Annotated in this window: 53 protein-coding genes (2 of these 53 cut by a window edge); 23 read left to right on the top strand and 30 right to left on the bottom strand. The window is 60.7% G+C overall.

What is annotated here, in order from left to right:
* A protein-coding gene (locus V8P86_RS12010) for an acyltransferase (protein WP_336327510.1) crosses the window boundary here: on the bottom strand, positions 1-861 show its 5' portion. Its footprint begins 39 nt before the window's first position; only the first 861 of its 900 coding nucleotides appear in the window; the start codon lies at positions 859-861; its stop codon lies off the left edge, out of view.
* A gap of 297 nt (positions 862-1,158) precedes the next feature.
* Between V8P86_RS12010 and uvrA the strand changes: the two genes are divergently transcribed.
* From uvrA to V8P86_RS11995, 3 genes are all read left to right on the top strand, one after another.
* Positions 1,159-4,212, top strand: a complete 3,054-nt coding sequence (uvrA, locus tag V8P86_RS12005; protein ID WP_336327509.1) for an excinuclease ABC subunit UvrA — start codon at positions 1,159-1,161, stop codon at positions 4,210-4,212.
* Between the two features lie 74 nt (positions 4,213-4,286).
* Positions 4,287-4,439: a hypothetical protein gene (locus tag V8P86_RS12000; protein WP_336327508.1), complete on the top strand. Its 153-nt coding sequence runs from the start codon at positions 4,287-4,289 to the stop codon at positions 4,437-4,439.
* Positions 4,432-5,937: a glycosyl hydrolase family 28-related protein gene (locus tag V8P86_RS11995; RefSeq protein ID WP_336327507.1), complete on the top strand. Its 1,506-nt coding sequence runs from the start codon at positions 4,432-4,434 to the stop codon at positions 5,935-5,937. Before V8P86_RS12000 ends, V8P86_RS11995 begins: the two co-directional genes overlap by 8 nt.
* 12 nt (positions 5,938-5,949) lie before the next feature.
* Here the strand turns inward: V8P86_RS11995 and V8P86_RS11990 are convergent, their stop codons facing one another.
* Complete coding sequence (locus tag V8P86_RS11990) at positions 5,950-6,126, bottom strand: hypothetical protein (protein WP_336327506.1); 177 nt, start codon at positions 6,124-6,126, stop codon at positions 5,950-5,952.
* 188 nt (positions 6,127-6,314) lie between these two features.
* Between V8P86_RS11990 and V8P86_RS11985 the strand changes: the two genes are divergently transcribed.
* The 3 genes from V8P86_RS11985 to V8P86_RS11975 are packed head-to-tail and all read left to right on the top strand — an operon-like array spanning position 6,315 to position 10,155.
* Entirely contained in the window at positions 6,315-7,556 is a 1,242-nt protein-coding gene (locus V8P86_RS11985; protein ID WP_336327505.1) for a potassium channel family protein, read from the top strand.
* Between the two features lie 43 nt (positions 7,557-7,599).
* On the top strand, positions 7,600-9,825 hold the full coding sequence (locus V8P86_RS11980; protein WP_336327504.1) for a DUF8167 domain-containing protein: 2,226 nt from the start codon (positions 7,600-7,602) through the stop codon (positions 9,823-9,825).
* Positions 9,826-9,873: 48 nt separating this feature from the next.
* Positions 9,874-10,155, top strand: coding sequence for a ubiquitin-like small modifier protein 1 (locus V8P86_RS11975; RefSeq protein WP_336327503.1), 282 nt, complete (start codon positions 9,874-9,876; stop codon positions 10,153-10,155).
* Positions 10,156-10,176: 21 nt separating this feature from the next.
* Here the strand turns inward: V8P86_RS11975 and V8P86_RS11970 are convergent, their stop codons facing one another.
* On the bottom strand, positions 10,177-11,697 hold the full coding sequence (locus V8P86_RS11970; RefSeq protein ID WP_336327502.1) for a phosphoenolpyruvate carboxykinase (ATP): 1,521 nt from the start codon (positions 11,695-11,697) through the stop codon (positions 10,177-10,179).
* A gap of 473 nt (positions 11,698-12,170) precedes the next feature.
* Here V8P86_RS11970 and V8P86_RS11965 point away from each other — a divergent pair, with 473 nt between their 5' ends.
* Entirely contained in the window at positions 12,171-12,581 is a 411-nt protein-coding gene (locus V8P86_RS11965; RefSeq protein WP_336327501.1) for a CoA-binding protein, read from the top strand.
* On the opposite strand, the gene V8P86_RS11960 is transcribed toward V8P86_RS11965, so the two are convergent.
* The 4 genes from V8P86_RS11960 to V8P86_RS11945 are packed head-to-tail and all read right to left on the bottom strand — an operon-like array spanning position 12,578 to position 14,878.
* Positions 12,578-13,273: an SDR family NAD(P)-dependent oxidoreductase gene (locus V8P86_RS11960; RefSeq protein WP_336327500.1), complete on the bottom strand. Its 696-nt coding sequence runs from the start codon at positions 13,271-13,273 to the stop codon at positions 12,578-12,580. The genes V8P86_RS11965 and V8P86_RS11960 overlap by 4 nt on opposite strands.
* A 59-nt stretch (positions 13,274-13,332) precedes the next feature.
* Entirely contained in the window at positions 13,333-13,701 is a 369-nt protein-coding gene (gene crcB / locus V8P86_RS11955; protein ID WP_336327580.1) for a fluoride efflux transporter CrcB, read from the bottom strand.
* On the bottom strand, positions 13,698-14,084 hold the full coding sequence (locus V8P86_RS11950; RefSeq protein ID WP_336327499.1) for a fluoride efflux transporter FluC: 387 nt from the start codon (positions 14,082-14,084) through the stop codon (positions 13,698-13,700). The genes crcB and V8P86_RS11950 overlap by 4 nt, the downstream gene beginning before the upstream one ends.
* Positions 14,085-14,128: 44 nt before the next feature.
* Positions 14,129-14,878, bottom strand: coding sequence for a DUF429 domain-containing protein (locus tag V8P86_RS11945; protein ID WP_336327498.1), 750 nt, complete (start codon positions 14,876-14,878; stop codon positions 14,129-14,131).
* A 104-nt stretch (positions 14,879-14,982) separates the two neighbouring features.
* Between V8P86_RS11945 and V8P86_RS11940 the strand changes: the two genes are divergently transcribed.
* Together V8P86_RS11940 and V8P86_RS11935 are read left to right on the top strand one after the other, a co-directional pair.
* A complete protein-coding gene (locus V8P86_RS11940) occupies positions 14,983-15,408 on the top strand; it encodes an HIT family protein (protein ID WP_336327497.1) in 426 nt (141 codons plus the stop codon).
* 60 nt (positions 15,409-15,468) lie between these two features.
* A complete protein-coding gene (locus tag V8P86_RS11935) occupies positions 15,469-16,200 on the top strand; it encodes a ParA family protein (protein WP_336327496.1) in 732 nt (243 codons plus the stop codon).
* Positions 16,201-16,242: 42 nt separating this feature from the next.
* Here V8P86_RS11935 and V8P86_RS11930 read toward each other — a convergent pair whose 3' ends face one another.
* On the bottom strand, positions 16,243-17,070 hold the full coding sequence (locus V8P86_RS11930; RefSeq protein WP_336327495.1) for a PspA/IM30 family protein: 828 nt from the start codon (positions 17,068-17,070) through the stop codon (positions 16,243-16,245).
* Positions 17,071-17,126: 56 nt separating this feature from the next.
* Between V8P86_RS11930 and V8P86_RS11925 the strand changes: the two genes are divergently transcribed.
* The gene (locus V8P86_RS11925; protein WP_336327494.1) at positions 17,127-17,717 is read left to right on the top strand and encodes an alpha/beta hydrolase; all 591 of its coding nucleotides are present in this window, start codon (positions 17,127-17,129) and stop codon (positions 17,715-17,717) included.
* Between the two features lie 9 nt (positions 17,718-17,726).
* Here V8P86_RS11925 and V8P86_RS11920 read toward each other — a convergent pair whose 3' ends face one another.
* A complete protein-coding gene (locus tag V8P86_RS11920) occupies positions 17,727-19,943 on the bottom strand; it encodes a hypothetical protein (protein ID WP_336327493.1) in 2,217 nt (738 codons plus the stop codon).
* 140 nt (positions 19,944-20,083) lie between these two features.
* Between V8P86_RS11920 and V8P86_RS11915 the strand changes: the two genes are divergently transcribed.
* From V8P86_RS11915 to V8P86_RS11885, 7 genes are all read left to right on the top strand, one after another.
* Positions 20,084-20,461 (top strand): response regulator transcription factor, encoded by a 378-nt coding sequence (locus V8P86_RS11915; protein ID WP_336327492.1) that lies wholly within the window; start codon positions 20,084-20,086, stop codon positions 20,459-20,461.
* Complete coding sequence (locus V8P86_RS11910) at positions 20,448-21,602, top strand: HEAT repeat domain-containing protein (protein ID WP_336327491.1); 1,155 nt, start codon at positions 20,448-20,450, stop codon at positions 21,600-21,602. The genes V8P86_RS11915 and V8P86_RS11910 overlap by 14 nt, the downstream gene beginning before the upstream one ends.
* Positions 21,602-23,029 (top strand): glycosyltransferase family 2 protein, encoded by a 1,428-nt coding sequence (locus V8P86_RS11905; protein WP_336327490.1) that lies wholly within the window; start codon positions 21,602-21,604, stop codon positions 23,027-23,029. Before V8P86_RS11910 ends, V8P86_RS11905 begins: the two co-directional genes overlap by 1 nt.
* A gap of 33 nt (positions 23,030-23,062) precedes the next feature.
* Positions 23,063-23,287, top strand: coding sequence for a hypothetical protein (locus tag V8P86_RS11900; RefSeq protein ID WP_336327489.1), 225 nt, complete (start codon positions 23,063-23,065; stop codon positions 23,285-23,287).
* A 332-nt stretch (positions 23,288-23,619) separates the two neighbouring features.
* Positions 23,620-25,248, top strand: coding sequence for a glutamine hydrolyzing CTP synthase (pyrG, locus tag V8P86_RS11895; RefSeq protein ID WP_336327488.1), 1,629 nt, complete (start codon positions 23,620-23,622; stop codon positions 25,246-25,248).
* Positions 25,248-26,165, top strand: a complete 918-nt coding sequence (gene guaA, locus V8P86_RS11890; RefSeq protein WP_336327487.1) for a glutamine-hydrolyzing GMP synthase — start codon at positions 25,248-25,250, stop codon at positions 26,163-26,165. Before pyrG ends, guaA begins: the two co-directional genes overlap by 1 nt.
* Positions 26,162-26,473, top strand: coding sequence for a DUF7126 family protein (locus tag V8P86_RS11885; protein WP_336327486.1), 312 nt, complete (start codon positions 26,162-26,164; stop codon positions 26,471-26,473). Before guaA ends, V8P86_RS11885 begins: the two co-directional genes overlap by 4 nt.
* On the opposite strand, the gene V8P86_RS11880 is transcribed toward V8P86_RS11885, so the two are convergent.
* The 4 genes from V8P86_RS11880 to V8P86_RS11865 are packed head-to-tail and all read right to left on the bottom strand — an operon-like array spanning position 26,468 to position 29,077.
* Positions 26,468-27,133, bottom strand: coding sequence for an O-methyltransferase (locus V8P86_RS11880; protein WP_336327485.1), 666 nt, complete (start codon positions 27,131-27,133; stop codon positions 26,468-26,470). The genes V8P86_RS11885 and V8P86_RS11880 overlap by 6 nt on opposite strands.
* Positions 27,130-27,336: a hypothetical protein gene (locus tag V8P86_RS11875; protein WP_336327484.1), complete on the bottom strand. Its 207-nt coding sequence runs from the start codon at positions 27,334-27,336 to the stop codon at positions 27,130-27,132. The genes V8P86_RS11880 and V8P86_RS11875 overlap by 4 nt, the downstream gene beginning before the upstream one ends.
* Before the next feature lie 47 nt (positions 27,337-27,383).
* Complete coding sequence (locus V8P86_RS11870; protein WP_336327483.1) at positions 27,384-28,046, bottom strand: class I SAM-dependent methyltransferase; 663 nt, start codon at positions 28,044-28,046, stop codon at positions 27,384-27,386.
* On the bottom strand, positions 28,046-29,077 hold the full coding sequence (locus V8P86_RS11865) for a tyrosine--tRNA ligase (RefSeq protein ID WP_336327482.1): 1,032 nt from the start codon (positions 29,075-29,077) through the stop codon (positions 28,046-28,048). The genes V8P86_RS11870 and V8P86_RS11865 overlap by 1 nt, the downstream gene beginning before the upstream one ends.
* A gap of 80 nt (positions 29,078-29,157) precedes the next feature.
* On the opposite strand from V8P86_RS11865, the gene V8P86_RS11860 reads away from it, so the two are divergent.
* Positions 29,158-29,943: a J domain-containing protein gene (locus V8P86_RS11860; protein ID WP_336327481.1), complete on the top strand. Its 786-nt coding sequence runs from the start codon at positions 29,158-29,160 to the stop codon at positions 29,941-29,943.
* Here V8P86_RS11860 and V8P86_RS11855 read toward each other — a convergent pair.
* The 11 genes from V8P86_RS11855 to V8P86_RS11805 form a co-directional block, all read right to left on the bottom strand.
* On the bottom strand, positions 29,902-31,308 hold the full coding sequence (locus tag V8P86_RS11855) for a PQQ-binding-like beta-propeller repeat protein (RefSeq protein WP_336327480.1): 1,407 nt from the start codon (positions 31,306-31,308) through the stop codon (positions 29,902-29,904). The two genes, V8P86_RS11860 and V8P86_RS11855, sit on opposite strands and share 42 nt — an antisense overlap.
* Before the next feature lie 18 nt (positions 31,309-31,326).
* On the bottom strand, positions 31,327-36,678 hold the full coding sequence (locus V8P86_RS11850) for a DUF7289 family protein (protein ID WP_336327479.1): 5,352 nt from the start codon (positions 36,676-36,678) through the stop codon (positions 31,327-31,329).
* A gap of 237 nt (positions 36,679-36,915) precedes the next feature.
* Complete coding sequence (locus tag V8P86_RS11845) at positions 36,916-37,743, bottom strand: DUF7289 family protein (RefSeq protein WP_336327478.1); 828 nt, start codon at positions 37,741-37,743, stop codon at positions 36,916-36,918.
* Positions 37,740-38,219 carry a DUF7266 family protein gene (locus V8P86_RS11840; RefSeq protein ID WP_336327477.1) on the bottom strand — a complete coding sequence of 160 codons (480 nt, stop codon included), beginning with the start codon at positions 38,217-38,219 and terminating at the stop codon, positions 37,740-37,742. The genes V8P86_RS11845 and V8P86_RS11840 overlap by 4 nt, the downstream gene beginning before the upstream one ends.
* Positions 38,220-38,364: 145 nt before the next feature.
* Entirely contained in the window at positions 38,365-39,717 is a 1,353-nt protein-coding gene (locus V8P86_RS11835; protein WP_336327476.1) for a DUF7261 family protein, read from the bottom strand.
* On the bottom strand, positions 39,714-40,298 hold the full coding sequence (locus V8P86_RS11830) for a DUF7288 family protein (RefSeq protein WP_336327475.1): 585 nt from the start codon (positions 40,296-40,298) through the stop codon (positions 39,714-39,716). Before V8P86_RS11830 ends, V8P86_RS11835 begins: the two co-directional genes overlap by 4 nt.
* A gap of 10 nt (positions 40,299-40,308) precedes the next feature.
* Positions 40,309-40,728, bottom strand: coding sequence for a DUF7287 family protein (locus tag V8P86_RS11825; RefSeq protein WP_336327474.1), 420 nt, complete (start codon positions 40,726-40,728; stop codon positions 40,309-40,311).
* Between the two features lie 2 nt (positions 40,729-40,730).
* Positions 40,731-42,881 carry a type II secretion system F family protein gene (locus V8P86_RS11820; RefSeq protein ID WP_336327473.1) on the bottom strand — a complete coding sequence of 717 codons (2,151 nt, stop codon included), beginning with the start codon at positions 42,879-42,881 and terminating at the stop codon, positions 40,731-40,733.
* Complete coding sequence (locus V8P86_RS11815) at positions 42,878-45,430, bottom strand: type II/IV secretion system ATPase subunit (protein ID WP_336327472.1); 2,553 nt, start codon at positions 45,428-45,430, stop codon at positions 42,878-42,880. Before V8P86_RS11815 ends, V8P86_RS11820 begins: the two co-directional genes overlap by 4 nt.
* Positions 45,431-45,615: 185 nt before the next feature.
* Positions 45,616-46,755 carry a pyridoxal phosphate-dependent aminotransferase gene (locus V8P86_RS11810; protein WP_336327471.1) on the bottom strand — a complete coding sequence of 380 codons (1,140 nt, stop codon included), beginning with the start codon at positions 46,753-46,755 and terminating at the stop codon, positions 45,616-45,618.
* Entirely contained in the window at positions 46,752-47,240 is a 489-nt protein-coding gene (locus V8P86_RS11805; protein WP_336327470.1) for an Lrp/AsnC family transcriptional regulator, read from the bottom strand. The genes V8P86_RS11810 and V8P86_RS11805 overlap by 4 nt, the downstream gene beginning before the upstream one ends.
* 110 nt (positions 47,241-47,350) lie before the next feature.
* Here V8P86_RS11805 and V8P86_RS11800 point away from each other — a divergent pair, with 110 nt between their 5' ends.
* Positions 47,351-47,941 (top strand): thioredoxin family protein, encoded by a 591-nt coding sequence (locus V8P86_RS11800; RefSeq protein ID WP_336327469.1) that lies wholly within the window; start codon positions 47,351-47,353, stop codon positions 47,939-47,941.
* A 1-nt stretch (position 47,942) separates the two neighbouring features.
* Positions 47,943-48,749, top strand: a complete 807-nt coding sequence (locus V8P86_RS11795; RefSeq protein ID WP_336327468.1) for a BtpA/SgcQ family protein — start codon at positions 47,943-47,945, stop codon at positions 48,747-48,749.
* Here the strand turns inward: V8P86_RS11795 and phaC are convergent.
* The 4 genes from phaC to V8P86_RS11775 form a co-directional block, all read right to left on the bottom strand.
* Positions 48,746-50,137 (bottom strand): class III poly(R)-hydroxyalkanoic acid synthase subunit PhaC, encoded by a 1,392-nt coding sequence (phaC, locus tag V8P86_RS11790; protein WP_336327467.1) that lies wholly within the window; start codon positions 50,135-50,137, stop codon positions 48,746-48,748. The two genes, V8P86_RS11795 and phaC, sit on opposite strands and share 4 nt — an antisense overlap.
* A 2-nt stretch (positions 50,138-50,139) precedes the next feature.
* Positions 50,140-50,676, bottom strand: a complete 537-nt coding sequence (locus tag V8P86_RS11785; RefSeq protein WP_336327466.1) for a poly(R)-hydroxyalkanoic acid synthase subunit PhaE — start codon at positions 50,674-50,676, stop codon at positions 50,140-50,142.
* Between the two features lie 209 nt (positions 50,677-50,885).
* Positions 50,886-51,419: a hypothetical protein gene (locus V8P86_RS11780; protein WP_336327465.1), complete on the bottom strand. Its 534-nt coding sequence runs from the start codon at positions 51,417-51,419 to the stop codon at positions 50,886-50,888.
* Between the two features lie 37 nt (positions 51,420-51,456).
* Entirely contained in the window at positions 51,457-51,762 is a 306-nt protein-coding gene (locus V8P86_RS11775; protein WP_336327464.1) for an AbrB/MazE/SpoVT family DNA-binding domain-containing protein, read from the bottom strand.
* Between the two features lie 280 nt (positions 51,763-52,042).
* Between V8P86_RS11775 and V8P86_RS11770 the strand changes: the two genes are divergently transcribed.
* Positions 52,043-52,606, top strand: coding sequence for a MaoC family dehydratase (locus tag V8P86_RS11770; protein ID WP_336327579.1), 564 nt, complete (start codon positions 52,043-52,045; stop codon positions 52,604-52,606).
* Positions 52,607-52,735: 129 nt separating this feature from the next.
* Here the strand turns inward: V8P86_RS11770 and V8P86_RS11765 are convergent, their stop codons facing one another.
* Positions 52,736-53,860, bottom strand: coding sequence for a sensor histidine kinase (locus V8P86_RS11765; RefSeq protein ID WP_336327463.1), 1,125 nt, complete (start codon positions 53,858-53,860; stop codon positions 52,736-52,738).
* A gap of 208 nt (positions 53,861-54,068) precedes the next feature.
* Between V8P86_RS11765 and V8P86_RS11760 the strand changes: the two genes are divergently transcribed.
* Positions 54,069-55,172 (top strand): aminopeptidase, encoded by a 1,104-nt coding sequence (locus tag V8P86_RS11760; RefSeq protein WP_336327462.1) that lies wholly within the window; start codon positions 54,069-54,071, stop codon positions 55,170-55,172.
* Here the strand turns inward: V8P86_RS11760 and V8P86_RS11755 are convergent.
* Positions 55,169-55,594 carry a universal stress protein gene (locus V8P86_RS11755; protein ID WP_336327461.1) on the bottom strand — a complete coding sequence of 142 codons (426 nt, stop codon included), beginning with the start codon at positions 55,592-55,594 and terminating at the stop codon, positions 55,169-55,171. The two genes, V8P86_RS11760 and V8P86_RS11755, sit on opposite strands and share 4 nt — an antisense overlap.
* Positions 55,595-55,738: 144 nt before the next feature.
* On the opposite strand from V8P86_RS11755, the gene V8P86_RS11750 reads away from it, so the two are divergent.
* Positions 55,739-57,231: the 5' portion of an ABC transporter ATP-binding protein gene (locus tag V8P86_RS11750; protein WP_336327460.1), read on the top strand. The gene runs 439 nt beyond the window's last position; only the first 1,493 of its 1,932 coding nucleotides appear in the window; it begins with the start codon at positions 55,739-55,741; its stop codon lies off the right edge, out of view.

Below are 57,231 nucleotides of genomic sequence, written 5' to 3'. Positions count from 1 at the left end.
GTCGTACTCCTCGAACGGTTCCGGGAACTCCCGGCCGAGTTGGCGCTGCTCTCTGTTGTCCTCGAGTGGGCCGAGGTCGGCCGCGACGGACTCCCAGCCCGGTTTGATCTTGACGCTCTTTGCGGGCGCACCGGCGGCGATGTGGTGGGCCGGCACGTCGCCGAGCGGTTTCGCTCCGGCACCGATCATCGCGTTCTCGCCGATCCGACAGCCAGCGCTGATCATCGATCCGTAGCCCAGTCGCACATCGTCTTCGAGAATCGTCTCGTAGGTCGTCACGTCGGTCTGGTCGACGGTGTCGTGTGCGTGCGTGTGGATGTGGCAGTTGTCCGCGATGGAGACGCGCTCGCCGATTGTGAGTTTCCCGCGGTCGTCGAGCAGCACGTCGTTGTGGACGACGGTGTTGTCGCCCATCTCGATGTTGTGGCCGCACTGGATTTTGATCCCGCCGAACAGCCGCAACTCCTCGCCAGCGTCGGCGAAGAGGTGATTCGCGAGCATCTGCCGGAACGGAAGTGCGAAGGCGATGTTGTTCGCGAGTGGCGAACGGTCGAACCCCGCCCAGAGATAGCGGAGACACTTGCTCTCGCGGAGCTTCGAGAGCTCCTGCTCCGCCCAGTGTTCGGTTTCGACCAGGGCGTTGCGCGGATCGTAGCTGCCGACCCGCATCCGCGTCATCGGCGGCAGCGACTCTCCCCGCTGATACCGGCCGTATTCCTCGGAATCGCCAAACAGGTCGGCGAGCACCTCGCCGACGACGGCAGCCGTCTCTTCCGCTGCGAGTCGGCTGTCGACATCTTTGATCGTTCTGTCGATTTCCGCCCGCACCTCCGCTGGCACATCGACGTGGCGTTTCGTCATCGCTGCGTGTCTCCCCCGCAGGTTTCACACCGTCGTCCCATCGACGGCGCTGCAGTCGTGTCTCGCGTACTCCGATTCATACCGACGTAATAGTATTGGTATCACTAAGTATTTACCCAGACTAAATCGTAATTGTAGTTCTATCGTCCTAAAACTCACACGTTCATCTTGTTTTTGTGGTTTATAGCGTAAGTACCGGAACCGAGTGAGGATCTCAGATGACGTCGTCAGTGGACGAACTGCGGGCAGCGCGAATCGACAGCGTTTCGGTACCGTAGTCCGTGGCTTGGGTAACGAATGAGCCGCGATATTATCGAGGTCCGCGGGGCGACAGAGAACAACCTCAAGGACGTGGACGTAGAGATTCCACGCGAGGAACTGACCGTCGTCACGGGGCTGTCGGGATCGGGGAAGTCCTCGCTGGCGTTCGACACGGTCTACGCCGAAGGCCAGCGACGGTACATCGAATCGCTATCCGCTTACGCCCGGAACTTCCTCGGCCAGATGGACAAACCGCAGGTCGAGAACGTCGAAGGGCTCTCGCCTGCGATCTCGATCGACCAGAAAAACGCCGCCAACAACCCTCGCTCGACGGTCGGTACCGTCACTGAACTGCACGACTATCTCCGGCTTCTGTACGCTCGGGTCGGCACCCCGCACTGTCCGGAGTGTGGCCGAGAAGTCGACGAACAGAGTGCCCAGCAGATGGTCAGACGGCTGCTGGACGCACCGGAGGGCACCCGAGCGAAGATCTGCGCGCCAGTCGTCCGCGACCAGAAAGGCGAGTTCGAGGACCTGTTCGACGACCTCGTCAGCGAGGGGTACACCCGCGTCGAGGTCGACGGCGAACGGTTCGACCTCACCGTCGAGACGCCCGATCTGGACAAGAACTACGACCACACCGTCGACGTTGTCGTCGACCGCGTGAAACTCAGCGAGGACGAACGCTCTCGCATCACCGACTCCGTCGAGACGGCTCTCGACGAAGCGGACGGTGTGCTCAAAGTGATCTTCCCCGACCCACCCGAGGATCTCGACGTGGGTGGCGCGAGTGCACGCTCGACCGGCGATCTCGCGGACGAAGAACGCGAGGACCGCCGCGTCGTCGAGTTCTCGGAGGATCTGGCCTGCAGTCACTGCCACATCGATATCAGTGAAATCGAAACTCGCTCCTTCTCGTTCAACAGTCCACACGGGGCCTGCCCGGAATGTGAGGGGATCGGCTCGACGAAGGAGGTCAGCGAGGATCTGGTGATTCAGGATCCCTCGAAACCCCTGAAAAACGTCTTTGAGCCTTGGAGCTACAACCGCACCTACTACTCCCGTCAACTGGACAACGTCGCCGAGCACTTCGGCATCTCGCTGGACACCCCCTTCGAGGAACTGGACGAAGAGATTCAGCGACAGTTCCTCTACGGCACCGACGACCGCGTCCACTTCGAGTGGACGACGAAAAACGGCACGCGGGAGAAGACCGAGCGCTTCGAGGGGGTCATCCCGAACCTCGAACGCCGCCACGTCGAAACCGACAGCGACCGCGCACGCGAGCACATCGAGGAGTACATGGCCGTCACTACCTGCCCGGAGTGCGAGGGGACCCGACTGAAGGCCGAGTCCCGCGCCGTCTTCGTGAATGGAACTTCCATCACCGAGGTCAATCGGATGTCCATCGGCGACGCGCTGGCACACTTCGAGGAGATGGAAGAGACGATGTCCGAGCGCGACCGAAAGATCGCCGAGGAGATTCTCAAGGAGATCCGAGCGCGACTCGGGTTCATGACCGAAGTCGGCCTCGATTACCTCACGCTCGACCGGGAGGCTTCCACGCTTTCGGGTGGCGAGAGCCAGCGGATTCGGCTGGCCACACAGATCGGCAGCGGCCTCGTCGGCGTGCTCTATGTCCTCGACGAGCCCTCGATCGGGTTGCACCAGCGCGACAACGACCGCCTGCTGAACACGCTCGCAGAACTCCGGGATCTCGGGAACACGCTGCTCGTGGTCGAACACGATACCGAGACGATGCGCCGCGCGGACAACATCATCGACATGGGGCCCGGGCCGGGCAAACGCGGCGGCGAAATCGTCGTCAACGGGAGTTACGAGGATGTTCTCGACTGCGAGGACAGCGCCACCGGCGAGTATCTCTCCGGCGAGAAAGTGATTCCGGTGCCCGACTCTCGTCGCGTGCCTGACCAGCGGGAAGGCACGGAAGGAGCGAGCGGGGACGACGGACCCGCGAGCCGCGACCCCGACGGCACGATCACCATCCGCGGCGCGCGCCAGCACAACCTCAAGGATCTCGACGTAGAGCTCCCGGTCGGCTGCTTTACGGCGATCACTGGCGTCTCTGGCTCCGGAAAATCGACGCTGATGCACGACGTGCTCTACAAGGGACTCGCTCGCGAGATGAACGACAACACGAGCGTCGATCCGGGCGAACACGACGCCATCGAGGGTCTCGATCAGATCGAGACTGTCCGACTGATCGACCAGTCACCCATCGGCCGGACGCCGCGGTCCAATCCCGCGACCTACACCAACGTCTTCGATTACGTCCGGGAACTGTTCGCCCAGACCGACGTGGCCAACCGCCGCGGCTACGAGAAGGGCCGGTTTTCTTTCAACGTGAAGGGCGGTCGCTGTGAGGCCTGTGGCGGGCAGGGCACGGTCAAAATCGATATGAACTTCCTCTCGGACGTGACCGTCCCCTGCGAGGAGTGTGGCGGCGCGCGGTACAACGACGAGACGCTGGAGGTCACCTTCAAGGACAAAACCATCGCCGACGTGCTGGACATGAGCGTCGAGGAGGCCTATGACTTCTTCGAGAGTCACAGCCAACTCCGCCGGCGGCTGAAACTCCTGAAGGATGTCGGGCTGGGCTACATGCGGCTGGGTCAGCCCTCGACGACCCTCTCCGGCGGTGAGGCCCAGCGTGTCAAACTCGCCGAAGAACTCGGCAAGAAAGACACCGGCGAGACGCTGTATCTGCTGGACGAGCCGACGACCGGTCTCCACCCCGAAGACGAGCGGAAACTGATCGACGTGCTCCACCGACTGACCGACGAAGGCAACACGGTGGTCGTGATCGAACACGAACTCGATCTGGTGAAAAACGCCGACAACATCCTCGATCTGGGGCCGGAGGGTGGCGAGGCCGGCGGTCAGATCGTCGCCAGCGGGACGCCGGAGGAAGTCGCCCGGACTGAGGGCTCGTACACTGGGGAGTATCTGCGTGATCTGCTCCCCGACGTGGAGCTAGCCGGGCCGCGGTCGGACCGGGAGTTACCGACGCCGGAGAGTGCACCGGTCGGCTCGGACGACAGCGACCAGACCGCCGCCGACGACGACTGAGGCTACTGTTCGAGTACCCATTGTGCGGCCGGTGGGTGCAAACTATTTTGATAGCCACGGCCTGTCACGGTAGTATGGACAGACTACGACCGAACCGGCGAGAACTCCTCCTCGCGGTTTCGGCCGGCTGTGTCGGACTTGCGGGCTGTGGACAGCGCAGCGACTCCGAAGAGATTCAGTACGAGTACGGCGCGGCCTACGGAGCACAGTACAGCAGCGATGAGTGACGAGACGCCGCGTTTGGATTTAGGTATCTTTGAGCAGGGTGATCCACAGTGGGATCACACTGACACTGTCGAAGCAGTCGACGAGTACGCAATCGAGCGCGGCTCACTCGACGAGCGGCCGGACCGCGGCGAGCACGACGACGAACTGTTCCACGTCATCGAGCAGGGAATCACGTGGCGGTGGGACGAGAAGGCCGACGACTGGGTGCATTTTAGCGGTACCGGAAGCGAGACACAGCAGGTGCCGGGCACGAGTTCGTTCGAGACGGCCCAGTTCGACCACGCGCACTCGAAGAAAACACCGGTCTGGAACGTCGAGGCCCACGGCATCGAGGGCGATGGCGAGCACGAGGTTGGTCAGGCCGTCCACGAACTCCTCGGCACGGTGGCGGAAGCCGGTGGTGGCATCGTCTACTTCCCGCCGGGGAGATATCGCTTCGAGCGGACGCCGTTGATCGGAGACAGCACGATCATCGAAGGTGCCGGCCATTCGACGGTCTTCGAGGGGGTTCGACCCGATGGCCCGACTGGTCGGGCACTCCTCTCGAATCGCGGGTTCGATTCGCCGGGGTACGAGGGGGCCTCGAACTGGGCAGTCCGGAATCTTCGGATCGATTCACCGGAGTCGAACGGCATTATGCCAGCCCACGCAGAGAACGTCCGGTTCGAGAATATTCACGGCGATCGGATCTACTATCACCACCTCGATATCGTCTCCAGCAGACACGTCACCATCGACGGGTTTCGAGCGACACAGGGTGGCCGAGACGACGACGCTGACGCACCGGTCCAGTTCGACAACCAGATCCCCGGCACGGACGCCAACGGTATCTGGGACGGTGACGCGAGCACGTACGCGACGGCCGACGGGACCCCCGTGCAGAACTGTACGCTCACCGATTTCGAGATTGCTCCCGAGAACGGTCCGGAGTACGGTGTCCGTATCCACCGCGAGGGGGCGGAATCGATCACGATCACCGAGGGCCGAATCACCGGCTGTCAGCATTCGGCGATCAGAGCAGACACGGGCGAGGAAGTTACCGACCTAACGGTCGACGGTGTCTCCTGTCTCGAAAATGCTCGTGGGATCTCACTTGGAGAGATCGAGAGTGGCCGCCACGGATTGACCATCGACAACGTTACGATCAGAACCGAAGACAGCAGCCTCGCGGGTGGATCCGGACTGTACGCGAGCGGCTTCGACGAGGCGGAAATATCGAATATTTTGGTCGAAGGCCAGTTCGAGAACTCGATCCTGTTCGACGATATGGCCGATCTCAAACTGAGCACCGTCACGGCACGCGGGGCGTCATCCCAGGCGCTCCGATTCCGAACGAACGCCGACGCGACGCTCACAACCGCTCGCGCGGCCGACTGTGGCGATGCAGGACTCTACGTGGGGCCGGACAGTAGCCTCGCGTACGGCGGCGTGTCTTTCGAGAATGTCGGCGAAGAGGTGACCGTCGACGGCGAACTCAGGGAGTGGCGGCGGTCGTGATGGCCGATCAACTCACTCCTTTACGAAATAGCTCGTAAAGAACCCCGAAAAGAAGGAGGCGACGGCGACCGACAACAACACCTCTGAGAGGTCGTAGGGGCCGTCCTCCTCGTTTGCAGTCAGTTTGGTGATTGCGACGCCGATGACCAGCGAGATGATGCCGTTCGCGAGATCGTGTTTGAGGGCCATGCGTTCCAGTACGGATCGGTTCGCCAAATAGCTACTGTCCGGTTTCGATAGGCCAGTTCTCAGACACTGGTGTGACCAGACTGACTGCTGTGCTCGGGCCAATTCTGGCACTGCTCGCTCGAACTCTCTTTTCAGCCGCTGATAGGCGCGCAGAAAGTTATTTGAAGGTCCCTGCGTGCAGTTGATGTATGGTATCCCTGCCCGTCGACGTGTTGCTCGGGCTCTACCTCGGTGCCCTCGTCGGTATTTTCCCGGCGCTGGCGGTCTGGGCGGCCAGTTTTGGCTTTCGCTATCGGGAGGGACTGTCGCTGTCGCGTGCGGGCGCGGTGGGACTCGGACTCGCGGTCGCCGCTCTCAACGGGGCGGTGCTCTGGGTCGTCGGCGAACCCACGCTCACTGCGGCCGGACCCCTCCGACTCGCACTGGCTGGCATTCTCGTCGTCACCGTCGCGCTGTATGCCCACAGCAAGGGCGACACGGCGGCCGAGGAGTTCCCGCGACGGCTCTCGATCACCGAGTTCGCCGGGCAGGGGGTTTCGACCGACAGAGCGGAACTGATCGACGACGGCGCCGAAGTCCGGATTCGGGTCGTCGGTGCGGTGGCCGATGTGGACGGCTATCCCGCACTCCCCGAGGAACTGCGTGCCGAGATCAGCAACGCCGAGTTCGAGTTGCCGGCCGATCTGCGGCTCTCAGAACTACAGCGCCGCGTCGAGGACCGACTGGAAACGACCTATGACCTCGCGACTGCGGAGGTCGATATCGACGACCGAGGGCGGGCGCAGGTCGCCGCCGCGCCACCCTTTTCGGGGCTCTCGAAACGCGTCGGCGGCGGCCGTCACGCCGTCTCCGTCTCCGGACTCGTTCCGACCGGCATCGCTCGCGGCGACGAGGTGACGGTCATCACGCCCGGCGCGCAGGTCCGCGGGACAGTCATCAGTGCACAGTCCTCGGGTCCGGCCGCCGACCACGACGAAAACGAGCCCGATATCGAGCCACGTCTCGACGACGGCGTCGCTGACGAGGAGGACGTTCCGCGACAGGTTCGGACGCCGACCACCGACGGCGGCGAGGGACAGATCACCGTCGCAGTCACGCGGACGGACGTGCAACCGCTGCTGCGTGCGTCGGAGACGAAAATCGTCGTCGAGTCCCGCGAACTCGACCGCGAGTACGAAGTCGTCTCGATGCTTCGCCGTGCGGGCCACCGGATCCAGCGGATCGCCGTCCGTTCGGGGGGCCGCCTCGACGGACAGACGCTCGGTCGGTCGGATCTCAGAGACGAACACGACGTTGCGGTGCTGGCGGTCAGGAAAGACCAGGGGTGGCTGATCGCCCCAGACGGCGAGACGCGACTCGAAACCGGTGACGAACTGTTCGCCGCGGGAACGCGGGAGAATCTCACGGCCTTCGAGTCGGGTGGTGTCTGATGCGATCGCGCCAACTCGCTGACGGTCGCGGAGGTGAACGCCGATGAGCGTCGCGCTCACGACGGTCTCGACCGTCGAGAGTGCAGCTTCGATCACGACACAACTGCTCGGAATCGCCGCCATGGCGACGCTGCCGGCCGCGGTAGCAGCACTGGTCTATCGGTCGCTCGCGGAGGAGAAAATCCCCGGCTGGCTCGCCGTCGCTGTCGGTGTCTCGGTCGTTGCACTCTATCTCGGAACTGCCCCGGCACTGGAAGTGCTCCTCGACGAGACCGATCCCTCTCAGCTAGCGGCATCGCTGTTCGACATCGGCGGCCTCGTGGGTGGTGTCGGTGGTGCGGCGCTTGGACGGGCCGTCGGTGATCGGTTCGGAGTGGAGGTGCTCGTCTGGTCGCCGACACACGAGGCCAGCGCGGACGTGAGCCAACTCGCACAGACTGTGGGACAGGTGACGACGGTTTCGCTGCCGGCGACCATCGAAGATGCCCCCGGCTACGATCCGATCCCTCACAAAACCAAAGAGGATCTCGCCAGCACGCAATTTGTTTTCCCGCGCGGGCTGACCGTCGACGAACTCGAAACGCGCATCAGCGAGCAGTTGCGGTCGGATTACGGCATCGCCGTCGCTGACATGCGCTTCGACGAGTACGGTACTCTCGTCTCACTCGCGGTCGGCACTCGCGCGGCCGGCATCGGCGCGACGCTGCCGCCGGCGACCAACGCCGTCGCGGTCCGGGCAGATCCCGGCTTTTCGGCCAGCACCGGCGACATCGTGCAGGTCTGGGAACCCGACTCGATGCAACGGGTCTGTACCGGTGAGTTACGCGGCGTCGCCGACGACGTGGTCACGATTGCCATCGACGCCGCAGACACGCCGAAAGTCGACCCGACGCGGCGCTATCGCCTCGTCACGCTGCCGGTCAACGACCGCCCCGACCGCGAGTTCGCCTCGCTGCTCCGGGCGGCCGAGGAGACCTTTAGTACTGTGACTGTCGAGGCCGGCAGCCCGCTGCACGGGTTGCCTGTCGGCGCGGTCGATCTGACGATCACGGCGATCCGTCCCGACGACGGCGACCCGGTGCCGTTCCCCGACCGCGAGTATCGCCTCGCGCCGGGTGATCTCCTCTTCGTGATCGCGACCCCGGGGAACCTCCGATGCCTCGAAGACGGCGCGACGGCGCTCGATCCCTCCGTTGCGAGCACAGAAGGACTTGCGACCGACGCGACCGAACCCACGGAAGGAATCCAGACTGCGGATCCCACCGCAACCGCCCGGGAGGAATCCACCGGCGAGGACGGATTGCCCGCCACCGACGACGGCTCGGATGGAGCAGACGACCAATCGTCCGCGCCCGACCTAACAGACGAGCCGTCATCTGAGCCCGATATCGCGGACGAACCGCCATCCGAGCCGGACGCTGCGGACGAGTCGATCAGCGGAAAAGCTGACTCGGACTCGTTCAAAGAGATCAAAGCCAACTTCGAGGAGAGCGACCAGCCGGCCGAGACGGCCGAACCGGCAGACGATTCCGCCGAACCCGCCCAGGCGGAACCGACGGAACCAACTGAGGCGACCGACACCAGCAGCGATACCGCCTCCTTCGACGAACTCAAATCCGAATTCGAGTCCGGCGATGCCGACTGGGACGAGGGCGAGACCGACCAGCAGCCGACCACCGACCCGGAATCGTCACCACCGCAGCAATCAGCGCCCGAGGAACAGACGGACGACGAACTGCCCGAATCTGACGATATCGAAATTGCCTTCGCCGACGACGAGCAGACGGACTCGGCTGAGGACGCCGAGGACGATGACGACGGACTGGTCAGCCTCGACGAGGCGGACATCAGCTTCGATGACGACGAGGACGAACGCGAAGACACCGGAAGCGACGACCTCGGCGGGATCGATATCGACGACGATCTGCAGGGCGAGGCCGACGACGCCATCTCGGACGATCTCGGTGACCTCGATCTCGACGACGACGAGGAAGAAGATGTCTCGGAACTGGATCTCTCCGAGGAGGACGGACTGTTTTCGGATGTCGACGAGGATGACGACGAGGAGATCGAGGACGACGAAGAGACGGATGACGAGGATGACGACGAAGACGAGGGCGACGACGCTGAGGAGGACGATGACGACAGCGGGGGTGGCGGCGGTGGGACATCTTTCGCCCAACTGAAAGAGGAGTTCGAGTCGGGAGATGCGGACTGGGAGGACGACGTGTCGGACAGTCCGGGTGGGGATATGCGTCTCGACGAGTGATCGACAGGACGAGTAATCCTCTTTGCGCTGGGTGCGTTTTGCTCAGGTATGCGATGGAAACTGTTCGCCACGCTCTCGGAGACTGTCGGTGACAACGTTCTCGAAATCACCGTCGATGCCGAGGAGCCGACGCTGCGTGATGCCGTCGACGCGCTGCTTTCGGCTCATCCGGAACTCGAATCGCAGGTGCTCGACGACGACGACACGCTGCAGGATCATCTGCGCGTGCTCTGTGACGGCGAGGATCCGTTCCACTCTGCAGCGGGCTGGGAGACGGATCTTTCCGATGTCGACGAACTCGCGATGTTCCCGCCGGTCACCGGCGGATAAGCAGTAAAACTGCGCTCGTTTTCAGTAGACGGCGTCGATGATCTCTTCCGAGAGGTTCTCGAACTGTTCGAGATAGGAGCGACGCTCCGCGCGAAGCGACTGTAGTTCGTCCTCGAAGTCCTCGTAGTGGGTCGGCGGATAGAACGGTTCGACGTCGATTCCGGGCACCTCTTCGGGCACCTCGAAGCCGAAGGTGTCGTCGGCGCGCCACTCGATTTCGTCGCGGGCCACACCGACGAGAATACTCACCGACTCACGGACGCCGATATCTGCCTTGCTCGGGCCGACGTAGCCGGTGTTGATGACGAAACACTCGACATCGTTCTCGGCGATGAGTTCCCGGAAGCGGTTGCCTTCTTCGCCCTCCGGGCCGATGATGAACGGATTCGTCCCGACGACGCGGATGGATTCGCCGGCAGCGTCGGGGTCGCCGGCGCTGGTCTGGATCGACTCGCCGAGCATGAAGGCGACGGCTGCCTGCCGGTCGTCAAGTCGGGCGACCGGCGGCATGGCGGGGTTGCGTGTGATGAAGAAAATCTGATCGACACCCTCGGTCATGTCGATATCCTCCGAGGCCGAGGAGAGATCCTCACGTCGGATCACGGCTCGCCCGTTGGCGGTCAGTTCGGTGTTGTCGAAGTCGACGGTGCCGTCTTCGTCGACCCAGACGTTCTCGAAGACCGCCTCGTCCTGCGTCGCGGCGTCGTACAGGGCTGGCTGCTCGTCTTCGTCCAGCCCGTCGGTTTTGATGTATAGGCCGTTGCCCTCACTGCCGGTGACCTGCCCGTCGGGCAGCAGTGCACAGACATCGTCCTGTAGCATCTCCGTCCCTTCCGGTTCGTCGAGCCAACAGCCGTGGCCGGTCAGCGTCGATTTTCCCGTCGCGCTCAGCCCGAGAAAAGCCTGTCCGACCGTCGTGAGTTCGCCGTCGTCCTCGATGGTGACGCGTTTGCTCCCTGCGTGAATGCCGAGCCCCCCCTGCTCTTTCGCTCGGCGCATGAACAGCCGCAGGAACGACTTCTTGGCCTCGCCCGTGTAATCGCTGCCGAGGACGAAGGTCAGCCCTTCCTCCGGCAGGACGCGGATACGACGCTGATTGTCGTCTTGTTCGTCCCACTCCGGCAACTGAAGCGTCTGGAAATCCGGTTCGCCCGACGCGGGTTCGAGAAGTTTCCCCCACGCCAGCGCGATCCGCGAGTACTCTTTGGGCACGAACAGTCGGCACGTAAAGGCCGTCTCTTCATGTCTGCCGACCTGCCGGTCGAGACAGATCAGTTCGCTGCCTTCGACGGAATCGAGCGCGTCGGTAATCGCTTCCCAGTCGGCGTCGTCGAACTCGTCGTCGATCAGGTTTTTCGTCTGGTCCGCGCTCCGGGATTTCTGCTCGCTCACGTACCGCGGACTTCCGTACTCGGTCGTCCGCTCGTCGTGGCTCGCGTACTCCCGCAACTGCTCGAATGTCGGGTTGTACACAACGTTGTCGGCGACCTCGGGATCCGGGAACTCCTCCTGGAGACGGGATCGTTCCACCCTTTGACTCATGTGTTTATTACGTCGGTTGCCCAGGGCATAAAGTATTGGAAATCGCCACAACTTGCGATACTATAACAAATGAGATATACTGTCCCAAACGGGCTCGCTCGACTCACTGCGTAGGATATGGCTATCTGTTATCTTTCTCCCCGATATTTTTCTAAATATTTATATTATATATTCCTAGAGCCGGTGATTATTTTGTATAGTCACGTTTTCCAACGACCGAGTTACGTGAACACGAATCATATGATATTATCTCTACACTGTTTGAATTCTGTCTAATACGTATATTGAGTCGATTCTGAGTTGTCTTTCGTTAGCCAACGGGCAGATCCCACGAGATCCGCTGTCCCGGTGGATCGCTCGCCTGCTCACTCGCTGGTCTCTCGGCCTGTACCGCGGACGCTCCCGGACAGCCTCTTGGTCATAAATAGCGTGGCACAACTTCTTTGTGACTCTCCGGCGTTTGTTATCGACGTATGCCAGTCACTGACGACGACGAACTTCGTTCCATTCTCGAATACGACCGCGTGGCCGTTGTCGGGTGTTCGAGCACGCCCGGGAAAGACGCCCACGACATTCCGAGCTATCTGGATCGGCAGGGATACGATATCGTTCCCGTCAATCCCTATGCAGACGAAATCCTCGGCAAGGATGTCTACGACTCACTCGAAGAGGTTCCGGGCGATATCGATATCGTCGACGTGTTCCGCCCGAGCGAGGAGGTAAGCGACATAGTCGACAGCGCCCTCGACCGCGAGGACGTGGAGGTCATCTGGCTGCAACTGGGGATCCACGACGACGAGGCGGTCGAACACGCCGAACAGGCCGGCAAGCGAGTCGTGCAGGACCGCTGTATGAAGCCCGAACACCAGCGACTGATGTCTTAGAACTCCTCGACAGCGGGGCGCAGATCGAGTTCGAGCGTCCACGTGGTCTCGTCCTGTTCGACGAGATGCCAGTACGATTCGGCGATTTCATCCGGGTCGAGTAGCGAGTCTTCGTCCCGATTCGGATTTTGTTGTCGGAGCGCCGGCGTGTTGATCTGGCCGTCGAGGACGACGTGTGCGACGTGAATTCCCTCCGGGCCGAGTTCGCGGGCCATCGATTCGGCCATCCCGCGGACGGCGAATTTCGCGGCGCTGAAGCCGACGGCCCCGCCCCGGCCCCGAACTGCGGAGGTGGCTCCGGTGAAGATGATCGTCCCACCGTCGTCCATATCCGCGACCGCTTGCTGGGAGCACAGCAGCGCACCCTGTGCGGAGACGCGCCAGGCCTGCTCGAACTCCCCTGGTGAGATATCGCGCAGGCCTTTCCAGGCCGCGCCGCTGGCGTGATTGACGAGGATATCCACGGGACCGAACGCCTCCCGAACGTCGTCGAAGGCTTCCTCGACACGCTGTTCGTCGGTGATATCCGTCGGGACGGCGACCGCTTGCTCGCCGAGTTCCGCGGAGAGTTCTTCGAGATAGCCCGTCGAGCGGGCGAACAGCCCGACCTGACAGCCCTCGTCGATGAACTTCCGCGCGAGTGACTCTCCGAGTCCGGGACCGACGCCGGCGATGACTGCTGTCCGTGTCATGTTCTCGTGTGCGCGCGCCGCGCCCATAATTCTCGGGGCGGTTGTGCACTGGAGGAATGTTAGCGCCCGCCAACGAGTGATACCACGCCCCATGCTACCCCCACGGCGAGCAGACACAGACAGAGCGTTCCGACCGCGTAGATCGCAGCACGGAGTCGACTTCCCGACTCCCACAGCCGTACGGTTTCGACCGAAAACGACGAGTAGGTCGTAAAGGAGCCACAGATCCCGATGCCGACGAACAGGACGATGTCCGTCGAGGCCGCGGCGACGGTCACGACGCCGAGCGCGAAACTCCCGAGGACGTTGACCGCAAGCGTGCCGAAAGGAAACCGCTCACTCGGAACGAACTCGCCGACGAGATACCGCAGGACGGCACCGAGTGCACCGCCAGCGCCGACGAGTTGTGCCGGTGGAATATCCATCAGGTCTCACCCCCGGCCAGCCCTGCCAGTCCTCGCCCGAGGAGGACGCCGACAAACCCGAGTGCGTAACTGCCGACCACGTAGACCGCCCCAACCGCTGGCTCGGCCATCGCCGCATCGACGACGAACGTGCTGTAGGTCGTAAACGAGGAGAGAAAGCCAGTCGCGAGGACGCGCCGCGCCGATCCGGAGATCCGCCCGGCGAACTGGTTTTCGTAGAAGATGAATCCGAGTGCCAAACTTCCGAGGATATTGACCAGTGCCGTCGCGACGAGCGTCGCGGGAACGAGCAGTTCGACGAAGTACCGCAGGTTCGCCCCGGCAAAGCCACCGATAGCGACGAGGACGATTGGTTCGAGCCGTCTGACGGGATGTGTCCGTGTCATCGATCTTCCGACCGCTTCGTCTGCTCTGAGAACCAGCGGCTACCTCACTCTGTCGACTCGTCGACGAGCGGGTCGGGGGCGCGATAGACGATTTCCATCGGTAATCCCTTGCCGTCGGTCGGCGGATCGGGCGGCAGCGAGCGAAGCGGTGCGCTGGCCGGCCGCGCGGTGTACGCGAGGACGACGGCGTCGATCACGTCGTCGATGGCGACAGCAGCGCCGCCGGTGGCCTCGGCGACGGCCTGGACGACCGGTGGGGCATCGGCGTCGTGGCTGGCGAGAATCCGCATCCGCTCGGCGTAGCCGCCGGCCTTCCGCTTGGAGTACTGGAGTGGTTCGCCAGCCAGCGCGCGGAAACAGACTTCGGAGTGTGACTCTCGAAACGCCGTCCGCGCCTCCGGGACGTTCCGCAACAGGTCGTCGACGGCCGCAATCTTGTCGCTGATCGCAAACGCCGATTTCGAGAGCGTGTTTCCGCTCTTGCGTTCGTTGACCCGCTTGGCGGCCGGATATCGCCGCTTACGCGTGGCCTCTCTCACCGGCGGCGTCAGCACCGCCGACTGCAGTGGGCCGAGCACCGACTTGGCCAGTTCGTCACAGCGGCGCTGCTCGGCACCGCTTTCGATCAGGCCGATTGGGATGTTGATCAGAATCCGTGGTTCACGTTCCTCGTAGTGCTGCCAGAGTTCACCGATCTCTTCGAACACTTCGGTGTTGTCGTAGCCGTCACCGTCGAACGCGACTGCGAGCCACCCCTCATTGCTCCAGTCGACGCCGACGAACGTCGCTGCCATACTGCAACCTTCGCACCGTGAAATAAAAACCCCCGCCCATCTGACGACCGAATCGCACACCTGCGGTGGGTAATATTGATTTGGCAGGCGAGTAACGTTCAGGTATGAGCGACGACACGACCATCTTCGAGCAGATCATCGCCGGCGAGATTCCAAGCTACACCGTCTACGAGGACGAGACGACCTACGCCTTCCTCGACGCGAATCCGCTCGCGCCGGGCCATACGCTGGTCATCCCGAAACACCCCTACGAGCGATTGAACGACATGCCCGCCGACGAGGCCGGCGAGATTTTCGGGATCATCAGCGACATCGCCCCCGCCGTCGAGGCTGCCGTCGGCGCAGACGCGAGCACCGTTGCCGTCAACAACGGCGAGGAGGCCGGACAGGAGGTCCCACACGTCCACTGGCATATCATCCCCCGGTTCGCCGACGACAACGTCGGCCCGATCCATCGGCTGTTCGACGGCGCGGAACTAGCCGACGACGAGATGGAGGAGATTGCGGCCGACATCCGATCGAATCAGTAAGCAGGACATTCTCCTCACAGAATACGTATCTTTATATACAGGACCGCGTCAGCATCAGGTATGTCGACGCGAATAGTCGCTTTCGTTGGCGCGACAGGTGGTGCGGGGACGACACGGCTGACAGTCGAATCCGCGGCACTGTTGGCCGCGACGGGTCGGTCCGTCGCGGTGTTCGACGCCGCCGTCCAGACCCAGGGGCTCGCAGCGTACACCGACCAGCGCATCGACGCCGATGTCACCGCACTGTTGACCGGCGAGGCCGACCTGGACGCGACGCTGTACGAGATGGAACTCGACGGTCCGGGCGTCGTCAACCTCTGTCCGGCGTGGGCTCCGTTCGAGCGACTCGCCAGGGCAAAAACGGCGGGTGCGGCCAACCGCTTCGAGCAACAACTCGCCGCGGCGGCAATCTCCCACGATGCGGTCCTGATCGATACCCCGCCAATCGGCGGGAATCAGGCGATTGCGGCCGTCAACGAGGCCGACCGCATCGGGATCGTCGCGCCCGACACGAACCGCGGCCGCGACGGGGTGGCGCTCACCCGCGAGCGACTGGCCGACATCGGGGTCGAGGACGACGCTGTCATCGCGAACCGCTCCACCGAGGGGCTATTGGATACCGACGTTCGGGTGCCGGAAATCGAAGCGACCGACGCCAGCTCGGCACCGAGTGCTGTCCCGGCTGACGAGCAGTTTACACCCGCCGTTCTCGAAATCGTCGAACGGCTCGTCGGCGTGGACCCCGACGTAGAAATCCCAGATTCCGGTCGGCTCTCCGGATTATTTCAGTAAAAACTCTCGCGCCTCCTCGACGGGTGGACTCCCTGACGAGGCTCACTCCTTCTCTTTGAGATCCTCGAGTTCGGATTCGATCTCCGCGTCAGAGACCTCTGATTCGACATCGGCGTCCGTTTCGATCTCCTCGGTGTCGACTTCTTCGGACGCGTCGGCGTCTGCGTTCTCGTCCGTACCCATCTCCGATTTGAGCGTTTCGAGTTCACGGTCGACGGCACCGTCGGTCGCCAGTTGATCGAGTTCGCGGTCCAGATCGCTCTTGTCGGAGAGTTTGTTTTCGAGGGCACCCGTCTCACGGAGTTCGTCGAGCGCAGCGGCGCGGGCCTCCATGTCCTCGGTCTGCTGCTGTGCGCGCTCGATCGTTCGTGAGACATCGTCCATCTCCTCGCCGGCCCCGGTCATCGCTTCGTTGACGCGGGCACTGGCTTCTGCGGCCTCGTACCGGGCCTTCATGGTCTCCTTTTTCGTGCGGAACTCCTCGATCTGGCGCTGAAGTTCGTCCTTCTGTTGGATGAGACCGTCCTGTTTCTGTTCGAGATCGGCAACCTGGCGTTCCAGATCGTCGATCTGGCGCATCTTCTGTTTTTTCTTCTCCAGCGCTTTCCGAGCAAGGTCGTCACGGTCCTGCTCGACGGCTTCCCGGGCCTGCTCGTTGTGCTTGTCGACGTTCTCTTCGAGGCGGCGTTTCTGGATCTCCAGGCGTTTCTTCTGGGTGGTCAGATCTGCAATTCCCTGTTTGACCTTCTGAAGTTCGTCCTGGAGTTGCTCGTAGGAGTAATCGAGTTGCTGGCCGGGGTCTTCGGCCCGGTCGAGCAACGAGTTGAGCTTCGACCTGATTACCTGTGAGGTGCGCGAGAGGATTCCCATACCGTGACCCACGGTCCGGCCAAACTTAAAATTCTTACATCTGTTTACCACTCAGCATGAGCGACCCCAACCGGTTGCCGGGACCGCGAGACGTTCGCACGACGCTCGACGGCGATACCACCGATCGGATCGTCGTCGCCTGCTCGCCACATCCGCAGTTCGGCGGCGACAGACACGACAGCAGACTCCGCGCGGTCAGCGACGCGCTCGTCGACCGCGACATCGACTGCCTCCGAATCGATTACGGCCCGTGGGACGAGGGACGCGGCGAACGAACAGATGCACTGACTGCACTGGAGTGGGCTGGCGAGCGCTACGACACCGTTGCTCTGTTCGGCTACAGTTTCGGCGGCGCAGTCGCGCTGTCGGCGGCAATCGAGGCGGATTCGCTGGCGGCCGTCTCGGTGCTCGCCCCGGCCGCGAGCAGCGTCGAGGGGTTCGACCCCGCCGACCTCGACGCAATCTCTTGCCCGGCGCAGGTTGTCTACGGCGAGCGTGACGATACTGCGGATTGGCAATCTGTCGTCGAGCGAGCAGAGCAACTGGAGTGGTCCGTCGAGTCTATGCCAGCCGATCACTTCTTCATCTCACAGCAGAGCCGGATTGGTAATCTCGTCAGGGACTTTTTCGCTGCGTCGCTTGGCTGATGGGTTGAATTAACTCAACCGTTCTCTGAGGATCTCGTAGGACCGCTTCAACCGCTCTTCGTACTCGGGCACATCCCATGGCTCCCAGCCGTACTCGATGGTTTCGAGGCGTTCGCCGCTCACGGCTGGTATCCCGTGTGTGAGGTTTGTCCCACCATCGAGTGCTGCTGCGGCCCCAGTTTCGGGAAGGAACGTGGCCGCACCGACCTGGAGGCTCTCGAAATCAACAGCACTGAGTCCGCCTTCCCACTCCGTCGCGATCCGCTGTTTGCTGGAGGGGTCGGCGACGTTCAGGAGAATCCACGGCAAGCGGAGTTCGATTGCGTTCTCCGCGGCCGCGACGTGTACGTCGGTCAGCGAGTCGAATTCGTTCGCTTCGGGATTGCCGTTGCCGTATCGCAACGTCCCGGTCTCGACCGCCTCGAAGGGCCGACGCTCGCCTGTCTGCGGGACAGTGTACCCCCGGTTGATGGTCTCGCGAACGGGAACGAACCCCGCCGAACCGTCCCGGTACGCATTGAGGTCCAGCCCGGTGCCTGCCCCAAACTCCCGAGCAAAGGCGTCGTATCGTGAATCGACGAGTAGCCGGGAGTTACCGGGGCCACCGAGGCGGACGACAAAGTCCGCCGGTGCCGTCGCCTCAGTCCCGAACGGCAACTGCGGTGTCCGGCCCGTCAGCCCGACGGTGATGACCGCGTTCATTCGCGTCCAGTCGACGGGATTGGGAAGGTCTTCGAATTCGAGTCTGAGATCAAGTCCCTCGACATCGTGTGTCACTCGTAGTTCGGTGAGCGTCCGCATCGGGTCAGTTCCAGCGGTCGTTGCTTCGTAGACGGCGGCGTCGGTCCAGTCTTCGGTCGATCCATCGAGTGAGACCCCATCTACAGGCTCGAATGCGAGCAGCCCGAACCGTTGTTCTGGCGTCTCGATGTTCGACCAGTACGGCCGCCGTCCGGGAACTGAGCGGTTAGCGAGATTCCACGTCCGCTTGAACCACTCGTTTTGCCAGGAGAAGGCGATACCGCCCGCCGTGTCGGCCCGGTCGATGTCCTCAAACATGGCCGCGACAATCTCGCCCTGTTCTTGCTCCGTGTGACCACCCTGGTCCCGATCGTGGACGCCTCTGTGGGAGATTCCTCGCGAACTCGGTACGCCAAACTCGGCGACGAGAACCGGGTGGTCGGTCGCTCCAACGAGGTCGTCCAGATAGCCCGCGTAGTTGTTCGGCTCGCCCCGATGGTCGATGTACTCGGTGTACTCCGGCGTCTCGTTGAGGAGATCCGGGTAGTACGGATAGACGTGGTAGGATGCGAGCGTACCTGCGTCGAACGACTCTGCTGACTGGATTGCATCCGGGTCGACGCCTACTCGATCCTCGTCTGGGAACGGTTCGTAGGGATGACTGAGTGGGTCTGTCGTTACCCAGTTGACGAACGAAACCGGGCGCTGTACCCCGTACGTCGACATTTCGCGACGCACGATTGTTTCGAGTCGGTTCGCAAGCCACTGCTCAAACGCCGAGGCATTTTCTGCCCGGAGATACGCCCCAGAGAACTCGCCGTCGGCCCCCGCCTGATTCGTTTCGGCGACGACTTCCGGTGGCCACTCGATTCCGAACAGGAATCCGAGCGTTGCGTCACTCACATCGGCATCGTAGGTTCCTGCGGCGTGGCCGGGTCGCTTTTCGAGGGTTGTTGCCCCGTGAATCGCGTCGACCGTTCGATGAATCTCGGCGTCGACCGTCTCCGAGAGTTCTGTCGCGTCCCCGGCCTCGAGTAGATTGGGCGTCGGGACCCACGTCCCCTGCAGGAGCAACAGCGGGTCGGTCCGTCCGTCGTTGTACGCAGCGAGTGCCCGGTAAAAATCCGGTGGATGAATCGTATACGTCCGCAGGACGTTCGCAATCTCACCGATATTTGCGAGCCAGCGATCGTACTCCTCGCGAGTGATTGCGGCTTCACCCGGGAACCGGCCGGGCTTGGCCATTCCGAGGTTTACTCCCTGCACTGCCAGTGGCTCGTAGCTCTCGCCGGTCCATCGCTCGAACCCATCGGCTCCGACCCGGAACGGGACCGCCTCTTCTTCCGGAACCGCTTCGTCGGCAGCAGGCCCGTCGCTGCTGTCGCCGGGCTGGTTCTCCCCGTTGGTGCTTTCGCTGGACGAACAGCCAGCGCCACCGGCTACTCCCGCTGCACCGAGCGATGCGATGAATGTTCGGCGCTGCACACCCACAGAAGACTCCCCAGAAACATCACAGCAACGGTAGCTGGTGTTCGGCATCGCCAAGTTCAGGGCAACCTGCCCTGGAGACCGCACCCCCAATACCTGTGCTTTTATACGAGTACGACATACTTACTCGAAAGCTGATGTCCGCAGAGATTCTCGTTGTCGACGACGACGAACCGATCCGACGGTTAGTTTCTCACCGACTCGAAAGCGCTGGCTATACGGTTCGACTCTGCGAAGACGGCCAAGTGGCTGCGGACCTCCTCGAAGACGGGTACAGCCCGCAGATGGCAATTCTAGATGTTATGATGCCACGTCTCGATGGCACCCGTCTACTGCGGATGATCCGAAACGGCCAACTCTCGATCGACGAGGATCTTCCGATCATTCTCCTGACCTCTCGCGGCCGCGAGGAACACGTCTTGGAGGGATTCGATAGCGGGGCAGACGATTACATCACGAAACCGTTCAGAGCGAGCGAACTACTGGCCCGGGTCCAGAGATATGCGGATAACTGAGTTCCCGCTGGGAGATCTGACGCTCGGGACAATAACTGGCTTCGGCTATAGCGTCCCGCGAATTGTCGTTATTGTCTTCGTGGCACTGGTGCTCGGGATCGCGCTTGCGGTGCTATTCTGGCTGACTGTTGGCTGGTCGACCTACCGATCGGTCCAGCGGACCCGGCGCGACCGCGTTCGTGACGATCTGCAAAGCGAACTGCTGGATCACCTCTTCGAGCCCGATGTCGATTGGGAACCGTGGGTTACCGGCTTGTCCGGAACCGAACGGGAGGTTGTCGAGTCCTTGCTCGACGAATATCTACGCGAACTCGACGGCAGCGACGCCGACAAACTCCGTGGACTCGGTCGTGAACTGGGCATTCCCGAGCGCTCAACGCGACAGTTGCAGTCACGTGGAGAGTACACCCGGCTGTCCGCACTCACCTGGCTCACCCTCCTCAGAGAGCCCGACCCGCTCGCTGAGGTAAACTTCGAGCCACAGACGCCACGGGAACGGGCGTCCGTCGCCCGACTCCGGTACGAAAGTGACGACCTCGATTCACCTGCTGAGGGCGTCGATATTTTGCTCGGTGAGGCGACGACACAGTTTACGATCTTCGGTCAGGATACGCTGTTTCAGATTGCGACGGAGGACCCGGTTGCCCTGTTCTCGATGGCTGCAGACCAATACCAGCAGTGGTCGATCTCGCTTCTGGTGCAGGTGTTAGTTGTCTGCCAGCACGTCGGCTCGACGGTCACGAGCGAAGATGTCTCCTGGGTTATCGCGATGCTCGAACACGACAACGAGCCTGTCCGTGCGGCAGCAGCCCAAGCGCTCGGCCAACTTGGCTGGCGAACTGACCTCCGTGACGATCTTCTCGGTGAACGACTCGTCATGGATCCATCTCCCCGTGTCCGCGGAGCGATCTACGAGATGCTCGCGGCGTGGGGCGACAGCCGAGCCCTGGATCTGCTCACCCGAACACTCGAAACCGAACTGGACGACCGTGCCAGACTCACCGGAACGAACGCGCTGGTCGAACACAGTGACCGACTCCCCGAGACTGCTTCGGCGGAACTGGGGGCGACGTGGGCCTGGAGCAGCGAACACGCCGAATACGATGACCGCGCGCGCAAGCCGAGGCGGGTGAGTGAGTAATGCACACTGTGACTCACCTCTTCACGCGGCTTATCATCGTGTTTGGGCTGTTCGTCATCGGTTATTATCTCTTGATCAATCTCTACTACTTCTGCATCCACGTGCTCGCACTGCTGGAACTTCGCGACGATATCCGCGAATCCCGGTGGGATCCCCCGTTCCGAGAGTTTTCCAGTCCGTTCTATCCCGGAATCGGGATCGTGGTTCCGGCATACAACGAGTCGGCGACGATTGTCGAGAGCGTCCAGTCGATGCTCTCGCTGAACTATCCCGAACTCGAAATCGTTGTGGTCAACGACGGCTCGACCGACGAGACGCTGCAGCGACTTATCGACAACTTCGAGTTGGAAGTGGTCGGCGCGGACGTTCCGGTCGATGTTCCGTCCGAACAGATCCACGACGTCTACCGCTCGACGACCTACGAACAACTCCTGATCGTCGACAAGGACAACGGCGGCAAAAGTGACGCGCTCAACGCCGGAATCTGGTTGACAGAGATGCCGCTTTTTTGTGCGGTTGATTCAGACACGATTATCGACCGGGACGCGCTGCTCCAACTCGTCCGTCCGTTTCTCGAACAGCCCAAAACGGCGGTTGCCTCTGGCGGCGTCATCCGCGTCGCCAACGAGTGCACAATCGAAGACGGGAGCATCAAAGAGGTGGCGCTCCCGAAAACTGGACTTCCCGGCTTGCAGGTCATGGAGTATCTCCGTGCGTTCTACTCGGGGCGACTCGGACTCAACCGCATCAACGGACTCATACTTATTTCGGGCGCGTTCGGTCTCTTCCAGACCGAGGCCGTCCGCGAAATCGGGGGCTACCGCCACGACACTATCACCGAAGATTTCGACATCGTCGTCCGCTTACACCGGTATTTGATCGACGAAGACCGCGAGTACTCCGTCGACTTCATCCCCGAACCGGTCGCGTGGACAGAAGTCCCATCGTCCCGCCGTGTGCTGGGCCGGCAGCGACGCCGCTGGTACCGCGGCATGGTCGAGACGGTTCTCGCAAACCGGGGAATGTTCTTCCGACGCAAGTACGGGCGGGTCGGGACAGTTATTCTCCCCTTCTTTGCCGCCGCCGAAGCACTCGGTCCACTCATCGAGGGGCTGGGATACGTCGTTCTCCCACTGGCGTGGTACTTCGGGATCCTCGATCCAGGATTTTTCATCAGCTTCTTACTGCTGACGACCGGATTCGGGGTCTTCCTCTCGTGGTTCGGGATTCTCAGTGAAGTCTGGAGTTTCAACCGGTACGAGAGTCCGTGGCAGATCCTTCGGTTGCTCTGGTACGGTGTCTTGGAGAACTTCGGCTACCGGCAGTGGAAGACACTCGTCGCCTGGCAGGGACTGGTCGAGTATCTCAAAGGCGTCGATACGTGGGGTGCGATGGAGCGAACAGGCTTTAAAACCGAGGACGATTGATACTCTTTTTATTCACGATATTTGATATAATACATGACTACGCCTGCGACGACGGATTACTTCAGGGATCTCTACGAACTCGGGGGCCCGATCCATCGATCTCGCTCGGCGAGAAAATCGCACAGGCAATTGAAGTCGGGCGTGACCATCACGGTGCGAGGAACTGACAATGGCTTCAGCGTCGCCGACGACGGAACGAGGTTCGTCTTCTTTGGTATCAGCGACGGGACAGCGGCTATCCAGCCAGCCAAGGCGTAGCGGAACCGTTTTTGATGTGTTCTCCTGGGCCGGTGCTCGTTTCGCTTACAACGACACGACGGGATCGGCCGACCCCACTGTAAACGCACTCGTGATCTCTTCTACAATCGAACAATGCAATGTGGTCCTGTTTTGAGGGGCTGCTCGACTTCGTCAAAGACTGTATAGTCGTTAGAGTGCGCCGACCGGAGTGAGGCGGTTCACCTGAACGCGAGCGAAGCGAGCGTTCAGTCCTTTTTCGCCCACGTTTTTGTCGCGGGGGTTCGCGGTCGAACCCCCGCAAGAAAAAGGTGGTCCGAAAGGAATTTCCCCCTCCCAAGCACACGGTCAGTATGCCGGAATCAGAAACAGGCTACGACCCCACGCTGGGTCGAAAGTTCATTTTCGTCACGGGCGGGGTGATGTCCGGGCTTGGCAAGGGAATCACCGCCGCGAGTACAGGCCGACTACTCGCAAACGCCGGGTTCGACGTCACTGCGGTCAAGATCGATCCGTATCTTAACGTCGACGCCGGAACGATGAATCCGTTCGAGCACGGAGAAGTCTACGTCCTCAAAGACGGCGGCGAAGTCGATCTGGATCTCGGAAACTACGAACGCTTCCTGGATATCGACATGACCTTCGATCACAACGTCACCACCGGGAAGGTCTATCAGGATGTGATCGAGAAAGAACGTGCCGGCGATTATCTCGGCAAGACCGTCCAGATCATCCCGCACATCACCGACGGTATCAAGCGCCGAGTGCGTGAGGCCGCCGCCGGAAGCGACGTCTGTATTATCGAAGTCGGCGGCACCGTCGGCGACATCGAAGGGATGCCTTACCTCGAAGCGCTGCGCCAGTTCGCCCACGAGGAAGACGAGGAAGATATTCTCTTTGCACACGTTACCCTCGTCCCGTACTCGAAAAACGGCGAACAGAAGACCAAACCCACCCAGCACAGCGTCAAGGAACTCCGCTCGATCGGCCTGCAACCTGATATTCTGGTCGGTCGCTGCGAAGACAAACTCCACCCCGACGTGAAGGAAAAGATCGCGCTGTTCTGTGACGTGCCGACTGACGCAGTCTTCTCGAATCCAGATGTCGAGGATATCTATCACGTCCCGCTGATGGTCGAAGACGAAGGACTGGACGAGTACGTGATGGAGCATCTCGAACTCGACGAGGAGGCACTCCCGAGAGAGCAGCGCGATACCCAGTGGCGCGATCTGGTCACCCGCGACAAAGAGGGGACCGTCGAGATTGCCCTCGTCGGCAAGTACGGACTCGAAGACGCGTATATCTCGATTCACGAGGCGCTGAAACACGCCGGACTGGAAAAGCGAGTGAATGTCGAGCGGAAGTGGATTCACTCCGAGGATCTTGCCGACGGCCACGGTGGGAAACTCGACGATGTCGACGGGATTGTTGTCCCCGGCGGGTTCGGATCGCGCGGGACGGAGGGCAAGATCGAAGCCATCCGATACGCCCGAGAGAACAACGTTCCGTTCCTCGGCCTCTGTCTGGGCTTTCAGATGGCTGTCGTCGAGTACGCTCGGAACGTCCTCGAACTGGAGGGCGCACATTCGGCTGAACTTGTCGAAGATACACTACATCCCGTCATCGATCTCCTGCCCGAGCAGAAAGAACTCGACGATATGGGCGGGACGATGCGACTCGGCACCTACGACACCGAGATCGAATCGGGAACGCTCGCTCACGACCTGTACGGTGACACCTGCACGGAGCGACACCGTCACCGCTACGAGGTCAATCCCGAGTACATCGGCGATCTCGAAGACGCAGGACTTGTCTTCTCGGGGACCTCAGGGAGACGTATGGAAATTCTCGAACTGCCCGAGCATCCGTACTTCTTCGGGACGCAGTTCCACCCCGAGTTCCGCTCACGTCCGACCCGTGCCAGCCCACCCTTCGTTGGCTTTCTCGACGCCGTCTGCTCGCTCGATGGAGGTGACCACTGATGGTCGACGTTGACTCCTTTATCGAAGAGAAACTGGAAGAAATCGCAACCGAGGTCGGCGATGCGAACGCAGTCATCGCTCTCTCGGGCGGTGTGGATTCCTCGACGGCCGCCGCCCTCGCGTACGAGGCCATCGGCGACCAACTCACGCCGGTCTACGTCGACACCGGCCTGATGCGAAAGGGCGAGACAGAGGAGATCCGCGAGACGTTCTCCTACATGGATTCGCTGCAGATCATCGACGCACAGGATCGCTTCCTCGATGCGCTGGAAGGCACCACTGATCCCGAGGAGAAACGCCATATCATCGGCGAACAGTTCATCCGCGAGTTCGAGACTGTCGCCAACGATGTCGAGGCCGACTATCTCGTCCAGGGGACGATCTATCCCGACCGAATCGAGAGCGAGGGAACGATCAAATCCCACCACAACGTCGGCGGCCTCCCCGAACATATCGACTTCGAGGGTATCGTCGAACCGATGCGGGATCTCTACAAAGACGAGGTCCGAGAGGTCGCCCGCGAACTCGATCTGGAGGAGATCATCTCCGAGCGGATGCCGTTCCCCGGCCCGGGGCTTGCAGTCCGAATCATCGGCGAAATCACCGAGGAGAAACTCGAAGTCGCTCGCGAGGCCAACCACGTCGTCGAGGAGGAACTGGAGGAGTACGACCCGTGGCAGGCCCTCGCCGCTGTGATCGGGAAGGCCACCGGCGTCAAAGGCGACAATCGTGTCCACGGTTGGGTCGTTTCGGTCCGGTCGGTCGAATCCCGCGACGGGATGACCGCTCGCGCACAGGAAATCGACTGGGAGACCCTGCAGCGGATTCAGTCACGGATCACCGGCACAAACGAGAACGTCGCCCGCGTCGTCTACGACGTGACCCACAAACCGCCAGCGACGATCGAGTACGAATGACTGTGATTGTCGCAGGCGACGATCAGTACGAGATTGCCGACGCAATCGAAGCGGAGGATTTCGAGGTTGCGCGGGTGGACATCGGCAACCGCCCGGCACTCGAAGACGCCGGCATCGTCGACGCGACGGCGTACGTCCTCACGGAAGTCCAGCAAGCAACGTCGATTTCGGTCGCGAAGGATCTCAATCCCGACCTGAAAGTTGTCGTCTACGCCGACGGCTCCGTGCCCGACTTCGCGCGCGGACAGGCCGACCTCATCCTCGATCCGAACCTGTTCGATCCCGCCGACGTGGCCGCCGAACTATAGAACGACGCTCACCGCGACGCCCTCGCCGACTGGAAGAAGAGCTGTTTCGAGTCCATCGTGGTCGCGGACGTAGGCCAGATACTCGGCGATACCGCGACTCGCCTCCGTTGCTGTTTCGACTTTCTCGCCGTTCAGCAGCGAGATTACGTCGTCACGGTCGATGACGCCCGCGGTGATGGCGTTGTCCGCGAGCACGAGACTGCCCGATCGGAGTTTCTCCTCGACAGCCTGGAGTGCCTCCTTGTACCGCTGTTTCTCATTGTCGATCAGCACGATATCGAACGGCCCGTCGTAGCACTCGACGATGTCGATGGCGTCGCCGTGCTCGAAGTGGGCTTGGTCTGCAATGTCAGCCTGCTCGAAGTACTCCTCGGCTTGATCGAGTTCGTCGGCGTTGATTTCGGTGAGGACGATTTCGCCCTCCTCCATTCCGCGGGCGAACCAGTACGCCGAGTAGCCAAACCCAGAGCCGAACTCGAAGATTCGCGCGGCGTCGGTCGTCCGGGCGAGCACGGAGAGCCACGCGCCGACCGCTGGCCCCACCGTCGGAAAGTTCTGCTCGTCGGCGTGGCTCTCCATCACCTCGATAATCTCGTCGGGTTCGGGGCCGATCAGACCCGCCAGTTCCGTCACTTCCGAAGGAACGACTTCCTCGGTCACTCTGGTGACCACTCGCAGGTTGTGCCCGTTGCCATTCCTTCCTCGTCGATGTGTGCCGACAGACAGCCGTAGTTACAGAAGTAAAGCGGCGACCCGCAGTCGTCGGTGCAGTCCCGAACGCAGATCGGATCGTGGTCGAAGATTGCACAGCCACAGTACGCGCATGCTTCGTCTTCCGCTGGTGTGGTGATCGTCGTCGACATACACTCCATTCGACTTCCTGCGTGGAGAGCGTTACGCCCGATTGCGCTCACGCCGTCACTTCGGCATAACAGTTCCCGCTGGAGACGTACCGATCTTCGACGGTCAGGCTGGCCTCGGAGAGATCCGCCGCGAACTCCTCGGGAGCGTAGATATGGTAGAACCGCCCGACAGTCTCGCCGCCGGGTAGCGTCCAGTCGACGGTCGTATCGAACCCCTTCGGTTCGGTTCCGTCGTACTCGTCGAACCTGTCGTGGGCCGTACTCCAGGCGCTGACGAGTGCTCGGCCGTCTCCGTCGAGTACTCTCCCGAGTTCGCGCAGACTCGCTACGCGCGCCCCTCGGTCGGACAGATGGTGCAGCGTCGCGACGTAGACTGCAACGTCGATACTCCCCGACCGGAACGGAAGCGCCGCGCCGTCGCCTTGGACGAGTTCGGCTTCCCACCCGTCGTCAGCCATCCGCTCTTTGGCCGTCCCCAGCAGTTCGCGGCTGATATCGAAGCCGACCGCGGTGTCGGCACAGTCGGCAAGCAAGGCCGTGTGGCGGCCGTTCCCACTGCCGATGTCGAGCGCTCGACTGACGCCGGACATCTCTGCGAGAAATTCTTCGACCTCGGGCCACGGATAGGCACGCGTCTCGGCGAAGTGATCGGCAATCTCGTCGTAGACTGCCTGAATCCGCGCTGGTTCGCGGTCCGGGTCGTCGGCCATCAGTCGTACTTTTCGGGGTAGGCGTCAGCGAGCAACTCCTGCTGGCCGCTCAGTCGCTCGCGGACCGGATCGATCACTTCCGAGATCGCGCTGGCGGCCGCGCCTTTCAGATCGGCCGGGTGGAGATCCTCGGCGACGAAATCCTCTTCGACCTGCTCGTAGCTCTTGTAGACCAGATCCCCGCCGTACTCTTCGGGACGCTCGACGACGAAGTTCTCGCCGCGCTCGTCGAGCACCGGGAAGACGAGATATTTCAGGTATTCGAGAACGCCGTTGTCCTCTACCTCGCCCATCGGACAGTACGCGTCGTTGATCTTCTCGTCGACTTCCTCGGGCGAGTCGGTGAGGTTGACCTTCGAGGCAGCGTCGGAGGCGCTCATCTTGCCGCCCGACAGCCCCGACAGGAGTGGTGCGAACAGACAGACCGGCGCGTCGTGGCCGTGTTCCGGGAGGAGTTCGCGGCCGAGCATGTAGATGCCGCGCTGGTCGATCCCGCCGTAGGCGATGTCGGCGTCGAGCGCTTTCACGTCCAGACTCTGCATCAGCGAGTAGATCAGCCCCCCGAGATTCGGGCTCTCGCTCTCGCGGACGACTTCGCTGCCGGCCCGCTGTGCGCGGGCGACGGTCGTCTCGGCGGCCATCCGATACATCTCCATCGTGTACTCCTCGTCGAGTTGGAACTCCCGGCCGCGGACGAAGTCGATCTGCTCGGGGTCGGCGCCCGTCGCTTCGATCATCCCGCGGATGGCTTCCTCGTAGTACTCACTGCGGGCCTCAAGCAAGTCCCAGGGGCTCTTCTCGCTGTCGAGGTGGGCGTGCAGGTCGGCGATCAGCACCGTCACGTCGATATCCGCCCGGAGAAAGTCGGCGAGCTTTCGCATCGTGGTGAAGTGGCCGATGTGCATCTCGCCGGTCGGCGCGTAGCCGATGTAGGCGCTCGGTGAATCCGCAAGCAGTGACTCCAGTTCCTCGTCGGTGACGACCTCCTCGGTGTAGCGTGTGACGAGGTCGTAACGCGTGTCTGCGTCCATACCTGTCCATCCGCCTGCGCTCGAATAAAAGATGCGTCTGTCCCTCGCGCGGGAGTTAGCTATTTGATCCGGGATTTCGTATGTCCAGTCGGCCGATGGGGGAGACCTTCTATACGATCCTGGGGGTGAAGCAGGATGCCGATTCGGGTGTGATTCGCCAGGCCTACCGTAGACAGGTCAAAGAGTGCCATCCGGACGTCAACGACGACCCCGATGCGAGCGAACGGTTCAAACGTCTCACGACCGCCCGGGACGTGCTGCTCGACACCGACGAACGGAGCGCCTACGACCGCCTCGGCCACGACGCCTACATCCGCCAGCATGTGGAGAGTTCTGTCTGGACACCGGCATCTGACGGCGACACGACCACGATGGGTAACGACTCACATACGGGAGAGACGTGGGGGGCGAGTCAGTCCGACTCAACAACCAGGGGCTGGAACTCGACTGGTGAGTCGACGACCCAATCCAGCACTCGCGGGAGTCGCCCCAGCGGCACCGCCGGTGGTGACACCGCCGCTGGAACTGGCCGCACACGGCGGGACCGACGACGAACCCAGCGGCCTCGCTGGTCACGTGGCCACCGTGCCGAGAGAACCGGACGACGCCGCCCGTATACGCGCGCAGACACCTCCACTGGTGCGTCGTCGCCACTCAAGACTGCTTTCGGTATCGTCCGCCGACTCGGTTCGTGGCTCGTTATCTATCTCACGCTCGTCGTGAGCGCGCTGGCGACGACCTGGTTCATGCTCAACCGGCCCGGCACCGATCCGACACTCGCCGCGGCGACCGGCGTCTTCTCGCTGTTACTCGTCGGTGTCGTCCTACTCCTCTCGCTGGTCCATCTCCTCACGGAGCTTTCGTGATGGCTCTTCGCGACCGGACCGAAGCCGACGCCTGAGCAGATAGCCGACGCCACCGAGTGCCGTCAATCCCGTCGAAAGGCCGAAGCCGGGACCGGAGCCGTCGTCGCTGTCCTCGGCATCTTCCTCGTCGACATCTCCGTCGTCGCCCGTCTCCGTGTCGTCATCGGTCTGATTTGCTTGCCCGTCTTCACTGGATTGCCCGGATGACTGCTGATCAGTCTTCTCACCGCTTTCGGTTTCGGTGATAGTGAGTACTTTGCCCGCATCGGTCGTGAACAACAGCTGTCCGCCAACGGGGACTGGTGATCCGACTGCTCCGTCGACAGACTCCCGCCACAGGATCTCACCGCTCTCGGTATCGATTCCGTGCATCGTTCGGTTCCCGCCCACGTAGACAGTCTCTGCTGTCACCGCCGGACGAGTCGTTGCGGGGCTGGCCGTCGGCACTGCGGTACTCCCGAGTTTGGCCTGCCACTCGAGTTCGCCGGTTTCGGCGTCCAGTGCAAAAAACGTGTGCTCTGTACCGTCTTCGCCCGCACCGACGTAGACGGTCTCTGCTGTCGCTGCCGGGGCTGTCGTCGCCGAGGGGAGTTCAACCGACCGCCACAACTGCGTCCCATCTGTACTGTCGAACGCGGCCAGCGTCTCGCCAGCGACGTATACACGTCCGTTTGCGACCACCGGCGCTTCCAGTGCAGACACCGATTCGCGCCACTGAACCTCCCCCTCCGCCCGAGATAACGCGACCACTTCGTTTTGGGTCGTCACGAAAACTGTCCCGTCTTGGACGGCTGTCCCGACACTCGCCTGCTCGAACGATTGTTGCCACTGCCCCGTCCCGGATCGATCAAGCGAAACCAATCCCTTTGCTCCCGAGACGTACACGTCTTCGCCGACCGGAGTGATCGTCGCGTCTCGCCCCACGCGGGCCTGCAACCGCTGCTCAACCGTATCGGTCTCGATGAATCTGGCAACCTGTCCCTCACCCTCTGCGAGTACGAACAACAACTGGTTCGCGTACGCGATGGGTTCGCCTGCGGGGGGGTCACGTGCGGACCACCGCCACTGTTCGGTCCAGTCACCGAGACTGTACGCGGCAACGCTTTCAGCACTTCCGACAGAGACGGTCCCGTCGGCGACGATAATCCCATCGCTGGGGGTGTCGGAAACGCTGATAATTGACTCCATAGCGATGTTTTCCTGCGGTCCCGTCACGTCTGGGGCGTGATTCGTATTCGCTGGATCACGCTTGGCGTAGGGCCATCCCTCCACCGACTCCGTTGTTGCTGCGAACGCTGGCTTTCCGAGTGCTGTTCCACCAACCGCTGCGAGCGCCGCGAGGATCGTTCGACGGGTCGAGTACATGTTCATTGTCAGTTGTGTTTATGAGACCTGTATTTCGTCGATATCGATTCCGACAGGTTCCTGGGAACCGTCTCCGCCCTCAGTCGCTCCCTCGGGTGCGGGGTCGACGTACACCGCCGTCGTCTTCGTTTTCTCTTTGACCGAGACTGTCACCTCGCGCGGGCTCAGATTATCGCCGTCGCCGACAGCTGGTTGCCACTCGAGCGTGATCGGACCGCTGCCGCTCCACGAACTGAAATTGAGCAAGTTCCCGCTTTTGACGGTATCCCCTTCGTACAGGGAGACGATATCGCCGTTCGAGGGCGTCTTACCGGGCTTGAAGCTGACCGCGATCTCTACCGTCCCGGTCCCGGCGGTCACCGCGTTCGCTCTGGTGTCGGCGTTGCTTGTGACGCCCGATATTTCGACAGCCGACTCGACATCGAGGCGTGTTATGTTGACATCTCTCGTCGCGTTTGCATCGTATCGTTCGATTCCGGCCCTGATTTCCTCGATCTGATAGTCGTCCGACCCCGTTCGGTACCGGAGCGTCGCTTCGACTGATTTGCCGTTGCCGATCTCACCGAGATCTCGTAGTGTCGGAATCCGATCTGCGGCATCTGTGTCGTTGAGTTCGACGATTGCCCTGTCGGCTTCGCCGGTGTTCGTAACCTCGACAGTGACTTCGAGGGTCTCCCGGCCGGCGGTAATGGACTCTCCATCGCTCTCGGTGGCGTTCGTATCGATGATATCGATGGTAAAGTCCGCGTCCGGGTCGTACTTCGTGATGTTGACCGTCTGGTTGGCTTCGGTTCCGACAGTCGGCGCCACCGAAATCTCTCCGATGCCGTCGTCGAAGACGGTCGTGTTCCAGCTCAGATCCACATCGTGAACCGCTCCATCGTCCGGGATTGCGACCGGCTTCACGCCGACGATATCCCCGTCGAAGTCTCGTAACTGGACGAACTGTTCTGCGGTCGTGTTCCCGACGTTGCGGATTTGTGCTGTGACATCGAGGGTCTCTCCGGCTTCGATCGACTTGTCTGCTGTCGCGTTGGCGTTTGAGGTGATGTTCTCGACTTCGTACTCGGGAATCTCGACTGTCGTTTCTTCCAGATCGATTCCCGAAACCGTGGCGTCATCGTCGTCACTCGTAATATCGACCGTGAGTGTCTCTCTGTTGAGCCCCACGTCCGAGAGGTCCCACACGAGCGTCACGTCTTCGGGAGCGTCGCCGCCGCCGAGTTCGACCGTCTCACTGTCGACCGGGGCTCCCCACGGTGCCCGCAGGAAGATCTCCTGCTCGTCGAAGCCGCTTTTGGTGTTTTCGACCGTCGCTTCGACTCGAACTTCACCGTCTGGGGGAATCGGCTGATCACCGGTGTTTTCGAGTGTGGCGTCGCGCACCTCGAAAAAGGACGGTGGGTTCTCGACTGTCAGATCGACCGCGTCGGTACTGCTTGCGGTCCGAACGGTCAGATCGTCAGTCGCCGACGGCGGGCTCCCGTCGTCGAACTCGCTTTCGCTGATCTCGACTCCGTTCCAGGTCAGTGTCACCGTCTCGCTGTCGCCGCTGGTCAGGTTGACCGTCGTACTGGCGACGGGACTGCCGCTGAACTCTTCGACCAGCCAGACCGGGCGCTCGCCGCTGACATTGCCTGTATTCGTCACGTTCACGTCGACGCTGACATCCTCACCGAGGTTGGCCTCTCTGGCGCTGTCGTCTTCGATTTCGGCCTCGAACTGTGGATTTTCGACTTCGATCACTTCGTTCTGAATGCTCTGGAATTTCTCCGCCAGTTCGTCTGCATTTTCCGCGTAAAAGTAGTTCTCCGGTGTCGTGGCAATCTCTTTTAGGGTCTGTTCGCCGTCGCTTCCATTCATATCCTCACCCAATCCAACCGTGTAGGTGGTGACGTTCAGGATGTCAGCGAGTTCTGCCGCGGTCTCTGGTCGGGGGTTACCACGGTTGTGCGCACCGTCTCCGAGCAGTACGATGTTTTTCTGTCTGTCGAAATCTTCGTTAAGTTCGTATATTGTTGCCTCATCAGGAACGCAGAAGATGAACGAACACGACTGCCCCAGCGTAACCTCCTCTCCGGGGTTGGCAACGTAGCTGTCCTCGCTGTCGTCAGCAGGCGCGACAATTGCCCGCTCACCGGGGTCAACCGTGAAGGTCTCGTCGGGTCCCTTCCGGGTGGCTGTCGGTTCGACTGCACCGAGCGATTCCAGCCCTTTCGTAATCCCGCCGGCGATATCGGTGCCCCCGACCGGATCTGGACTGAGCGAATCGTTGAGAGCCCCGAAATCTCCGGTCAACGTCTGTTCGACCCGCGAACCGGTGTCGAACTGCACGTAGCCCACCCGATCTTTGCTCTCGTTCAACGACCCCACGAACTGTTCTGTGGCGTCGATCCGTTCTGCATCGGGGTCGTTATCGTCCATCGAACCGGATTCGTCGTGCACAAACGAGACATCCAGTGGGTTGCGCTCGCCGCGCTGTGGTTCGACTTCGAGGTCCACACTCTCTGATTGGCCGTCGAGTGTTGCCGTCAGATTCCCGTCACCCTCGTCGCCGGGGAAGGTGTTCCAGGAGAGATTGATCTGTGCCTGGTCGCCCGGTCCGAGCAGCCCAGTTTCGCCCGTATCGGTGACGTTGCCGGTGATGTCCTCGAGTATCACGAGCCCCGACCCCGAGAGCTCCCCGTCTTCGCTCGAGGGATTCTCGACGATGGCCGTCACATTCGCCTGTTCGCCGGCGACCATAATTCCGTCACCGGGATCGAACCGGACCAGATCCACGAGGTCCAGATCCGCCTCCGCGCCGGGATCGTTGATCGTCACCTCCTTGGACTCGTCGTCGTCCTGTGTCTCGACGACGACTGTCGGGTTCCCTGCGTCGTCGCGGTTGGTCTCCCAGGACAGTGTGACCTGCTTGCTGTCGCCGGCTGGCAGATCGACACTCGTTCGGTTGAACGCAGCGAATTCACCCTCTTCGGCGAGCCAGACGAACTTTTTGGCGCGTTCCGCACCGACGTTGGTCACGTTGACCTCGACTTCGAGTCGCTCGGAGGCACTGATCGGATCGTTCGTGTCGAGGATATCGACTTCGAACTCCGCGTCCGTATCCGGCGCGGGTTCGACTTCGACAGGTTCGATCGAACTGTTGTCCTCTGCCGTGAACACCGAGACGTTGTACTCCCCGATATCCCGTGCTGATGTCGGCCACGTGAGTTGTACCTCCGTACTCTCTCTCGGGTCGAGTTCGGCCGCTCCTTCGACAGCGACGGTCGCATTGATTCGACCCATATCGTCGACCGTCGCGAACTGGACAGGCTGGACATCGGCCACGTTGCCGACGTTCTCGACTGTCGCGTTCACCCTGATCGGCTCACCACTCTCGACGGTTTTGGCAGTCTTGAAATCGGTGTCCGTCACGACGAACTCCGGTGTGGTATCCGGGTCGACGACAGTGATGTTCTTCGTCTTGTTCGTCACGGCCGGGATCTCTACGGTGACGTTGTCGAACTCTGCACTCCCGCGATCCGTGTTTAGATCGAACTCGACGGTCGTCGTCTCGTCAGGGTCCGGTTCGAGGTTATTCGCTCGAATCCCCTCACTATTCGGTCCCGCGCTCACCAGCGCGGAGACTGATATCGCGGTCCCGGTCGGATCGGTGTTGTTGAACACCACTTCCCCGCTGAGCGTCTCTCCCGCCGTGATCGTCGTATTGTCCAGACTGATCGAATCGATCACGACATCTTTCGGTGCGCTGCTGTTTCTCAGTGCCCATCTCCCGATCGTGTCCCGATCGTAGGCCGTTGCGCCGCCGACCTCGAACGTCGTCGTGTCCGCACTTTGCTCGGTGAGCAGGAATCCCGGATCGATTTCGGCATCGATCGCAGTTGCGTCGTCCCCGCTATCGACGGTGAGATTGCCCCGACCTGCCCTGACGAACTCACCGATGTCGTCTTTCAGAAACGCCCCGACTGGTTCGTTTTCTGCGTCTCCCGGTCCAGTATTCTCGACCTCGATTTCGACCTCGACTGTGTCGCCGTCGTCGCGAACGACAAGGCTCCCTGTTCCCGGATCGACATCGATACCACTGACCTCGAGATACGGCTGGAAGTCGGCCTCGAGTGCCGTCTCGTTTCCTCCGACCGAGTGTTCGAGACAGCCATCGCCTTCGGATTCGACCGCCGTCCTGAGGTCATCGCTGTTGCCGTCGACGACACAGACGATCCGCTCGTCACCGACCTCGAAGGTATCACTGTTGACATCCGGGAAGCCAGCGGTCTGCGGAGCGACCTCCTTGTTCGACCGCTCGATGTTCTCCCACTTGCCGTCGCTGCCGAGAGCGTCGTTGTACGTCCACCATTCCGCGTCCCCGTCGGTCTCCGGGGTCGGAACGTGAATCCCCACGGAATAGCCGCTCGGATCGTCGACCGTGAAACTGTCCGAACTGGGCTCTGTGATCTCTCCTTCGTCGGGATCGTGCAATTCCGGTGCCAGATCTGCGGTTCCCGAATAGATCACGTCGTCGCCGTAGGGATCATCCGGATCCGGCGGGAGATCGACCCCGTTCCCGAACTCCCCGAACTCGATTCCGACCTGATTCGACTCGCCCGTGTCGTACGTCTTGAAATCTCTCTCCTTGGCGAAGGCTTCCCACGCTTCGGCGTATTCGGTCGTGACGACCATCTTGATCTCCGCCGGCGCAACGATCTCTCCGTCGTTTCGCATCGCCTCGTCGATCATCTGCTGGACCGAACTGGTTTCCGCCGGGTCGGCGGCCTGGCTCAACTCGACCTCTTGGCCTTCTCCGATGTCCCCCAGCGACGAGAGATCGAACAGGTTCAGATTGAGCGTCTCGTTCGTGGCCTCGATATTCGGCTCTCGGAGCACGGTGACCGAGCCACTCTGGACTTCCAGCACGCCGCCGCCCTGATAGACTGTCCTGACACCATCGTCACCCTCGTGGACGATCGTTCCGAGCGTGATCTCTGTGGCATTTACCCGACTGCTGCCGTCCAAATCGACGAGTGCGCCGTCCTCGTGGCCTGCCTTCCAGTACGTCTTGTTCGTCGCGACAGTGATGTTGATCTGCCCGGCATCGCTCTCGACCGCGAAGTCGTCCCCCGTCCCCTCGGGAATTTCCCACGTGATCGAATTATCGGCCTGATCGGCACCGAGTTCGTTCAGGCGGTCATCGAGTTCTAAGATCGAGTCCTGTGCCAGCCGATCGTTCGCATTCCCCGTCGTATCGTTCAACACGAAAAAGCCGACTCCGACGAGGGCAATTGCCGTCACGAAAACGAGTGAGATGATGAGAATTGTCCCGTATATCTCAGAGATACCACGGTTATCTGTTGGTCCCCACTGAAACCCCATTGTTACCCGATACAATGTAGCTATCCTTTAAAAATACGTTGTCCAGTTTCAGATTTGTTTACTACCCCCGTTCACCACGAAAATAGGACTCCGTCTGGTGTTTTTATTGCTGATACTTGCGACGAGGTGTGTCGCTTGTTCCCATAAGTAGGTGGCAACGTCTCCACTGGTGGGTGCGTCGTGTTCGCTGAAAAACTCCCGTCGACAGCTATCGAATGCTGCCTGGGTCTGGCAAGGTCACCGCGACAGCACCGAGAGTTCGATGGTCGACACGCGGACGAGAACGGTGTCGATCCCGTCCGTCTCGTAGACTACGTCGCTCTGTTCGTTCCAGTGTCTGGCTTCCTCGAAATAAAATTCCCACTGCTGGGGGTGGGCCGATTCGGAAATATCGATTTCGATGTCAGAGTCACTCGAACTCGTCTCGTGGACCTGCCGTTGTCCAGTCAGTTCGGCGCTAAAACTGATAAACTGGTTGTCGGCCGACACCGGGGCCTCCTGTGGCACTCCGGTCGGTTGGAGCGCAATCTCGCTCCCGTAGGCACCCGATCGATCGATCGTTTCGTCGGTCGTCAGATTGACCAGCGAGATAATCGTGGTGTCTCCTTCGACCGTGATCCCCGGCTCATACCGCGCTCGACTGGTGCCGGTCCGGAATACGCCGCCGCCCTCGTACGCGATACTCACCGTCTCGTCGCCGGAGTCGAACCGGTGTTCGAGCGCGTTCAGGTCGATCTGTGCCTGGTTTGGATCGTCGGCCGGCGATACCGCTGACAGATTTATCCCACTGCTTTCGATGGTGATCGCCGTCTCGTTGAACCAGATGTTTCCGCCGCTCAGTGAGAGGTCGAAGTCACGATAGGTGTCGTTGCTGCGGTGGAGATTGTCGATAGTCGACGCCGCTGCCTCCATCCCGCGCTCGCTGTTGTCGATCTGCTGGTCGTTCGTAAACTCGCTGAGTCGGTCGAACCCGCCCGTCGAGACGATTCCGACGCCGGCGATGATAATCGCGAAGGTGAGCACGAACGCGACGACATCCGAGACGCCCCTGTCTAATAGTGTCATGAGCCACACCCCGCGACCGTGATCTCGCCGTTCTTGCAGAGACTGATCTGGACATCGGCACCGCTCGTCGACGTGTTCGTCAATCTCGCATTCGTTGTACTGATCGGATACTGCCTCTCACGACCGAGTGCCTCTGATCGAATCTCTAACCCACGTAGCTCACTCGTGTTGTACAACTGTATCGTGTATCGGTACGATCCGACGATCCGCTCGGGATAATCCGGCGCTACCGTGACCGTGACGTTCTCACCGGTGCCGTTCAGTCGGTCGAAGGTGTTGACGTAGGTCACGGCATCGCTTCCGACCTCCCTGAGTTGATCCTCGCCGACACTCTGTTCCTGTGATTCGAGCAAGGTACCGGCCCCGATGATCAGTCCAGACACCAGAATCGTCGAGATTGCGACTGTCAGTGCGTGCGTGACCGCGACCGAGAGACCACGACGATCTATCCTGAGGTCTGCTCCGTCCCGTGTCATGTCTTTTCCCCTCCGATCTTGTCGACTGATCCGTCTGTGCTCACAGTGGTCGTAGACTGTGATGTTTCACTTCGAAACCAGCCGCCCCAACTGGTTCGAGTCGCGTGTCGCCGACTGGTCTGTTGACGAATCATCATTTCTTTTCTCAATAGTTGTCTGGGTTTTTCAGGGTGTAATCCCCGCAGTCTTGTCCATTAATAACCACGTTGCTGTTACATCCTCCAAAGTCGTCGCTCTCTACGTACACATCGCCTTTTACAGTCACATGATCGAGACTTACACTTCCATCGCCCTTCCCAACGACATCCCCGGTGACTACGGTCCCACCATCGATATCTATATTCGTGTTCTTTGCTGCGACGATATCGCCATCAATCCGAGCGTTATTTGTGATCGTGATATCGTCTGAATCTGATCTGATATCGCCAATAACCGTCGAGTTGTCGATATTCACGTCGCCATCGGTATCGATCTCACCGACTAATCTGGAGTTTCCGGACAGATCGATGTCGTTGTTTCCGATTTTCTTTATTGACTCATCGATCTGGTCTGTGAAGTCACACTTGGCCGTCTGTCCGGTCATATCCAAATCACTCCCGCTCATCTCGTCCTCGACCCAATCACAGCCGTTCCCGATGAGTTCTCCCCTTCCAAACATTGGAGATACCGTACTCAGACTCACGTCTGGATTTATGTACTCGATACTGAATGTGGGGTTGACGATCACATCTTTCCTCACGAAAAACGACGAGTCGTCCCGCACTGACGTTGGGTCAACGGCACTTACCGCAAAGTTCCCGTCAGCGCCACTTGCGTCAATCGCGACATCGATACTGTTTGGCTCGCCTTGTTCGTAGATCTGGACCGTACATACCCCGTCTTCACCACTAATTCGACCGATCCCACGTTCCATACTGAACTGGACCGTGCCATCACCGACTGTACAGTCGGTCACCTCACCACCGCTGTCAATTTCACTGCCGTCTCCATCCAACTCTGCTACCGTCGTCTCGCTTCCAGAAGTTATCTCGATCTCGACACTCTGGGCACTACTCTCCGCCCGGACAGTGAGATACGGGAGTTCCGCCGCATCTTCAATTACCGGTCCACCGGATGTCGGAAGCGAGTCGTCTTCAACGTAGGCCCCCGACTTCCCATCTTCGTACTGCACAGAGACGACACTGGCTGTGTCTTGTGAAACAAACCTACTAAATCGTTCTTCGTATGAACCAATCGTACCGTAAATATCCGTTTCATTCGCATATGCCCGCTTTTCGGAACTCGTCGTTGCGAAAAATAGTTCGCGGAGGTTGGTCTGAATCTGATTTGTGACCTTTTCGGCGTCGGCGAGACTTTGTGCATCTGTCTGTGCTTTCACGTCCGGTGAGCTATGGACTGCGTTCAGCAGAACGACTGCGCCGACGATGGTCGTGGCAACGAGGATTGCGGCGATCAACACGAGTTGCCCTCGTTCCCCTCGGGTGGGTTGCTGTGTCACCACGCGATCACCCTGATTTTGACAATCCTGAACAGGGCCTCACTGTCGTCCTGATTGTCGAGATAGAAATCCACGTCGTCGCTGTCGAGTCGGACGCCCGTCGATTGGCACTGTCCACCGTCGACTTCGTACAGCGGGTCGGAATCGGATAGGACGACGTACCGGGAGACACTCACCGTATCGCTCTCTGGCAGCACCGGTGTCGGACCGAGATCGATCGTCTCGGTCGTTCGGCCGCTGGTGGGATATTCGAGCATGATTCGATACTCGTACTGATCGGCAATCGTCTGCCCGACGATGTCACCCAGCCCTGAGGTTCCGTCGTCCGGATCTGCTACGTCGGGATGTGGGTCGCCGGTCTCGTTGATACAGGTTACTGCTTCTCGCAGTGTTTCGCCATCCTGTGCCGTCGCCAGTGCATCCGAAATCTCGGCTCGCGTCTCGGTGTTCTGGCGCTCGTCGTCACCGGTCCACGGTGCGATGTCGACAGCCTGCAACCCCAACACGAGCGCGGAAACGACGATCACCGCTCCGATGATCCCCTCCAGCGCGTACGCCTGCCCACGTCGTCTGTGCTTCATCGGTCGCATCTTACCACACTCTCACAGTCAGTTTACAGCCGGCCTGGCAGTCGCTGTCCCTCGTCTTGATCGTCCGCGTGACCGTCGCTGACGGATCGTTGCCCAGCCGTTCGTCGCCAACCTGTACGTCCGCCCCTTGGACGGTGATATTGACGCTTTGAGTCTCGGGGACGCCGGATTGGGCCTTGAGCTGTTCGATATCCATCCCGTCCAGTTTGGTGGTGTTCACGGTCCGCTCGCTGCCGTCGAGCGCCGTCTGTTCGATCACGTCCGAAGAAACCCGCTCGGCCATCTTCTCACGGTCCGAGGAGACGGAATCGACGAACGGTCCGAACACCTGCGGGAACAGTGACAGCACCGTGATGATCGTCACTAACAGCAGCACGATTCCCAGCAGGTAATCGTACGCCGTCTGTCCCCGATTGTTCATGACTACTCGTCACACACTCCTGTTATATCACTGTTTTGACTTTCTCTGACAACAGGTTCGAGCAGCGAACGGCCGGTCGAGCCGACGAACAACAGCAGTGCGGCGGCTTCTTCGGAACCCCCACTGGAAATCTGCTCGACGATAGTCCACGTGATCAACGTGATCGTCGCTAGGATGACGGCGTATTTCATCCCGGCCATCAGTTCGACGCTCCGGATGTAGCCGGCGATAAAGGAGGAGACGACCGCCTGGATCGTCACCGCGTGGAAGAAGACCATCGAGAGATATCCTGTTTCGATGTCGGCCCCGAACTCCTGGCCTGACGCCTCCCCGCCAGCACCGCCGCCAGTACTACCCAGCGAGGCCATCGTATCGAGGAACTGCACCCGGAGCAGCCCCATCACGGCCAAAAGTGTCAGGAAGGTCATGATGATGATCACCATCTGCATCCGCGTTCGAGCCTTCCGTTCGCGGGCGATTTCGTCCTGATTTTCCGAGGCGACGGCAGCCGTCGAGAGCACGTCCTGGATCTGACTGGAGGCCTCCTGTGCCTCGCTGATCAGCTTGATCGTCCGGGAGAGTCGCGGGAGGTGGTACTTGTTGTTGAACTCCCGCAGGGCGTCTTTCAGACTCGTCCCGTAGTTGACCTTCGCGTGCATGGTCTCGAACTCGTCGGAGAGCTTGCCCGAGGAAGTCTCAGAGACGGTCTTGATCGATTCGAGTAGCGTCATCCCGGTGTCGTTGGCACTGGCGAGTTTGCGCAGATTTTCAGAGAGATTCCCCAGCACCCCTTTCCGGGAGAGAACGTTCCATTCGTGGAAGATTGCAAGCGGCAGCATATTCAGATAGATCGGGAGATACATCCAGACGAACGTCCCCCAGACAGGGCTGTCCTGAATCCCGTCGATGGATGTGGGGGCAGTTCCCGCAACGACCAGCCCGATCATGATTAGGGCGGTCAGCGGAGTAGTTACCAGCAGAATCATCTTCGGGTGGTCCTTGAAGAAGACGTGCGGTGACCGCAAAATCTCCATCAGTTCGTGGGTTCCCTCGCGGCGCTTGATCTGATCGAACACCTGCTTGTCGCCGGTGTACTCCTCGACGAGGCCGGGATTGAATACGCCAATTCCCTCTTCAACAGTGAACTCCTCGTCGGCTTCGGGCCGTAGATAGCCGTCGCCAATCTCGTCCTGAGTCACCGTCGAGACCAGAATGAGGAAGGCGGCTCCGATCAGCGGGATCAGGCCGTAGACGGTTCCGTTCAGCAGGAATCGGTCCAGCCCGTTGCCCATGAGTCCCATGATCACCAGAATGATGATTAGCAGGAGGGGAAACAGCGACAGCGTCATGTACATCTCGCCGAACAACTCCAGCGTATCGAGCTGTTTTTTCTGCTCTTGCTGGGCCGTCCTGAGCTGTTTGTTCTTCTGGTCTTCGAGGAAGTCGGTCATATCACCCCCGGAGTCGACGATCGACAGCATATCGGTCAGAAACTGGGAGAGCTCGTCACTAGGGGTTTCGAGTGCCTGATTTCTGATCGCCGTCCGGTAGTCGGTATCGAAATACTCCGTCTCCAGTACGATCGACTGGAACTCCTTTGCAACCTCACCGTAGGTGTCGTCGGCCTTGGCCATCGCCCGCAGGATCTCCAGTTGGTTCATCCCACCGACCGACAGCGCGTACATGAACGACACCGAGTCGGCGAGCAGAATGTTGATCTCGCGTTTGCGCGCCCCGGCACGGAAATACGGCACCGAAATCAGTGAACCGAAACCGATCGCGAAGCCAATCGAGCCGAATATCAGTCCCGACACGAGCAAGATTGCCGGCTCGCGGATGATGTCGATCACCTGCGAAACCGCCTCTGGGACCGGAACCAGTCCCTCCCAGCCGACCAACTGGAGGAACAGCCAGCCGAGCAGCATGCCGAGAATCCACAGACCGAGTCCGGCGATCAGGCCGACAGCCAGCGCCCGCGAGATGAACAACTCGACGTTGTCGGCCATCCGTGCCTGTGCGAGTTTCTTCTCGACGCCGCTGACGAAATCACTATCCTCGTCGAACAGCCGCCGGTAGAGCGGATAGAATCGACCGCCCAGCGAGCTATCGCTGCGGGCTTCTTCTTCGGTCTGTTGTCTCGTTTCGAGACTCATTCCTCCTCAGCCTCCGAGCCTGCTTTCGGCACGAACTGACCGAAGTCGAACTCACCCTCATCGTCGGGCTCGGGTTCGATCTCTTCGGCGTCGTTCGCGCCGGACAGCGCCGCGACCAGGTCGCCCGTCTCCATGTCACGGTACTGCTGGAGCAGGGGCTCGGCCTGCGCGAGGATTTCGTCTGTCTCTCCCAGCAAGTTCTCCGGCGGATCCGGCCGCGGGACGAGTTCTTCTTTCTCGGCGTCGACATCGATTTTGACCGACTCCATCTCCCGGAGATCTTCGAGCGAGCGTTCGAGACTGCTCTGTGAGATGATCGCGAGGATCGTCTCCGGGTCGTTGATAAAGGCCTGGACAGTTGCCGCGACTTCGGTGTAGGTGTTCAGCCCGTTCTGGATGAGGTAGGCGAGCACCGTCTTCCGCTTGAACAGTTCCTCGTTGAGTCGCTCGTCGGACCACCCGCGGTCGAACTTGATCTCTTCCAGTGTCGACGATGATCCCATCTGGATATAGTTGTCCGTCTCTGCACGCCACTCGTAGACGTCCCGGACGTTGATTTCGTCGTTCTCCGGCGAGTACTCGTTGATTTCGGTCAGTACCTTATTTCGGCGGACCTTCTGGCCGTCGACACGGGTCTGGGTCTGAATACTCACGAGATCCAGCGCCGTGAACAGCGTCTTCGAGACGTTGATCGGATCGGTCGTGAACCGCTTGATCACCTCACCGACGGAGTCGGCGTGGAAGGTGGTGTAGGTGGTGTGACCGGTCGACATGACCTGGAAGGCCGTTCGACCCTCTTCACCACGGATCTCACCCATCACGATGTAGTCTGGACGCTGACGCAGTGCGGCCTCCAGCAGATCGAACTCGTCGACGTCGCCGGTGTCGTCCTCGCCGAAGGAGGGCCGCGTGACACTCGCGACCCAGTTTCGCTGGGGCAGTTCGACCTCGCGGGTGTCCTCGATTGAGACGATTTTTGCACTGGATGGGATGAACAGCGACACCGCGTTCAGGCTGGTCGTCTTCCCGGATGCCGTACCCCCGGCGAAGATGAGCGATTTGTGATTCTCGATACAGAGCCAGAGGAAGGCCATCTCGTCGAGGTTGAACGTGTTCCAGTTGATCAGGTCCACCGGCGTGAACGGCACGTCCTTGAACTGACGGATGGTGTAGTTGGTCCCGTGATCGGAGACTTCCGCGCCGAGGGTCAACTGGGCACGGGAGCCGTCGGGGAGGGTGGCGTCGACCTGTGGCTGTCGTTTGGAGATACCTTTCCCCGACCGCTGGGCCAGTTTCACGACGAAGTCGTCCAGTTCCTCCTTGCCGTGCTGGACGTTGGTGATGATCTGCTCGTAGTCGGTGTGGTAGGCGAACACACGGCTGTTGTAGCCGTCACAGGAGATGTCCTCGACGTTGATGTCGTGTTTGATCGGGTCGATCCGGGCGTAGCCGATGAAGTTTCGCTTCAGGACGTACAGCATCTTCTCGACCTGGTACTCCGAGAAGGTGCCGGGGTCGTCCTCGATGATATTCGGCTCCGGTCGGACCGAGATGCCGTCGAGTTGGCGTTCGGCGGCCTGAATCGCCGACGCTTCGCCGTCGTCGTCGGCGTCGCCGCCGAACACCCCCTTCAGCGAGTCCATCAGTCCTCCACTTTCGTCGTTCGTACTCGGCGACTGGCGCTGTTCTTTCGGGCGCCCCTCGTAGAGGTCGTACCGACGAAGGAGTCGCTCGGCCTCGCGCTGGATGACCTCCGCCCGGTCGGCCTCGCTGCCCTGGACGATGACTTCGTCTTCGGAGTATTTGATCGCCGTCTTGAGCTTTTGAGAGAGAAAGTCCAGCAGTTCGTCTTCGATAGAATTGAGATGTGGCTCGACGACGTAGTATTTGATCTCGTTTTCTTTCTGTGATTTGAAGATAACGACGAACGCGTAGGGTTTGTTCACCCAGTAGCGGTCCTGCTCGATGAAGTGGGTCTTTTTCTCCATCGGGACCGCCTTCTCCAGATCGTAGCGGTTCGCGACGGTCATTCCTTGCTCTCGGGTCGAGAAGAAGGCGTCCTCGTCGACTTCTTCGTTGATGTTTACTGTCCGTTTGTCGACGAGATCGGCCAGCGCCGAGGCCTTGTCACCGGCCTCCCCAAGCCGGTTTTCGGTCTCGTCGGGATGAAAGCCGAGATACTCCTCGGGTTTGAACGGGATCTTCTCGCCGTCCTCCCGCGGCGGCAACCCTTCCTCGTCGTAGTAGTACTCCTGTTTGAAGTGTTCCCACGTGTACTGTCCCCTGACAACGCCGCGGCTCTGTGGGTCACGGTAGCGTTCGACGATCTGATTGAGTGTCTTCGCCCCGCTCGCGCCGGCCTGCAGATGGCGGCCAGTCTCGCGTGGGTCGAAGCCGAGATATTTACTCCGGTCGAACCGCCCCTCGTCGTGTTCTTCCCGGCGAAAATCGCTCCACGAGTACTCCCCAACAGTAACACCCTCGTCGAAGCGAACACCCACCCCGGAACCGCTGTCGTCTTCTGAACCGCCCGTTTCGTCTATTGCCATTACGACTCTCCTACTGTAAACACACGAAAAAAGTTTGCGGGAATTTCACTTTCGTTCTCGATAATTTGTACATAAGATGACAAGAACAGTTCGGACGGCTCATCCGCCATCCAGAGAAAACAGTCCGCATTCGATTGCTCGCCGTTCCCGCGCTTTCTGCGGAGGAAATCGACTCGACGGGGCTGTCACTCGATGAAGCGCTCGATTCGGTCGAGTGCCTCCTTCAGATCGTCCATCCCAGTCGCGTAGGAGACGCGGAGGTGGCCGTCGCCGCCGTCGCCGAAGACTGACCCCGGAACCACGGCGACGCCAGTCTCTTCGAGCAGCGCCTCGGCGAACTCGTTGGCGTCGTCCCACGGGCAGGCCGGGAACGCGTAAAAGGCACCTTTCGCCCGGAAACAATCCATGCCCATCTCCTCGAACCGCGAGAGGACGAGTTTCCGACGGCGGTCGTACTGCTCGCGCATCTCCTCGACTGCGCCGTCACAGGACTGAAGCGCTTCGATTGCGGCATGTTGGGCCGTCGTCGGCGCGGAGAGCATCGTGTACTGGTGGATGCGGTTCATCGCCGTGATGGCCTCTGTCGGCCCGAGGGCGTACCCCAACCGGAGGCCGGTCATCGCGTACTCCTTCGAGAAGCCGTTGAAGACGATGGTCCGCTCGCGCATCCCGTCGAGCGTCGCGATGGAAGCGTGGTCGTGTTCGTAGGTAAGCCCCGCGTAAATCTCGTCGGAGAGTACGGTCAGGTCGTGCTCGCGCGCGAAGGCTGCGACTTCTTCGAGTTCGTCGCGGGTCATCGTCGCCCCCGTGGGGTTGTTCGGGTAACAGTAGACGAGCATCTCGGCGTCGGCCGCCCCACTCTCCTCGAGCACGTCGTAGGTGAGTTTGAAGTCGTCTTCCCGCCGGGTTCGGACGGGACAGACCTCCCCGCCCGCGAAGGTCACACCCGGCGTGTAGGAGACGTAACAGGGTTGGGCGACGGCGACGGTGTCGCCGGGTTCGATCAGCGTCCGGAACGCCAGATCGATCGCCTCGCTCGCGCCCGCTGTCACGAGGATCTGATCGTCGGGGTCGTAGTCGAGGCCGTACTGCGAGCGATTGGACTCGCTGATCAGTTCGCGGAGTTCCCGCTTGCCCCGGTTGGCGGTGTAGGAGGTCTTGCCCTGTTCGAGGGAGGTGATCGCGGCGTCGCGGGCGGCCCACGGCGCGGAGAAATCCGGCTCACCGACCCCGAGTGAGATGATGTCGTCCATCTCCTCTGCCAACTCGAAAAACCGTCGGATACCCGACGGCGGCACCTGCTCGACGCGGTCTGCGATCTTCATGGTGAGACTGAGAGGCGGTCGTCGTCACTGCCGTCTCCAAACTCGATCCCCTGCTCTTTGTACGTGGTCATGACGTAATGCGTGACCGTCTGGGTGACTTCCGGGACGGGTGCGACCTTGTTACTGATAAAACTCGACACCTCGCTCATCGAGTCGCCTTCGACTTCCATCATGAAGTCGAAGTCGCCGCTGACGAGATGGAGCGATTCGACGTTGGGGAACTTGGCGATGCGCTCGGCCACGTCGTCGTAACTGGTCTCCCGGTCGAGCGTGATGTTCAGTTCGACGACGGCTCGGATCGTCTCGTCTTCGAGTTGTTCGCGGTCGACAATTGCTCGGTAGCCCTTGATAACGCCCTCCGCTTCGAGGTCGTCGATGATGGCCTCGATCTCCGACGGCTCGCTGTCGGTCTGGCGGGCGATATCCTCGACGCTGTACCGTGCGTTCTCGCGGAGTAGCTCCACGACTTCGTCGGAGAGGTCCATATCTGAAAGCACCGGAGTACGCACAAAAACGTTGCTATGGTGTGCCAGCGGGAGACACGCCTTCGGTGGGCCCCGGTGGATTAAGGTGGCTCGCGGCCGCAGATCCCGATATGGTTGCACTCGACTCCAAGGACGTGCTCGAACCGGGCGACGTGGCTCCGGATTTCGAGCTCAAAGGCACCGATGGAGAGAGCTACTCGCTCGCGGACTTCAGCGAGTACGAGGGGCTGCTCGTCGTATTCACCTGTAATCACTGCCCATACGCCAAGGCCAAATTCGAGGAGATGAACCGACTTGCCGAGGAGTACGACGAGATTGCCGTCGTCGGCATCAACCCCAACGACGAGACAGAGTACCCCGCAGACGACTTCGAGACGATGGTCGAACGCGTCGAAGACGGCACCATCCAGTGGGACACCTATCTCCGGGACGACGAGCAGACCGTCGCCGCCGAGTACGGCGCGGTGTGCACGCCAGACCCGTTCCTCTTCGCGAACCGCGAGGACGATACCTTCCGACTAGCCTATCATGGCCGACTGGACGACGCGATGAATCCGGACGACGAACCCGACGAACGCGAGATGAGAAATCACATCGAGGATCTGCTCGCCAGCAAACCGATGAGCGACGACTTCAAAGCCTCCCGAGGCTGTTCGATCAAGTGGCGCGAGGGCAACGAACCCGACTACTGGGACGCCTGAGATGGATCTGCAGGCGCGATTCGGGACGGAGACTCCCCTGATTGGGATGGTTCACCTTCCGGCGCTGCCGGGCGCGCCCGAATACGACGGTTCCCGAGAAGCCCTTCGCGAGCGAGCGCACGGTGACGCACGCGCACTCGCCGAAAGCGGGTTCGACGCGGCGCTGGTCGAGAACTTCGGCGACGCACCCTTCTACCCCGAGTCGGTCCCGAAACACACTGTCGCGGAGATGACTGCCATCACGCAGGAGGTCGCCGCGGCGATCGATCTCCCAGTTGGCGTCAACGTCCTCAGAAACGACGCCGAGGCGGCGCTGTCGGTCGCGTCTGCGGCCGGCGGATCCTTCGTTCGCGTCAACGTCCACGCTGGCGTCCGCGCGACGGACCAAGGCTGGATCGAGGGCCGGGCCCACGAGACGATGCGGCTGCGCGAGCGGCTCGATACCGACGTGGCTGTCTTCGCCGATATCGACGTCAAACACTCCGCAAGTCCGGTCGACCGGGATGCCGAATCGCTCGCCCGCGAGACGATCGAACGTGGCCTCGCTGACGGACTGATCGTCTCCGGGCCCGAAACTGGCTCGGCCGCCGACGCCGACACGCTCGAACGCGTCGTCGCGGCCCGTGACGACTGTGCGCCCGAGACTCCAGTCCTCGTCGGCAGCGGCGTCCGCGTCGAGAACGCAGCCTCCCTGCTCGCTATCGCTGATGGCGCAATCGTCGGCACAGCAGTCAAAAAAGACGGCAACACGACGAACCGAATTGATTCCGAGCGCGCCGCAGCGCTCGTCGAGACACTCGCCGATTAGAGCTGGTCGACCCAGTCTTCGGCCTGTGACTCGCTGGTCTGTGCGATTTCTGCGAGTTCCTCGGCGGTGTGATCGGCGAGGTCCTCTCGGGTCGTGATCCCGGCTTCCTGTAGTCGCTCGGCGTAGGTCGGGCCGACTCCGTCGATTGCTTCGAGACCGCTTTCCTCGTCCGCTTGTTCGGTCTCGTCCTCTCCGGTGGATTCGACTTCGATTGTCGCGGCGGCTTCCTCCTGCATCTCGGTGACGCTTGACTCCGCATCTTCTTCCTCGTCGCGTTTCGAGACATCGTGGAACCAGTCACAGACCTCCGGCCAGACCTCCGCGTGGGTCGATCCGGAGACGGACATGCCGATGTGACCGGTCGGGTACTCGATAGTCGTGATATCTTCTTCGGGTGTGCCGACCACGTCGTTGAACGGCTTGGAGGCCTGCGGCGGGATGAGGTGGTCGTACTCGCCCATGATCTGGAGGATCGGCACGGTGATGTTTTTCGTGTCGACGTGTTCACCGTTGAGCTCCATCTCGTTTCTGTAGAGGCTGTTGTTCTGGTAGATATCCTGCAGGAACTCGACGTAGGCGTCGCCTGCCAGGTCGATTCCCTCGTCCAGCCAGCGCTCCATCCGCGCGAAGTTCTCCACAAAGTCGTCACTCTCTAAGTTCTCGAACAGCGTGACGTACTTCCGGACGTAGTTGTCGACCGGATCGGTCATTTTGAATCCGTCGTCGAGCATTGTCGAGGGCACGTTGCCGTAGGTGTCGACGACCGCTTCGGGGTTGTAGTACTCCTCGCTCCCCCAGCGTTCGAGCACACCGCCGGTGTCGTCGAAGTACAGACCGGCGGCCATCAGTGCGAGTGCGTTGACCTTCTCGGGATACAGCGAGGTGTAGATGGCGCTGAAGGTTCCGCCCATACAGTAGCCGAGGATGTTGATATCATCCTGCCCGGATCGGTCTCGGACTTCGTCGACGCAGTTGTCGACGTAGCGGTTGATGTAATCGTGCAGGCCGAGATGCTGGTCGAGCCGCGATGGCTCGTTCCAGTCGATCATATACACGTCGTGGCCCGCTTCGAGCAGCCGTCGGACGACACTCCGGTCGGGCTGGAGGTCCAGAATGAACGGCTTGTTGATCAGCGCGTAGACGATGAGAATCGGCACGTCGTTCTGTTCGTCTTCGGGCACTTCGACCCCGACTTCCTCGGGCTGGTAGTGCAGCAGTTCGAGCTTGTTCTCCTCGTAGACGACCTCCGAAGGGGTCATCCCCACGTCGATGTTGTTGATCTCCTCGGCTCGGTCCGGAAGTCGTGCAGCATTCTCCGTCGCGTCGGCGATGGCTTCGAGCGTGTTCGTGTGCGCGTCGAGCGCTGCGCTGAATGGATTGTACGACATGGTTACTCCTCGACCGCGTCGAGAATCTGGTCGAGTTTCGTTTCGACTTCGTGCTGGCGACGTTCGAGTTCGATTAGCCGTTCGCCGATCTCCTGCACGTCCTCGTTGGTCGCCATTCCCATCTGGGCCAACTGATCTTCGGTCATCTCCGTCATCTCCTGTTGCATCTCCATGACCTGCTCGACGAGCTGGCCGTTTGCGTGTGCGAAGGCTGTCGTCGAGAGCACTTCTGAGAAGGCCTCGTTCGCCGAGCGAAGCCAGATGTCACGGAACTCTTCGGGCGCGACGTCGTCCCCCTGGGCGGCGTCGGCTGTCCGCTCGAACATCTCTTCGGCGGCGTCCATCCAGACTTCGTAGGCCCCCGCCATCCCCTCCATACCGTCTTCCATGACATCCTCGTCTGGCATCGAAGAGTCGAACGATCCCATCCACGACTCCATCATCGCACTCTGTGCTTCCATGTTTTTCTCGAACGATTCTGCGACCGCTTCGTTCATCTGCCCAAACAGGTCTCCCCATTCTTGTTGCTGGTTGCTCATCATCGGACCCTATGTGCGCAAGCGATATAAACGCCCGGCTATTTCCGGCCAACCCCGCTCGTTGTTATTTACTGGGGCTCGCCGTCGTGAAACGTAGCGGGGCGGGCTTAGGTGGTATACTCCGAATCTCTTCTCTCCTCAGCGGGCACGATCAGCCGCGTCTCATGGTACCGCTGTAAAAAATAATATTACGCTGACAGTAGATGCAGTTACTCTTGAGTCTGCAGATCGCCAATCTGTTGCTGGACCTCTTCGACCTGTGACTGGAGCTGTTCGAGCTGGTCGGTAACCTCCTCGGCGGCCTCGACAGACTGGGTTTCGAGATCTTCGTGGGCATCGATGACCATATCGAGCTGGTCGGTCAGCGCGTCCAGATACTCCGAGGCGAAGTCGTCGTAGGTCTCCGTGCCGTCCTCCATGCCTGCGGTGATGTTCTCGAAGGCTTCTTCGTGGTTGTCGAGCAACTCCTCGAACTGCTCGTCGACGGTAGTCCGAACTTCCGTCATCGCGTCTTCGGCTCCCGGGACGTTCGACTCGACCGTTTCGAGCGTGTTCAGAACCGCTTCTCGCTGGAGTTCGACGACCCGCCGTTGGGCGTCTTCTTGCCCGTCGAGTCCGTCGATAAGCGCTCTGTTGAAGTCTTTCTGGAATTCGATTCCCTGTTCGAGCGCCTCCTGACTCTGTTTGATTGTCTGTCGCTGCAACTCGAATGTCGCCGTAATCGGTGAGGTATAGTCGACCATGATTGGTTCTCGTGTGCTCGGTTGTCGGTGCGGTGTGTTACTCGTCGTCTCTGTTCCGTTTGACTGGAACGACGACAGCCTGCACGATATCTCCTTCCTCGATATCCAGCGTCTCACGCTCGGCGTCGGGAATGCTGATCCGGCCGCCGCTCTGGACGCGCGTCTTGAACGTGGCTGTCTGGCTCATCGCACCGAGCTGGTTCATGTCCATCCCCCCGGACATTCCGGCACCGAGCAGCTGTTTCATCAGCTCCTGTTGCTGCTCGACAGCCTGTTCGCCAGTCTCTGTAAACAACTTCATCATATTCGGCGGCCACGCTGGGCCATCACTATCGTCTGACATCAGTCGTTTATACGTAGCTAGTGCCGGCTGATAAAGGTTGTGCGTTTTTGCCACATTGGACCATTATACACCATCTAATGTCACGAAGACTGCCACAGCCCCGTTTCCTTCCGGGAGTTCTGTCGCGGTTACTGGCCCCCAATCGGCCTTCGGTCTGGCGTTCGCATAATCAATAATTTAACCTCAGTATTTATTACCCGCTACCGCTTACCGGTAAAGGATGAGTACTGACTGGTACGGTAATCCACTCCTTGACAGATGGGCGGAAACGTCCACGCAGATGGTCGAGAACGCAATCGAAGCGAACCGAGCAGCTGTCGAAGCCTGGAGCCTCCCGGTAAGCGAAGAGGATTCGGCCCCAGAAACACCACCACTCGATCGAATCGAGCCGGCAGAAGACCTCCCAGAGTGGCACGCTGAGATCGGCGCTGACGACCCCGCTGAGATCTCTGTCGGGGACAAATTCACCTTCACCAAGACGATCACCGACGCCGACGTGAAGAGTTTCGCTGCCGCCAGCGGCGACACCAACCCCCTGCATCTGGACGACGAGTTCGGGCAGAAGACCCGATTCAGAGGACGGATCGCTCACGGAACACTCGTCGGCGGACTGATCAGCGCCGCGCTGGCCCGCGTGCCCGGACTGGTCATCTACCTCTCGCAGGATCTCGAATTCCACAATCCGGTCCGAATCGACGACCGAATCTCCGCGGAGTGTGAAATCGTCGAAGATCTGGGTGACGACCAGTATCGCCTTCGCACACGCGTCATGAATGGTGAGGACATCGCAATCGACGGCGAAGCGGTCATCCTCATCGACGACGCCCCCGAAGACGCCGAATAACTCTGATCGTACCAGCAGCTGTCGTTTTGAGTCTAAGGGTGGCTGGTCCCGACAGTCGTCTTGCTGCCTACTATCTTCGATAACTGTCATTTTCGCGTTTACCGAGAGTGATTTCCGGCTCCTGGGCCGCTACTGAAATTGAATCGTTATTTCAGTTCCGCCAAGTGGTCCCTCGCCGACGGTAATCGTCCCGTCAGAGTTCTGGACGATCCAGCGGGCCAGCCAGAGGCCGACACCGCTGCTGTGGCTGAGTTGTGTCTCTGTCTCCGCTGTCAGCACGTCCCGTTCTATCGGCGGAAGTCCACGCCCGTTGTCGGCGATTCGCAACGTCGTCCCGCCAGCGTTCACGGTGACGCTGACTTCGACGACTCTGGGCTCGTCGTTGTGTTCAATCGCGTTGTCGATCAGGTTGTCGAGTGCGTACGGCAGGAGTTCGTGACCCTGAATAGCGGCCGAATCCGGAAGCGTCGTGTTGATATCGACATTCCGATGAGCGTCCCGGAACTGGTCGATCCGTTCTGCCAACAACGCTGCTAAGTCGAGTTCGATCAGTTCTGTCTCGTCCTCCAGGCGCTCGGCTCGTCGGGCAGCCTCGCTCAGTTCGACGATTCTATCGAGGTGAGTCTGAATCGTCCGGATGTGATCGCCACCCTCGGTCGTTTTCTCGGCGAGCATATCGAGATGTCCCTGCGCGACGGTGACTTCGTTGCGGATATTGTGACGAAGAACGCGATTGAGAACCGCGAGTCGCTGCTCGCGACGTTTCTGCTCGGAGATGTCGCTGATGACGAAGGCCGCACCGCTGAATTCTCTCGCTGGCCGGAACGACGCCGCCCAGACTCTAACATCGACGACAGTCCCGTCTTTACGGCAGTGGCGAGTTTCGATTCCGTCGATGCGATGGCCGTCTTCGAGTTGGGTGAGAAATTGCCTCCCTTCCTCGGGGGACTCACAGAGTCGAGCGTACGGCTGCTGTTGAATCTCCGAATCGCTCCACCCGAAGATTCCTTCTGCACCATCGTTCCAGAGTTCGATCTGTCCGTTATCATCGACGATGAGGATCGCAACTGGTGTTGCTTCGATGATTGTCGCGAACCGGTCAAGTAGACGCTCGACGGCGGTCACGAGGATATCGATTTCTGCGCGTGTCGCTAGATGGGTATCGAATACCTCGACGACATCCGAAAGCAGTCGATGGGCGAGTTCGTCCCGGTCGACATCCGCGTTCGTTTGGTAGGCATCGAGCAGGGCCATCCTGGCATCGTCGTGGTCTCTCTCTGCGAGAACTCGAAACAACGTACCGACGAACTGATCTGCATGACTGTCTATTTTAGGTTGGCCTAAAAGATGGGGAGAATTAAACCACGTGGTCCGTGCCGCCGTCGTGTGGATTGAGTGATCTATTCGGTCGGGGTTCGGTTCGAGCCCGCACGGTTTTTAGCCGGCAGAGCGAGACACGTGTATGGACGACCGAATCATCGAACACGCGCACACGCTCGTGGACTGGAGTGCACGGATCGAGGCTGGAAACGATGTCGTCGTCTCCGTCGACGAAGGCGCACACGAACTGGGCGTCGCAGTTGCCGAGCAACTCGGCGACCGTGACGCGAACATGGTCGTGACCTACTCCTCCGACGAGATGGATCGCGCCTACCAGCGAGCCCACGGCGAGGAGTTCGCGACCGATCCCGAATACGAGCACGCGCTGTACGACCGGGCTGACAGCGTCCTCTCGTTACGCGGCACTCGTAACACGAGCGCTGGCGCGGACATCTCCGAAGAGACTCAGACTGCATACGCACAGGCCCGGGAGGGAATCCGCGAGGCTCGCCTCGATACCGACTGGGTCTCGACAGTTCACCCGACACGAGCACTCGCCCAGCAGGCCGGGATGAGCTACGAGGCCTACCAAGACTTCGTCTACGATGCGATTCTCCGCGACTGGGAGGAACTGGCCGAGGAGATGAGCCAACTCAAGGAGTTGCTCGATGCGGGCAGTGAGGTCCGCATCGTCAAGGACGACAAGACCGATCTGACGATGTCGATCGAGAACCGCACCGCGGTCAACAGCGCCGCCAGCGTCGCCTACGACTCACACAACCTCCCCAGCGGCGAGGTGTTCACCGCGCCCGCCGACACCGCCGGACAGGTCGTCTTCGACGTGCCGATGACGATCCGCGGTACTCGCATACAGAACGCTCGACTCGTCTTCAAGGACGGCGTCGTGGTCGATATCGAGGCCGACGCAGGCGAGGACGTGCTCCGATCCATCGTCGAGACCGACGGCGGAGCCGAACGACTCGGCGAACTCGGTATCGGGATGAACCGCGGTATCGACCGCATCACCGATCAGATCCTCTTCGACGAGAAGATGGGGGGGACGGTCCACCTCGCGCTCGGTCGCGCCTACGAGGCCTGTCTGCCCGAGGGTGAGTCGGGTAACCAGAGCGCGGTCCACGTGGATCTCATCACGAACATGCAACGCGAGGGTACCCGCCTCGAAATCGACGGCGAAGTAATCCAGCGGGACGGCTACTTCCGCTGGGAAGAGCAGTTTGAGGGCTAGGTTGGAACCGCCACGACGGTTGCCGGGGCTTTCTTTAGGATTCGCTCGGTCGTGCTGCCGAGAATCTCGCCGGCGGACTCGCTGGCTCCTCGTTTTCCGATGACGATTGCCTCCGCGTCGATCTCCTCGGCGTACGAGCAGATCTCACGGGAGGGCACACCTTCGAGTACCGTCTGCTCGCAGTCGATGCCGACCGAGGCTGCCCGATCCGCGACGGCTGCGGTCGCGTCTTCGGCCTCGGTTCTCCCGTCTCCTCCTTGATCGAACTTCTCGGCCTTGCCTGAGCGCCTGTGCATCGGCAACTCCTCGATCACCGCCAACGCGTGGATCGTCCCCTCGCTCGCTGCGAGATCGACTGCCTCCGTCGCCGCCGCCAGCGATTCGTCGCTTCCGTCGACTGGAATCAGAACCGTCTCGTACATCGTTCGAAGCTACAACGACTCTCGAATTAACCGTTAGGAATTATCATTAATCTATTATTTACGCCGATCCGTCTGCCTGGGAGTATGAGACGAGTACACGTGTCAAACAAGCTTTTTTCTCCGCTCGCCCCTTCTAAAACGGTCATGAGCGGTATCGGCCTCGACGACGACGATCCTTTCGAGCAACAGCGCGAGAACATCGATAATCCGATGAAGCGGCTGTTTCTCGTCTACGGTGGCAAGTACAAGCGATCGGTGATCGTCGGCATCTTCGCGAGTATCTTCGCCCGCCTGCTGGATCTGGTTCCACCGATTTTGCTCGGCTTCGCGCTGGACGCGGTCATCCGGCAGGACAAGAGTTTCGCTGCCATCTGGTTGGTCCCCGACGCGTTGCTCCCCGCCGACCAGCAAGGCCAACTACTGTTGACGGTCGGTTTGATCGCCGGGGCGTTCTTCCTCGGAGCGCTCTTTCACTGGGTGCGCAACTGGGGGTTCAACAGTTTCGCCCAGAACATCCAGCACGACGTCCGGACCGACACCTACGACAACATGCAGCGGCTGAACATGGACTTTTTCGCCGACAAGCAGACCGGTGAGATGATGTCGATTCTCTCGAACGATGTCAATCGCCTGGAGCGGTTCCTCAACGACGGGATGAACTCCATGTTCCGGCTGAGCGTGATGGTGCTCGGCATCGCGGCCATTCTCTTCTACTACAACTGGCAACTCGCGCTGGTTGCGCTGCTGCCCGTGCCACTGATCGCGCTGTTTACGTACTTCTTCATCCAGATCATCCAGCCGAAATACGCCGATGTCCGGTCGACCGTCGGCAAGACCAACTCCCGCCTCGAAAACAACCTCGGCGGGATCAAGGTCATCAAGTCCTCGAACACCGAGGAGTACGAATCTGAGCGCGTCGAGGACGTGAGCCAGGATTACTTCGACGCGAACTGGGACGCCATCGGCACCCGGATCAAGTTCTTCCCCGGCCTTCGCGTACTCGCAGGTATCGGCTTCGTCGCTACCTTCCTCGCCGGCGGCCTGTGGGTGCTCTCCGCCGAGGGAGAGGCCCCGTGGATCTTCACCGAACCGCTCTCGACCGGTGAGTTCGTCACCTTCATCCTGCTCACCCAGCGGTTCATCTGGCCGATGGCGCAGTTCGGCCAGATCATCAACATGTACCAGCGCGCGCGGGCCTCCTCCGAGCGGATCTTCGGGCTGATGGACGAACCGTCCCGAATCGAGGAAGATCCCGCGGCGGAGGATCTCACCGTCACCGAGGGCCGCGTCGAGTACGACCACGTCGACTTCGGGTACGACGACGAGCAGATCCTCGACGACATCTCCTTCGAGGCCGACAGCGGCGAGACCATCGCGCTGGTCGGGCCGACCGGCGCGGGCAAATCGACCGTCCTCAAACTGCTGCTGCGGATGTACGACGTGGACGACGGTGCGATCCGCATCGACGGGCAGGACCTCCGCGAGGTGCGGATGTCCAGCGTCCGGCGGGCCATCGGCTACGTCGGGCAAGAGTCGTATCTCTTCTACGGCACGGTCGAAGAGAACATCGCCTACGGCTCCTTCGAGGCCTCCCGCGAGGAGGTCGTCGAGGCCGCGAAGATGGCCGAGGCCCACGA

Origin of the sequence: Halovenus anhuiensis, from assembly GCF_037080055.1 — an archaeon.
Classification (GTDB): Archaea; Halobacteriota; Halobacteria; order Halobacteriales; family Haloarculaceae; genus Halovenus.
Note: the sequence above shows the minus strand (reverse complement) of the source record. Positions and strands in the feature narration are given on the sequence as shown.

Bases quoted from the DNA above. Each gene is read 5' to 3' on its own strand.
- uvrA (WP_336327509.1), top strand. From the start codon at position 1,159: ATGAGCCGCGATATTATCGAGGTCCGCGGGGCGACAGAGAACAACCTC.
- V8P86_RS12000 (WP_336327508.1), top strand. From the start codon at position 4,287: ATGGACAGACTACGACCGAACCGGCGAGAACTCCTCCTCGCGGTTTCG.
- V8P86_RS11995 (WP_336327507.1), top strand. From the start codon at position 4,432: ATGAGTGACGAGACGCCGCGTTTGGATTTAGGTATCTTTGAGCAGGGT.
- V8P86_RS11990 (WP_336327506.1), bottom strand. From the start codon at position 6,126: ATGGCCCTCAAACACGATCTCGCGAACGGCATCATCTCGCTGGTCATC.
- V8P86_RS11985 (WP_336327505.1), top strand. From the start codon at position 6,315: ATGGTATCCCTGCCCGTCGACGTGTTGCTCGGGCTCTACCTCGGTGCC.
- V8P86_RS11980 (WP_336327504.1), top strand. From the start codon at position 7,600: ATGAGCGTCGCGCTCACGACGGTCTCGACCGTCGAGAGTGCAGCTTCG.
- V8P86_RS11975 (WP_336327503.1), top strand. From the start codon at position 9,874: ATGCGATGGAAACTGTTCGCCACGCTCTCGGAGACTGTCGGTGACAAC.
- V8P86_RS11970 (WP_336327502.1), bottom strand. From the start codon at position 11,697: ATGAGTCAAAGGGTGGAACGATCCCGTCTCCAGGAGGAGTTCCCGGAT.
- V8P86_RS11965 (WP_336327501.1), top strand. From the start codon at position 12,171: ATGCCAGTCACTGACGACGACGAACTTCGTTCCATTCTCGAATACGAC.
- V8P86_RS11960 (WP_336327500.1), bottom strand. From the start codon at position 13,273: ATGACACGGACAGCAGTCATCGCCGGCGTCGGTCCCGGACTCGGAGAG.
- V8P86_RS11950 (WP_336327499.1), bottom strand. From the start codon at position 14,084: ATGACACGGACACATCCCGTCAGACGGCTCGAACCAATCGTCCTCGTC.
- V8P86_RS11945 (WP_336327498.1), bottom strand. From the start codon at position 14,878: ATGGCAGCGACGTTCGTCGGCGTCGACTGGAGCAATGAGGGGTGGCTC.
- V8P86_RS11940 (WP_336327497.1), top strand. From the start codon at position 14,983: ATGAGCGACGACACGACCATCTTCGAGCAGATCATCGCCGGCGAGATT.
- V8P86_RS11935 (WP_336327496.1), top strand. From the start codon at position 15,469: ATGTCGACGCGAATAGTCGCTTTCGTTGGCGCGACAGGTGGTGCGGGG.
- V8P86_RS11930 (WP_336327495.1), bottom strand. From the start codon at position 17,070: ATGGGAATCCTCTCGCGCACCTCACAGGTAATCAGGTCGAAGCTCAAC.
- V8P86_RS11925 (WP_336327494.1), top strand. From the start codon at position 17,127: ATGAGCGACCCCAACCGGTTGCCGGGACCGCGAGACGTTCGCACGACG.
- V8P86_RS11915 (WP_336327492.1), top strand. From the start codon at position 20,084: ATGTCCGCAGAGATTCTCGTTGTCGACGACGACGAACCGATCCGACGG.
- V8P86_RS11910 (WP_336327491.1), top strand. From the start codon at position 20,448: ATGCGGATAACTGAGTTCCCGCTGGGAGATCTGACGCTCGGGACAATA.
- V8P86_RS11905 (WP_336327490.1), top strand. From the start codon at position 21,602: ATGCACACTGTGACTCACCTCTTCACGCGGCTTATCATCGTGTTTGGG.
- V8P86_RS11900 (WP_336327489.1), top strand. From the start codon at position 23,063: ATGACTACGCCTGCGACGACGGATTACTTCAGGGATCTCTACGAACTC.
- pyrG (WP_336327488.1), top strand. From the start codon at position 23,620: ATGCCGGAATCAGAAACAGGCTACGACCCCACGCTGGGTCGAAAGTTC.
- guaA (WP_336327487.1), top strand. From the start codon at position 25,248: ATGGTCGACGTTGACTCCTTTATCGAAGAGAAACTGGAAGAAATCGCA.
- V8P86_RS11885 (WP_336327486.1), top strand. From the start codon at position 26,162: ATGACTGTGATTGTCGCAGGCGACGATCAGTACGAGATTGCCGACGCA.
- V8P86_RS11875 (WP_336327484.1), bottom strand. From the start codon at position 27,336: ATGTCGACGACGATCACCACACCAGCGGAAGACGAAGCATGCGCGTAC.
- V8P86_RS11870 (WP_336327483.1), bottom strand. From the start codon at position 28,046: ATGGCCGACGACCCGGACCGCGAACCAGCGCGGATTCAGGCAGTCTAC.
- V8P86_RS11865 (WP_336327482.1), bottom strand. From the start codon at position 29,077: ATGGACGCAGACACGCGTTACGACCTCGTCACACGCTACACCGAGGAG.
- V8P86_RS11860 (WP_336327481.1), top strand. From the start codon at position 29,158: ATGTCCAGTCGGCCGATGGGGGAGACCTTCTATACGATCCTGGGGGTG.
- V8P86_RS11855 (WP_336327480.1), bottom strand. From the start codon at position 31,308: ATGTACTCGACCCGTCGAACGATCCTCGCGGCGCTCGCAGCGGTTGGT.
- V8P86_RS11850 (WP_336327479.1), bottom strand. From the start codon at position 36,678: ATGGGGTTTCAGTGGGGACCAACAGATAACCGTGGTATCTCTGAGATA.
- V8P86_RS11845 (WP_336327478.1), bottom strand. From the start codon at position 37,743: ATGACACTATTAGACAGGGGCGTCTCGGATGTCGTCGCGTTCGTGCTC.
- V8P86_RS11840 (WP_336327477.1), bottom strand. From the start codon at position 38,219: ATGACACGGGACGGAGCAGACCTCAGGATAGATCGTCGTGGTCTCTCG.
- V8P86_RS11830 (WP_336327475.1), bottom strand. From the start codon at position 40,298: ATGAAGCACAGACGACGTGGGCAGGCGTACGCGCTGGAGGGGATCATC.
- V8P86_RS11825 (WP_336327474.1), bottom strand. From the start codon at position 40,728: ATGAACAATCGGGGACAGACGGCGTACGATTACCTGCTGGGAATCGTG.
- V8P86_RS11820 (WP_336327473.1), bottom strand. From the start codon at position 42,881: ATGAGTCTCGAAACGAGACAACAGACCGAAGAAGAAGCCCGCAGCGAT.
- V8P86_RS11815 (WP_336327472.1), bottom strand. From the start codon at position 45,430: ATGGCAATAGACGAAACGGGCGGTTCAGAAGACGACAGCGGTTCCGGG.
- V8P86_RS11810 (WP_336327471.1), bottom strand. From the start codon at position 46,755: ATGAAGATCGCAGACCGCGTCGAGCAGGTGCCGCCGTCGGGTATCCGA.
- V8P86_RS11805 (WP_336327470.1), bottom strand. From the start codon at position 47,240: ATGGACCTCTCCGACGAAGTCGTGGAGCTACTCCGCGAGAACGCACGG.
- V8P86_RS11800 (WP_336327469.1), top strand. From the start codon at position 47,351: ATGGTTGCACTCGACTCCAAGGACGTGCTCGAACCGGGCGACGTGGCT.
- V8P86_RS11795 (WP_336327468.1), top strand. From the start codon at position 47,943: ATGGATCTGCAGGCGCGATTCGGGACGGAGACTCCCCTGATTGGGATG.
- phaC (WP_336327467.1), bottom strand. From the start codon at position 50,137: ATGTCGTACAATCCATTCAGCGCAGCGCTCGACGCGCACACGAACACG.
- V8P86_RS11785 (WP_336327466.1), bottom strand. From the start codon at position 50,676: ATGAGCAACCAGCAACAAGAATGGGGAGACCTGTTTGGGCAGATGAAC.
- V8P86_RS11780 (WP_336327465.1), bottom strand. From the start codon at position 51,419: ATGGTCGACTATACCTCACCGATTACGGCGACATTCGAGTTGCAGCGA.
- V8P86_RS11775 (WP_336327464.1), bottom strand. From the start codon at position 51,762: ATGTCAGACGATAGTGATGGCCCAGCGTGGCCGCCGAATATGATGAAG.
- V8P86_RS11770 (WP_336327579.1), top strand. From the start codon at position 52,043: ATGGTCGAGAACGCAATCGAAGCGAACCGAGCAGCTGTCGAAGCCTGG.
- V8P86_RS11765 (WP_336327463.1), bottom strand. From the start codon at position 53,860: ATGGCCCTGCTCGATGCCTACCAAACGAACGCGGATGTCGACCGGGAC.
- V8P86_RS11760 (WP_336327462.1), top strand. From the start codon at position 54,069: ATGGACGACCGAATCATCGAACACGCGCACACGCTCGTGGACTGGAGT.
- V8P86_RS11755 (WP_336327461.1), bottom strand. From the start codon at position 55,594: ATGTACGAGACGGTTCTGATTCCAGTCGACGGAAGCGACGAATCGCTG.